The following is a 56,929-nucleotide window of genomic DNA, read 5'->3' on the forward strand; positions in this document are numbered from 1 at the left end:
TGCAGGCGATGTTCGGCCAGCAGGCGTACCAGTCGGCCCTGTGCGAAGGCCTTGGCCGCTATCAGGTCCGGCAGTACGCAAATACCCATACCCTCTCCTGCCGCCTGGGCCATCGCCTCGGCGACGTTGACCTGAAATGTTTCTCCCAGACGGATCGCCCGCTCGACGCCGTTGTCGGTAAAGGTCCAGCTGTCGCCAAAAACCGGGTCGAGCAGGCGCAGGCAGCGATGCTGGCTCAGCTCGTCGAGAGTCATCGGAATACCGTGCTGCCCCAGGTAGCTCGGCGCCGCACAGACCACGCTGTAGGTAGTGCCGAGCAGTTGAGCGACCAGTTCGGAGTCGGGCAACTCCCGGGCCAGAGTAATGACCACATCCTGCCCCTCCTCGAGCAGGTCAGGGTGGCGCTGGGAGAGCGTCAGCTCAAGGTTCACTTCCGGGTAGAGCTCGCTATAGCGGGCGGCCAAGGGTGCAAGTAGATGGGTGCCCAAACCGGTGATCGCGTGCACCCGCAGGCGCCCCCTGGGCATCAGGTAGGCACCACCGGCCTCGGCGCCAGCGTCTTCCAGCTCGCTGAGAATATGCCGACAGCGCTCCAGGTAACGGCTGCCTACCTCGGTCAGCCCCAGCCGGCGGGTGGTACGTTGCAGTAGGCGTGCCTGCAGATGACTTTCGAGTTCGGACACCTGCCGCGACACCTGCGCGGTGGACAAGCCCAGCGTCTGTGCAGCAGCCGTGAAGGTGCCCGCGTCCACCACGCGAGTAAACACCCGCATTGCCTGAAAAACATCCATCTGACTGTTACCTATTTAGTAAGTGTTCTTTGCATAAGACGGCTATTTTTGCATGAAAGCATGGGAAATATACTGCCGCCTTCGCGGGCCGGCCCGGACTTTCCAGCGTGCGCCCGTCCCCCGACGCTTTGCTTAACCGAGGTATTCATGACTCCCGATCAACGATTTGCCCGCTGGGTTCAAATCGCTATCTCGGCCCTAGCCTGTTGCTTCATCTACTTCCTAACCGCCGACCTGAGCATGCCGTTGACACCACAGGCGCAGTTGACCCGACCGGTACTGAAGGTCGCGCCGCGGGTCGCAGGCCAGGTCAGTGAGCTGGCGGTGAGCAATAACCAGTACGTACAACCTGGCCAGTTACTGTTTCGCCTCGATCCGCAGCCATTCGAGCTGGAGGTGCAGCGGGCCGAGTTGGCGCTCGAACAGGCACACCAGGACAACACTGAACTCGATGCCCTGCTGGCCGCCGCCCGTGCCGAGGTCAGCGCGGCCCAAGCCAAGTCGAACGAGTCGGGCGCTCAGGCCCTACGCCTGTCGCGCCTGCTCGAACGCCAGCATGTCTCGCGCCAGGCCTACGATGCGGCCGAAGCGCAGCATCTGATGGCCCAGGCCCAACTGCGTACGGCGCAGGCCAGAGTCCGTGAACTGCAGGCCCGTCGCGGCGGCGCCGACGGTGCCAATCTACGGCTACGCCAAGCCCGCAATGCACTGCTCCGGGCGCACCTGCAGCGGGACTACAGCGAGGTTCGCGCCGAACGTGGCGGCGTGCTCAGCAACCTGCAGCTCACCCCCGGCACCTTCGTCGCGGCAGGAACGCCGGTGGCCGCTCTGGTCGAGGACCGCCTGGACATCATCGCCGACTTCCGCGAGAAGTCCCTGCGCTACATCGGCGTCGACACCCCAGCCGTGGTCGTATTCGACGCCCGTCCAGGCGAGCTGTTCAGCGCCCGGGTCAGTCATTTCGACGCCGGAGTCCGGGAAGGCCAGATCGATGCCAACGGCGAGCTGGCAACGCCCGCGCAATCCGAGCGCTGGGTTCGCGACGCGCAACGACAACGCGTGCACCTGGCACTCGATGAAGAGCTGCCGTTCCTGCTGCCCACCGGGGCTAAGGCCACGGTTCAGCTGAAGCCCTTCGACAACCCGCTGGTGAACCTCGCCGCTACGCTGCAGATCCGCCTGATCAGTTGGTTGCACTATGTCTACTGAACCCTCCGCGGCGGCACACACACTTGCCGAAAGGGCCACAGCGCCCCGTTTGTCACTGGGCAAGAACGACCTGCGCCAGTGTCTGCGCATCGCCACTGGCGGCAGTCTGGCCTTTGTCCTGTGCAAGCTGTTCGACCTGCAGTACGGTGCCTTCTTCTGCGTCTATCCGATGCTACTGCTCGGCCTGGTGCCGCGCCTGACTGCCCACCTGATGCGCCAGTTCTTCACCCAGGGACTGGTCGTCAGCCTGGAGGTCGCGTTGCTCTACGGTCTGTTCGGCGGCCGACCGCTGCTGATGATTCCGCTGGTGTTCTTGCTGTTTCTCTACCGTTTCGCGCTGATGGCCAGCGGCCCGAACTTCCTGTTCGGCGCCCTCGGCGCAGTATTTCTGTCGATCCAGCTGAACTTCGCCAGCTACCCGCACACCGACGTCATCGCCATGCTTGGGAGCAATGGCCTGGCCATCGTGCTGGCCGCAGCGATCGCCGTGCTGATGTTCTACCTGTTTCCCGACTGCGAGCCGCGCCCCGCACGCACGCCGCCGCCCAAAGACCGCGCCAGTCGGCGCCACGAGGCACTGCTCGGGGCAACGGTGGCGACGCTGTCGTTCAGCGTATTCCAGTGCCTGGATCTGCAGGACTCGCTGTCGGCTCAGGTCGCCAGCATCCTGCTGTTGTTTCCCATGCACTGGAACGGCTCACGCTTCGCCGGCCGTACCCGTGCGCATGGCACCCTGCTCGGCTGCGTGATTGCCCTGCTGATCATGCTGCTGCTCTATGATCACCACGACCTACTGCCGCTGGTCGCCCTGCTGCTATGGATCGCCGCCATGGTCTGCGCGCGCTGGCACATGCTGGAAAAGGGGGTGCCCGGCGTCGGCTTCGGCGCTTTGACCACCCTGGCCATCCTGTTCGGCCAGTCGCTTACGCCCAGCCACGACATCATATTTGCGACCCTCTACCGGCTGAGTTCGGTGTGTGTCTCGGTGCTGTTGACCCTGTTCGTCGTGTTCATGGTGCACCGCTTGCTCAACCGCTTTGTCACTACTCGCCACAGCAGCCATTGAAGCCAACAGCTGCGGCCACGGCGATTGTCAGATCAGCGCGCGTTTTTCCTGCTCGTACACAAAGCCGGCGACCGCGCACCGCTACAATTTGTTATCACGCGTGCAACACTTTCGCGGCAAGACGCGCTTGGCCGTGGATCCGAGCGTTTTACGATCATCTGGGAGAAATGATGCGAACGCGCGTGAACCGGCGAATCCACTTGCTCCGCCGGCCCCGAAACATCAGAAGGGATAAGGCTGATCAGATGGCTCAACAGTGACCCACTTGATTTCTGTGAACTCGTCAATCACAGCGCTTCCATCGAAACGGCCGTATCCACTCTGCTTCATACCACCATAGGGGGCCTGCGCTTCGTTTTGTACGGTGGCGCCGTTGATGTGGACACAACCTGCATCCAACCGACTTGCCAGCTCAAGCGCTTTGGAGACATTGGCGCTGAAAATTGCAGATGAGAGGCCATAAGCCGTGTCATTGGCCACTTCCAACGCCTCCTCTGCCCCGTCGACACGAACGATCGTGGTAATAGGACCAAAGGTTTCCTCGTCGTAGATTTCCATGTCCTTGGTCACGCGGTCGACTAGCGTGGGCTGCATCAAGGCACTGTCGGCGATACCGCCCGCGGCGATGACAGCCCCTTTGCCGAGCGCATCTTCGATCAGATGGTTGATCCGCTTTACCGAGCCCTGGGCGATGACCGGTCCGACTACGCAGGTCGGAGATGCGGTGGGGTCGCCAAGCTCCAGTTTGCCGATTCGCTCGGAAAACTTACTCACGAATTCGTCGGCAACACGCTGATCGACCACGAAACGCTCGGTCGACATGCAGATTTGCCCTTGATACAGGAACGAGCCGAATACTGCGGCATTCACTGCGCCGTCGATATCGGCATCCTCCAGCACTACGAAAGGAGCCTTGCCACCCAACTCCAACAAACAGCGCTTGAGATGGGACGCACAGGTTTCGGCGATCATGCGGCCGACCTTGGTGGAGCCCGTGAAGTTGACCCGGCGCACGGTATCGTGGGCCACCAACGCTTCGGTGACAGCCGATGCGTCTTCGGGCGCGGTAATCAGGAAATTGAGCACACCCGCCGGCAGGCCTGCCTCAATGAAGGCATCGGCCACAAGGGCATGAGTGCGAGGACTGTTTTCCGAGCCTTTGAAGATCACGGTATTGCCGCACGCCAGCGGATACGCGATAGCGCGAGCCCCCAGGATCACCGGCCCATTCCACGGCACAATGCTCAGCACGGTGCCCACCGGCTGGCGAAGCGTCAACGAGAAAGCGCCAAGCTTATCGGTTGGAATCGTCTCACCCTTGATTTGAGTAGTGAGCGCTGCAGCCTCGCGCAGCAGATTCGCCGATGCACCTACGTTGAACTGCGCCCAGAGCTGCGATGCGCCAATTTCCTCAGCCATGATCCGGCAGAATTCCGACATCTTGGCCTCGAGGACATCCGCTGCTGCGAGCAGGAGACGACGCCGCTCGGTCGGTCCGGTCTTGGACCATTTGCGGAATGCTCGCTCGGATGAGGCCGCGAGCCGTTTTGCGTCTTCCAGGGTGCAGGCAGCCGCAGTGCTGACCAGTTTGGCGGACACAGGGTCAAGCCGTTGGATCGTCTTGCCTCCGGTAGCGTCCAGCTTGATATTGTCGATTACCAGTTGTGCACTCATTTCTAGACCTTTTAGACAGTAGGAAAATTGTGTGACGCGACCGCATTCAGTCGGCAGCTCCGGGCATACGCAGAATGGGACTGCGCTGCGCAGCTGCGTCAGTGATTGCGCGACTACGCGTAGCCGGATCTGCTACCCGGCTATTGAAGATGGGCGTTGTGCCCACCCTGCGAGCCAACTCCAGGCGAGAAGGCATCACGTCCACGGCAATGGCGGAGTCATGCGGCCAGGGCCGCTTTCCAGCCTAAACGGCTGTAGGCCAAGTTCAGGTCTTGCTGCAGATCGTGATTCCACAGCCAGTCGAATCGGCTGACGAAGACTGCGTCACAACGATGGGGTCGCAAGGTGCCCACTTCAGCGATAGCCCGCTAACCCAGCAGCTCGACCATGTCCTGGGTCAAGGTGCGCTGCTCATTCAGGCGCCGAACGATGCGCTCGACCGTCTCCAGCCGCACCGCGGCGCCGGCACGCATCTCTGCCATGGCGCCCAGGGCCGCGGCGGACTTCTCCAGGCCGGTGCTGGTGGACTGGCCGATGTGTTCGACTCCCGTCCGCGCCTCCTGCGCCGACTTCTGCAGGCTGCCGGCGATCTGCTGGATCTCGCCGCTGGACTCGTTGGCGCGCTGGGCCAGGTGACGCACTTCGTCGGCGACTACGGCGAAGCCGCGGCCATGCTCACCGGCGCGGGCCGCCTCGATGGCCGCGTTGAGCGCCAGCAGGTTGGTCTGCTTGGCGATGTCCTGGATGCTGCCGACGATGGCGCCGATGCGCATCGACTGTTGCGACAGTTCGTCGAATACCTGATCGATGGTGCCCATGTAGCCGGCCAGCTCGCGGATCGCCGCCTCGCAGGCCTGGATGCTGGCGGCGCTGAACTGCACCTTTTCTCCGCCCGCGCGCGCCAGTTCAGTGGCGAAGAGCATGTCCTGCTCGGTGCGCAGGATGCTCTCGAGCAACTTCGCCAGGGGTGCGCGTAGCGGCAGGCCAGGGTCGGAAGGCGGCTCGGGAGCAGGCGCCGCCAGCAGCACCGGCGGTTCAGGCTCAGGCGCCGGTGGCGGCGCTGGCGCTGGCGCTGGTGGCGGCAACTCGACCAGGATCGGCGGCAACCTGTGGTAGAGCAGGCCGGCCAGGGCGACGCCGGCCAGCGCCAGGGCCGCCAGTGGGCCGTGCAGGCCGCTGTCCAACAGCAGCAGGCCGGCTGCGGCCAGCGCCGCCGTCGCTTGCAGCAACGCCGCCAGCGGCTTCTGCCAGTTTCGGGCAGGGGCGTCGGTCTTCTCGTTCATCGTCAGTCTCCCCGGCGTCACAGGCCAATATGTTCCTGGAGGATCTGCGGCTGGCACTTCAGCTCGACGCTGGGCCCGTCGAACACCACCCGTCCCTTGACCATGATCATGCTGCGGTCGGTCAGGTCGAGCAGCACGTTGACGTTCTTGTCCACCACCAGAGTGGCGATACCGCTGGCCTTGATCAGGCGGATCACGTCCCAGATCTCCTTGCGGATCAAGGGCGCCAGGCCCTCGGTGGCCTCGTCGAGGATCATCAGTTCGGGGTTGGTCAGCAACGCGCGGCCGATGGCGACCATCTGCTGCTCGCCGCCGGAAAGGTTGCCGCTCAGGTGGGAGAAGCGCTCGGCCAGGCGCGGGAAGGTCGCCAGCACCCGCTCCAGGTTCCAGTCGCGGCGCCCGTCCAGGCCCGGGCGGGCGGCCATGATCAGGCTCTCGCGCACGCTCAGGTTGGGGAACATGCCGCGGCCCTCTGGCACATAGCCGATACCGCGGCGGATGATCTGGTGGGTGGCGCGGCCGCTGCAGCGCTCGCCGCGGATCAGCACCTCGCCGCGGCGCGCCGGCGTCAGGCCGAGCAACGAGCGAATGGTGGTGCTCTTGCCCATGCCGTTGCGGCCCATCAGCGCCAGGGTCTCGCCCGGCTGGATCTGCAGGTCGACGCCATGCAGCACATGACTGTTGCCGTAATAGGTGTGCAGGCCGGTGGCCTGCACCAGGGCTTGTGCGCTCATCAGAATTGCTCCTCGCCGTCGCCCAGATAGGCCTGCTGTACCGCCGGATCGTTGCGCACCTGGTCCAGCGGGCCACTGGCCAGCAGCTCGCCGTTGACCATCACGGTGAGACGGTGGGCGATGCTGAACACCGCATCCATGTCGTGCTCGACCAGGACCATGGCGTACTGCTGCGACAGTCTGGCGAGCAGTTCGACCACCCGCGCCGATTCGTCCTTGCCCATGCCGGCCATGGGTTCGTCGAGCAGCAGGAAGCTCGGCTCGGTGGCCAGTACCATGCCGATCTCCAGTTGGCGTTGCTCGCCATAACTCAGGGCATCGGCCAGGGTGTCGCGGTGGGCGGCCAGGCCGCAAAGCTCCAGCGCCCGTTCGGCGCGCTCGCGTACCTCGACATAGGCCTCGCAGCGGCGGAAGAAACGAAAGGAGTTCTTCAGCCGCGACTGCGCCGCCAGCCAGCAGTTTTCCAGGCAGGTGAAGCTGGGAAAGATGTTGGTGCGCTGGAAGCTGCGGCCGATGCCCAGGTGCGACACCCGGTTGGGCGCCAAGCCGGTGATGTCGCGGCCGTGAAAGAGGATCTGCCCGGCGCTGGGCTGAAGATGGCCGGACAGCAGATTGACCATGGTGCTCTTGCCGGCGCCGTTGGGGCCGATGATCGCGTGTACCTCGCAGGGCGCCACGCTCAGGGAAATGTCGTTGACCGCACGCAGGCCGCCGAAGGCCTTGCTCAGTCCGCGGGTTTCTAGAACATGGGCGGTCATACGCCGGCCTCCTTCTTCATCGCGTCGGGGGTGGATACCGTACTTGCGTCGCAGGCCGTGGCTGTGCGCCGGTCGCAGAGCTGCAGCAGCAACCCGGCGAGACCGCGCGGCAGCAACAGAACCATGGCGATGACCACCAGCCCCATGGGCAGCTCCCAGTGCGGGGTCAGGCCGGCGAACAGATGGTGCAGGCCCTCGAAGGCGAAGGCGCCGAAGATGGCGCCGAACAGGCTGCCCATGCCACCGAGGATGACCATCACCAGGGCGTGGGCCGAGAGCTGCCAGCCGACCTGGTCGGGGCTGACGAAACCGTATTGGGTGGCCGAGAGCATGCCGGCGTAGCCGGCGATGGTGCCGGCAATGACGAAGGCCGCCAGCTTGTAGAACAGCGGGTTGTAGCCCATGGAACGGACCCGTTCCTCGTTGTGCTTGATGCCCAGCAGCACCCGGCCGAACGGCGCGCGCAGGAAGGTGCGCAGCAGCAGATAGACCAGCACCAGGGAGCCGAGCACCAGGTAGAACAGGCTGCGCGGGTTCTCCAGGTCGAGCAGATGCACCCCGGCGATGGCCACCTCGGGCTTGAGGAACAGGTAGATGCCGTCCGAGCCGCCGGCGAAGGCCGAGTCGTGGAACAGGTAATAGAGCATCTGCGAGAAGGCGATGGTCGCCATGATGAAGAAGATGCCCGAGGTGCGGATGATCAGCAGGCCCATCAGCAGCGCAGCTGCGGCGCTGACGCCCAGGCACAGCAGCAGCGCCAGCCAGAAGTTCACCGCCTCGAACTCCGGGGCGAACAACACCAGGCTGTAGCCGGCGATGCCGAAGAAGGCCGCCTGGGCCAGGCTGACCATGCCGGTCACGCCCACCAACAGGTCGAGGCTGAGAGCGACCAGGGCGAGAATCATGATGTGGGTCAGTTGCTGCAGGTGGAAGGATACTGTCGATCCCAAGCCATAAGCAATTGCTGTTGCTGTTGCTGTTGCTGTTGCTGACAGGACATGGACATGCCATAGCGATCCTACGTGTAGAAGGTCGGGCAAGCGACCAAGCCTTTCACTTCATCACGCGGCACTGCTGCTCGCCCTACGAAATCAATGCGGGTACTACACGTTCCGTAATAAGGGACTGTGGCACCATGCCATAAAGGAAGTTGCTTCGCCTCACCGACTGACGGATAGCGGTTGGTCAGGTCAACTTTCATGGCACGGAAGACGGGGTCACCAGCTACGCAGTTCTTACGACCTTATGTGCCTCTGCTTGAAGATTTCTGCCAGTGGCTATTACGACTGGAGGGATCGTGATCCAAGCCCCGAATGCTCGCCTGATTGCGACCGAGCGAATTCAATGATGGTAAGTACGCCAACGGCCTGCTTTGCCAACTGCCCTACCCGACCGATGACACGCGTTTGATCATTGCAGCGGCACAGGAGGGAATCAAAAGGCTGTAACGAGAGGGTTTCAGCTATGCCAAAGCCCAAGTGTTGCTGCTAGACCTGTGTAAGCGTGATGAGTACACACAGGATCTATTCGCACAGGAACAGCCAGCTCGAACAGAAAAGCTAATGAGCACATTGGATGCAATCAACGGTCGCTGGGGCGCCTTAAATCATCGCACCAAACCATCTTAGAGAGAGTTCACCGTCGCCCCTAACATGGCATAGGTGATGGATATCACCTTTATCCATACCAGCAGGACTGGCTGTGAAGGCAGCATTACTTCGCCTAATCTAGCGCGGCGGGATTAAAAAGGCGCAGAGCCTAGGTGTAGGACTCCGCGCAACGCTCAATCGTTAGAAATGTTAGGCACCTAGCTCGAACAGGGGGCGCTGTCGACGCGGATACAGGCCTCCAGACTCTGGTTGCGCGGCAACAGCCGTGAGAAGTAGACGGTGACGTAGAAATAGCCCGCGTCAATCTTTGTCTGCGCCACAACCGATGTAGCATGCCCGGGTTTTATAGACCGGGCCAAGATTAATGATGCTCGCCAAGTGGGGCCTGAGCGAGAATCACGTGCCTATTCGCCGGGCTCTTAGATACCACCCAGGCAGAGGTACTTGATCTCCAGGTAATCCTCAATGCCGTACTTGGATCCTTCGCGACCCAGGCCGGATGCCTTGATACCACCGAAAGGCGCAACTTCATTGGAGATCAGCCCAGTATTGACGCCGACCATACCGTATTCTAGGGCTTCGGCCACACGGAACACGCGCCCCATATCGCGGGCATAGAAGTACGAGGCCAGGCCGAACTCGGTGTCATTGGACATCGCGATCACGTCGGCCTCGTCCTTAAAACGGAACAGCGGCGCCAGCGGACCGAAGGTTTCTTCCTTGGCTACGGCGGCGTTATTCGGTACGTCAATGAGGATGCTCGGCTCGAAGAAAGTGCCACCGAGGGCGTGCGGCTTACCACCAGCGAGTAGCTTGGCACCCTTGCTAATGGCGTCGGCAATGTGCTCCTGGACCTTGGCCACCGCCTTGGCATCGATCAGAGGGCCGGTGGTGATACCTTCGTCCAAACCGTTACCAATCTGCAACTTAGCTACCGCGATTTTCAGCTTCTCGGCGAAGGCATCGTATACGCCGTCTTGGATATACAGGCGGTTGGCGCACACGCAGGTCTGGCCATTGTTGCGGTATTTGGAGATCAGTGCGCCTTCCACTGCCTTATCAAGGTCGGCATCATCGAATACGATGAACGGCGCGTTTCCGCCCAGTTCTAGCGACACCTTTTTAATGTCCTTGGCACATTCGGCCATTAGCTGGCGACCAATTTCGGTGGAGCCAGTAAAGCTCAACTTGCGCACGATCGGGTTGCTAGTCAGTTCGCTGCCGACTTCGCCAGCACTGCCAGTGATTACACTGAACACGCCTTTGGGGATCCCGGCACGCTCGGCCAGCACTGCCAACGCCAGCGCCGAATAAGGCGTTTGCGACGCTGGCTTGAGCACCATGGTACAACCGGCGGCCAGGGCCGGGCCGGCTTTACGGGTGATCATGGCTGCCGGGAAGTTCCAGGGTGTAATCGCTGCCGTTACGCCGATGGGCTGTTTGATCACGATCAGGCGTTTGTCCGGTTGGTGGCCGGGAATTACGTCGCCATACACGCGCTTGGCTTCTTCGGCGAACCACTCAAGGAAGGACGCCGCGAAAGCAATTTCGCCCTTGGCTTCGGCAAGTGGCTTACCTTGCTCCATGGTCATGAGACGACCCAGGTCGTCCTGGTTTTCAATCATCAGTTCAAACCAGCGGCGCAGTTTGTTGGCGCGGTCTTTAGCTGTCAGTGCACGCCAGGCTGGCAGGGCATGATCTGCTGCTTCGATGGCTCGACGGGTTTCCGCTGCCCCCATCTTCGGCACACTACCCATAACTTCGTTGGTGGCCGGATTGGTGACCTGAATGGTCTGGCCGCTGTCCGCGTCCAACCAGGTTCCGTCGATATAAGCCTGTTGGCGGAACAATTGGGTATCTTTGAGTTGCATGGCGTGCTCCTTCGCAGACTGCATTCAGTGCTGCTCAGCTATTTTCCAAGCTATGAATTTAAGCCGAGGAGAGCCACATAAAAGCAATTCTCTCCTCCCCCGGATTGATCTAACCAACCCACTGAGTGGTGTCGTCCAGCGCCCTGGCAAAGCGCTCTACAATCATTCCGACTTCCTGTTCGTTGACGATTAACGGCGGGCAGAAGGCCACGGCATCACCCATGGCGCGAGTAATCATGCCGTGTTCCTGGGCTCTGCCGGCCATGTAGCGTCCGAGGGTGCCTAGCGCCTGATACGGCGCCTTGCTCACGCGATCGCCAACTAGTTCTACCGCAGCGATCAGTCCACAACCGCGAATTTCGCCCACCAAGGGATGATCGATGAAATGCTGTAGGCCGCTGCGCAACAACTGGCCCATTTGCGCCGCATGCTCGACCAGGCTCTCCTCTTCAATAATCTTCAGGTTCTCCAAGGCCACGGCAGTAGCTACCGGATGACCGCTGCCGGTGAACCCATGCCCAAGCGCGCCAAGCGCTTGGCTCTGATCAGCGATGCCCTCAAATACTGGGGCATTGATCAGAATCGCCGCTATCGGCTGATAAGAAGATGACAGTTGCTTGGATAACACCATGATGTCCGGCTGGATACCAAAGGTCTGGCTGCCAAACATCTGCCCGGTACGCCCAAATCCACAGATTACCTCATCGGCGATAACCAGGATGTCGTACTTACGGCAAACTTTCTGGATCTTCTCCCAGTAGGTACGAGGCGGCACTATGACACCGCCAGCGCCCATCAATGGCTCGCCAATGAACGCTGCGATAGTCTCCGGGCCTTCGGCGAGAATCTTCTGCTCGAGCTCGACGGCAAGGCGGTCAGCGAAATGCTCTTCACTTTCACCGGCAAGGGCGAAACGATAATGGTGCGGGCAGCCGACATGCAGGAAGCCTGGAAGCGGCAGGTCGAAACCGCGCTGGTTGCCTGGAAGGCCAGTCAAGCTTGCGCTGGCGACGGTGATGCCGTGGTAGCCGTTGACCCGACTGATGAACTTCTTCTTGGCTGGTTTGCCTAGAGCGTTATTGAGGTACCAGACCATCTTCACTACAGTATCGTTAGCCTCGGAACCGGAGTTGGTGAAGAACACCTTACTCATAGGCACCGGCGCCATCTCGATCAGCTTTTCGGCTAACTCGATACTCGGGCGATGCGATTTGTGACTGAACAGGTGATAAAACGGCAGGGTGTTGAATTGCTGCTCAGCTGCCTTGATCAGACGTTGATTGCTAAAGCCAAGCGCGGCGCTCCACAACCCAGCCATCGCCTCGATATAACCCTTGCCCTGATCGTCATAAACATAGATACCCTCCCCGCGCTCGATGATCAGCGGGCCAAGCTCCTGATGAAGGCGAGCATTGGTGTAGGGGTGCAGTTGATACTGAATGTCTTTTTCTGGCAGCGAGGATACTGACTGGTTCATGGGGCGCTCTCAATATGACTAACAAGCATGGTTTCTGGGAGTAGCCTTATAAGTAGGCATCCGGCTTTTGATCACAATCACACACTTCAATTCGGTAACGAGTTCAGTAACGATGACTTGGCTCGGGGACGTTAAGTGCACTAGCCGATAGCCTATTAGACTGAGCCGGTGCGGGGCTTGTCGTCTTGCGCACAGTCTTGTTCGTTCCAGTGCACTGCCGAATTCGCCCCGCACTGCCTCATGCGGGATGTTGGTTTTTTACAAACCTGGGTAGCCCCTGCAGCTGTGCATCAATCTGCTTGATGATGTAGGCGCCTATGGGAATTGCAGAGGTAGCCGCCGGCGATGGTGCATTGCAGACGTTGACGCTACGGCGGGTATTGCGGAACAGGAAGTCCTCGATCAACTTGCCGTCCGCTGAAACCGCTTGGGCGCGGACGCCGGCCGGGTAAGGCTTGAGATCCTGCAGCGTTAAGCTGGGGCAGTACTTGCGTACTTGCTGTAGATAACCACGCTTGAACAGCGAGTTTTTCATCTCGATCAGGCCGGGCCGCAGATTGTCCTTGAGCACTTTAAGAATGCCCGGATTGGTGAGCATTGCGAACGTGTCGGACAAAGATATGTCACGCTTGCGATAGCCCTCACGCTTGAGTGCCAGCACAGCATTGGGACCGACTGTCACACTGCCGTCGATCATTCGCGTCAGGTGCACGCCGAGGAACGGCATGGAGGGATCGGGAATCGGGTAGATCAGGTGATTGACGATCCGGTTGTGCTGCTCAGGCAGCAAATAGTATTCGCCACGGAACGGGCAAATGCTAAAGCCAGGATCTAAGCCCAGTAGACATACAATGCGGTCGGCCATCAGACCCGAGCAGGTCACCAAAAAGCGTGCAATGACTTCTTCATGCTGGGTTTTAACCCGCATCTCCGTGGCGCGCTCTTCCAGGCCGATGACTTCGCTGTCGTAGCGAATCTCGCCACCGTGCCTCTGGAACTCGCGAGCCATGGCAGCGGTGACCTCGGCATAGTTAACGATACCACTGGAGGGCACGAAGATCCCGCCGATTCCGGTGATGTTCGGTTCGCGTTCCTTCAGTTGCTCCGCAGACAGCCACTCGCGCTCCAGACCATTGGCTGCAGTGCGCTCCCAAAGCGCGCGCATGCGCTGCATTTCCACCTCATTGGTGGCGACCAGCAACTTACCGCACTCATCGTAGATAATGCCGTGCTCGTTACAGAACGATTTGGTAGCACGGTTGCCTTCCAGGCAGAACTTCGCCTTCAAGCTACCCGGCGTGTAGTAGACGCCGGCGTGGATGACCCCGCTATTGTGCCCCGTCTGATGCTTAGCTGGCCCGGACTCTTTCTCGAGCAACAAGATTTTCGACTCTGGGTAGGCCTTGATTAATTGCATGGCAGTCGACATGCCGATAATGCCGCCCCCGATGATCACAAAATCGTACACCGCTATCACCTCTACTCGATCTGTTTTGCCCCGTGGACAAACGACAAGGGCTAAACCGCGCAGCCCCTGTTCAATTAATGGCAATTATTGGCCTTGCTGATGGCCGAGTTTGGGGTAACTGAAGTAACCGCGCTGGCGCATCAGTTCACGGCGCAGCCCAGGGTGAGGGGTGAAACGATCGCGGCCATGCAGCCAATACAGGTTATTAATCAGCAGGAAGCAGCCAACTGGCACCGGCACGGAAAGCTTCTGTTTACTGCCCTCCAGGGAGATAGACAGGTCGGTCAGCCAGTTGCCCTCGTCGAAGTCTTTGGGCTGAACAAATTGATCGATATAGCGAATAGTCGGCCGCCCTTCGGCGTCGACATCAAAGATCGAATGGAACACGTCCGTATCGACCCTTTTACTCGGCGGCGCGGTCCAGCGCATGACGCGCCGTGCTAGCGGATGATGGAAGAAAGCATGGCGATCCTCCCAGTCGTCCAGATGCAGGATCAGCGAGTTGCCACCTTCGATATTCTGCTCATCGATCTTCATCATCAGCACGTAGTCGGTGATCTGATCGACGAAAGTACCATCGTTGTGCAACTCCATTACCCGGTGAGGTTGGCGCAGGTAGCTGTCCGAATTATCGACGTTCTCGACCACGAAGCGTGCGTAGAACTGGCCGCTCATCGCATCAAAGTTCGACCGCCCCAGCAGGTGGGCCACAGCAGTCGAGAATTTGACCATATCATCAGCTTGTGCCACATCATTCAGGGCCTCCTGCTTGATTAACAGCCCTCCGGTGGCACGATCCATTAGGGCGTTGAGTAGCACCGGGCGCAGGCTGTTACCGCAGAGATCGTCAAGAATTTTGGCGAAGCGAAATCGCAAGAAGGACTTGTATTCCAGCGCCTGCACCGGCCACTCGGCCACTGCTACACAGAAAGCCTCTATCGTCGCCTTAGTGAAGGTCAGCTCGAACAAACGGGGCGACTGAGCGGAGGGTGAAAGAGAAAACCCCTTAACGGCGGTCGGTAGCGGCATCACAAGATCTTTGAGCTGGGTAAAGGCATTCATGGCAGAGTCCTGACGAAAAAATTGTCTGTACGCCGCCCCGAGATTTACCAGAACAGCCGGACTAAAAATATAGCTATTTTATAAAAATGTCTACGCTTTTATAAAATAGCGACACTCGGCAACTGCATCTCCACTTAGTAAATATTTCTGCAGTTGCGTATGATGGATAAAACCCGTTGAGGAGCATGGTTTATGGATACGCTCGCCCCCCGCCAAAACTCAGCAGTCAGCGGCTATGAGTGGCTCAAGCGGGACATAATTCAGGGCATGTTCAAGCCCGGAGAAAAACTGCGAATGACTGCGCTTAAGGAGCGCTACGACCTAGGCGTAGGCCCTCTGCGTGAAGCGCTATCGCATCTGATTGCGGAAAATCTGGTAGTAGCTATCAGTCAGCGTGGCTACCGCGTCGCTCCTATGTCGCTGAGCGAAATGCAGGACATCTATGACGCACGGGCCAATCTCGAAGCGCTGGTACTTAAGCTCGCCATCGAACGCGGCGATGACGCCTGGGAGGCCCAGGTGTTGGCCTATTCGCATACATTGGCCAAGGTAATGGAGGTCAAGACCCAGGAGCAGATGCTGGAAATATGGGATGCCCGACACAAGGCCTTCCATACAGCTATAGCCTCCGGCTGTGGGTCTAGACACCTGCTGCAGGCGCGCGCCTATCTGTTCGATCAGGCCGAGCGCTATCGCCAGCTGTGGCTGCGGCGCACGGTGCTATCCGAGGAGGCCTTGTCCCTGAAACGTCAAGAGCACAGCGAACTGGTAGAAGCTATCCTTGCCCGTGACGCAACGCGAGCAAGCGCCATGATGCAGGCTCATCTGATGACACCAGTACCGATCATCGAAGGGATCATGCGCAACAGCAACCTGAGAGCATCCCAGTCCGCCCCTGAAATCATGGGATAGTTACCGTGTCTCGCCCTTAGAGGGGGTGCCTGCGGAATTTCAGCATGTTTTTTGCAGGACAGACCTGAAGCAATTACTACCCAACACCATAGCTTTGCACCTAGCATGGTTCCGTCTTACGCTTGTGAAGCCTGCGCCGCTCTCAGCCCGCTCGCGTGAACCTAAAACAATAAGCTTGGCTTGATCAGCAACACCAGCTACGCATGAGTTTGCCAATGCAGACGACAAAGGCTTACCCAAGTTAGCGCCCGTATGGAATATCAGACGCCGATATATAACTGGTACTCCCGCAACGGTGAAAAGGCGTGGAGCCTTTATGGGGAGCTACGCCGAGTGACTTCTAATCCCCCAGAGCACATTGACAATAAAGTAACCGGCTACGGCTTTAACGAAACGGCTCGGGCTTCACTGGCAGTACAACTAAAGTGCTGGCGAAAATGCCGGGAAAATTGTGCCTGATCACTGAACCCCCAACGATATGCCAGCTCACCGATTGATAGGTGGCAGTGGGGATCACGTAGGCGTTGATATACAGCCTCCAATCGTTTCAGGCGAATCCATTCACCGAGACTGTAGGGCGTACTGAAAAATAATTTATGCAAATAGCGAACCGATAAGCCGCAGGCCTGAGCAATATGCTGCGGGTTTAGTTCAGCTGAACACAAGTTTCGGTCGATGTAGTGCTCGATACGCTGCAAATGCAGGGCAGCTAGACTCGAACTCTCACTATTAAGGACGCGCTCATCTTGGCGCAGAGCCATTAACAACGTCGAAAGCACCTGTTCCAGCAGCATATGACGGGCATCCGCATCGCATTCGTCGAAGCGCGCGGCACACATCGCCAGTTGATCAACAAAAATTCGTCCCAATCCACGCCGAGCCTCGAAACAGAAACGGGTGTAGCGCTCGGCTCCACGTATCTGTCCATGTAGCGCGCGCTCAGGCAGCTTGAATACCCAAAGGTCGTTGTCGCAGGAGTAGTGAAAACGATAAGGCGCATCGCCTCGCTCGAAGATGAACCCACCTGGCTTACAATGGAGCTCACGACCGTCTTGCTCGAAGTGTACTTCGGTAAGGCGCGGCACTGTTACAAGGTAACAGGGTTCAGTATCTTCGCTAACCTGGCTCTCGCTGCGCGAATAGCCTAGCTGACTGGAGCGCAGGCGCGATAACGCCAACGGCGTACTGCCCGTTTTCCAAATTTTCAGGCTGCCTTGGAAAATGGCGCTGGAATTGAACTCCAACGACAATGGAAAATATGTATTGCCGATGGCTTCGGCCCAACGCGATTGCCTTTCTCCCTCAGGCCAATACCGCGTAGACAATTGATCTGTCATGAAAGGTCCTCAATTTGTAGTTATTATGAGGGCGGCACCAACGGTGAATGCCGTCGGTGCCGTTGTTACACAATCCTTTGTTAAAAATCCCTGACGGTCAATGACCGGGAGTCAGTTCATATGTGGCCGAGGGATCCAGACTGACCCGCCAGCCCGGTGGAACAACGATGTTTGTGGTCGCTTCCTCAATCACACAGGGACCTTGAATAATCTGCCCTACTTCTATGCGGTCGCCGTTGTACACAGGCGTGTCCTGCCAATCGTCTTGCGCATTGAACAGCATCGGACGATGACCAGCCGGAATCGCGGCCGTTGCCTTGAGCGGGGTTGCAAGTTCAGGCATTGGTGGACGCTGTAACCGCGCGATCACCGAGCACTCTAGATTAACTAGTTCGACCGGGCTGTTAGGCTCACTGAAGGAAAACAGCGCCTTGTGCCGCTGGTGGAAGGATTCGCGCAGGGCCGCCAGGCTGCTACGGTCGAGCCGGTCGCAGCTCAGTTCGACGCTGCACTCGTGGATCTGTCCGAGGTAACGAATCTCCAGGCTGTACTGGCATTCAATACGATTGTCACCACCGAAACCATCGTCTCGCAGGTTCGTCATACCACGCTCGCGTAACTGCTGCAGGGCCTGGTTTAGTTGCTCCAAATCGACGAACTCGTCATCCAAACGCATCGGCAAAGTAGTCAGCTGATCATAGCGGATGTCAGAGAGAATCTGGCCGAAGGCGCACAGCCCCGAAGCCACCTTGGGAATCAGCACAACCTTGCTGCCGATTTCCTCAGCTAGTCGCATCACGTGCATGCCCGCTGCACCACCGGCACCGATCAGGGCGAAGTCACGGGGATCATAACCACGCTCAATGGACACGCGGCGGATACCACTAACCATGCTCAGGTTAACCAGGGTAATGATACCGACGGCCGCGCGCTCGACACTGATACCCAGCGGTTCGGCAATTTTACTGCGGATCGCATCGATCGCGGCTTGTCGATTTAGACGGATGCTGCCACCGAGCAGTGCACCATCAGCCAGATAACCGAGCGCCAGGTTAGCATCGGTTACAGTCGGCTCGACCCCACCCTTTCCATAACACACAGGCCCGGGGTTAGCCCCGGCACTGCGTGGACCGACCTGGAGCATGCCGAAGTCGTCAAGGTGGGCGATCGAGCCACCGCCGGCGCCAAGGGATTCCACCTGAATCATTGGCACGCCGATACGGTAACGGAGGAAGTCGCTGTCTTTGCTGAAGTTGGTGCGACCGCCTTTGCTAAGAGTGATGTCGAACGAGGTACCACCCATATCGACGGTGATTACGTTGTCGATACCGAATGGCTGGGCCACGCACAAGCCGGCTTGCGGGGCAGATGCCGGACCGGAGTTGATCGCGTTGACCGCCCGCTCACGCATTACCACGCCAGGAGCCAGACCTCCGTTGGACTGGAAATAGCGGGTAGGCTGCTGCGCGCCCAGCTCCTCGAACAGCGCGTCGATGCGTTCGATATAACGACCCATCACTGGGCTAAGGTAGGCGTTGACCACGGTTGTCGAGGTGCGTGTGTATTCGCGAATCTGCGGGAACACCTCGTGGCCGCTGCAGACAAATACGTCAGGTAAAGCCGCACGCACCATAGCCATAGCGCGCTGCTCGTGACTAGGGTTGCGCACCGACCAGACGAAGGAGATCGCCACCGCCTGCACCTGTTGTTCGCGGAAGTAGTCGATGGCGGCATGAATCGCCGCCTCGTCTAGCGGGCTGAACTCGCTGCCGTCACTGATAATACGCCCGCCGATTGGACGGCGCAGGTGGCGCGGCACTAACATATGCGCCGGTGGATAAGTGGCGTCATAGCGATGGCCATCTTCTTTGTGGCCAAGGCGAATTTCCAGGCTGTCTTCATGGCCATCGGTACACAGCAGGCCCACCTTGACCCCGGTCTTTTCGATCAGTGCGTTGAGCGCCACAGTCGTCCCGTTGATGCACAGATCGCAGTCGGCAATGATCTCGGCTGGTGTACGGCCGAGGGCATCGGCGATTTGCGCCAGACCGTTGCGTATGGCCAGGGTGCCGTCATGTGGGGTGGACGGCGCCTTGAACAACTGCACGTTGCCCTGATGGTCGGCGAGGATGAAATCAGTGAAGGTGCCGCCGGCATCGATGCCCAGGCGATATTGTTGTTTGCTCATTTTCGAATTCTCTGCATTGCTCAAAGGGGCTGTGCTCAGTGCGCGGCTCGGTGTGCGTGGGTTGCGGCTTCATCGAGTTGGCCGTTGCCGTCAATCACTACGCCGTATTCAAGGCGCGCGCCGTCAATCGAGACCAAGCCGTTGCGCACATCGGCTAGAACCGTGGCCAGCGGACGACGTAGTGGGTCGCCATAGCCACCACCGCCCGGGTTGACGTTGATTACGCGCTCACCTGGTTGTGCGGTCAGCAGAGTGTTCTGGATGTAATGGTCTTCCTCACCGTCGACATGTCTATGGATCAAGCGGCCGAGCTTGGGCTCGAGCAGAACATTCTTCGCCCCTGCCGCACCGGCGGTAGGCAGCTGCCGGCCCTCACCGAAACCGACCACGGTCATGGCGTGCTTCAGCGGCTCGAGCTCCAGGCGAGTACCAGAGCCACCGCGGAATTCACCGGCGCCACCACTGTCGGTCATCAGGCTGTAGCGGTGTATCAGTACCGGATAGGAGTACTCAAGCAGTTCGATATCGCCGGACGTCAGCGCGCCGAAGCAGCACAGCGGGCCGCAAGCAGGCCAACCATCCATAGCCTTGTTAGCGCCAGCGCCGGAGATGACCGAGGCCAGCACCATGGTCACATATTCATCGTTGTTGTTGCGTGGGTCGTGCCCAGCGATATTGATCCCGCTGGCATGCCCCCAGGAGGCGGTCACACGCTCCGGAGCCGCCTGTTCAAGGGCCAGACGCACGGCATCGGCGAGGGTTTCCATCGGAGTAGTGGTGCAGTTGACGTGCGGTGCCGGCTCCTGGGCGTTGCACAGAGTACCGGACGGGCCAAGGTCTACACTCACGCAGCGATAGAGGCCTTCATTGTAGGGCGGTGGCACCTGGGCGAACATCATCAGTCCGAGGTAAACCCCGGAGATCGAATTGCCCGCGTAGGAGTTGATGAAGTAAGGCACCTGCGGCGGGCTCTCTATCAGAACGTGCGCCTCGTCGCCGCGAATTTCCACCTGGGCAGTGATCGACAATTCTCCCAGACCATGACCGGAGTCTTCGAGAATGGCAGTGCCGCTGTAGAAACCGTCTGGCACATCACGCAACAATGCGCGCATATGACGGTCTGCCATATCTTTCAGCTCGGTAATGCACGCTCGGACCTGGTCGACGCCATAGCGATCGAGCAACTCGATCAGGTGACGCTCGCCCACGCTGCAAGCACCGTACTGGGCATTCAGATCGCCTTCTTGATAGGCGCGGGCGCGCATGTTGGTCAGCAGCAGGTTGATTACGTCTTCCCGGCGCTGGCCCTGGGCCCACAACTTGACAGGCGGGATGCGCAGGCCCTCTGCGTAGATTTCTTTTGCGTCCGGGTTGTAGCCGGCCGGTACCGGGCCGCCAATATCGGTCAGGTGGCCCTTGCAGACCGTCCAGAACACCAGCTCGCCCTTATAGAACACCGGTTTGTACATGCAGCAGTCGAGGATATGACTGCCCATGTAGGCTGGATCGTTATGATAAATAACATCGCCCTCGGCAATCTCATCACCGAAGAAGCCAGCAACGCATTTCATCGCTGGGATAAGCGAACCGAGATGAATAGGAAGGTCCTGGCCTTGCAGGATCATTTCCGGGAGGTGATCGAAGAGTGCGTTGGAATAGTCGTGGGCGAGGTTGAACACGCTCGAGCGACTGGTCTTTTCCAGCGTCAGGGTCATTTCTCGCTGGGCTGTTTCGAGCGCACCGCGCACGACTGCCAGGGTGATCGGGTCTACTATGTTCATGGGTCACCACAAATCTTGTTTTTGTCTGGGGAGGCGTGACGGATGTCTTGCCCACATCGCTAAGCTACGCGCGGGCCTAGCGGCTGGCTTGTCTTCAAGCGCACCGTTTTTTGGCCTGAAGTGAACTGTTTCTACTGGTGCATCTACTCAAGATCTAATGCCGGGAGGCCGGAACGCTGCGATCGGGTAGGAGGCGGCCTCACGGCCGCCGTCCTCCCACACCACCGTGCGTACGGTTCCGTACACGGCGGTTCAGGCCATGCGGTTAAGCCGATTGATCGTATCCAGTATCGAGACCAGTCAAAGTCTGTCCCATAGCTTCTTCGGCAGCGCCTGATTCATATGCGGCGCTCCTGAGTTCCACCACGGGCCTCGGCCATTGAAGGCCGACTTGCAGGCACGCTCCTCGCTCAATCCCAGGCGCATCAGGTTGCGCGCCCTCGTAGAGGGCTGCTTCCATTGCCGCCAGATGACACAGCGAAGTTTGTGCCTGACCCAGCCATCCAGCTCTTCCAGTGGACGCTTGCTCTGGCTGAGCTTGAAGTAGCCTGCCCAGCCTCGCAGCACCGGGTTTACCCGCTCGATGACATTCGCCATCTTGTGGCCCCGCACCCCTCGCAGCAGTTCCCTGAGACGGTCGCGCACACGGCGCAGGCTCATGGTTGCCACTCGCAGTCTAGGCTGCGAGTGCCAACTCATCCCATACCCCAGGTAGTCGCATTTCCACGACCCAGCCACGCGACTCTTGTCCCGATTCAGTCTCAGTTTCAGACGGTGATTCAGGAACCGCTCGACACTGGCCAGCACTCGTTCGCCAGCACGCGGACTACGGACATAAATGTTCGCGTCATCGGCATAGCGCACGAAGCGATGGCCTCGCCGCTCCAACTCACGGTCGAGTTCATCGAGCAGGATGTTCGACAGCAGCGGCGAAAGCGGGCCGCCTTGCGGCGCCCCCTCCTGCCGATGGCTGACAACCCCGCCCGACATGACGCCCGCTTCGAGGTAACGGCGGATGAGTCTGAGCACCTGTTTGTCTTCGACATGGCGCTCAACACAGAACATCAGGATGTCGTGGTTGACCCGATCAAAGAACTTCTCCAGATCGAGTTCCACGCAACACCTATGACCCGCCGCCACATGGGTGCGGGCCATCTCGACAGCCTGGTGAGCGCTTCTGCCCGGACGGAAGCCGTAGCTATAGTCCGAGAACAGCGGATCGAAGATCGGCGTGAGCTGTTGCAGCAGGGCTTGCTGGATCAGGCGATCCACGACACTGGGAATGCCCAGTTGCCGCATACCGCCCTGCGGTTTGGGAATTTCGACCGCCCGCACTGCCTGGGGATGGTATTCACCTGCCAGCAGCCTGACCTTCAGGATGGGCCAATACTGTTTCACGTAGCCTGCCAAGTCGGCGACCGTCATGCCATCGGCACCCGGCGCCCCCTTGTTGCTGACCACGCGCTGATACGCACGCTTGAGATTGAGCGGCGCAAGCACCCGCTCCATCAGCGTGTCCGGCTCCGCGTTCATCCACGTCACCGACGCCGCCGATACCTCTGCGCTGTCAGGCGTCATCCTCGGCCTCTGGCCGGGACTCGGGGTGACAGTCTTCTCTTGGAGAAATTTCTGCATTTCGGTTATCGACGAGACGCTGACGCCTACTGGCGGCATGACCTGTTCGGCCCTTGATGGCGTGGTTGACCGCCACTTACTACGGCCTCGGCTGACTTCTGCACGCCCATCCCGTCGCCTCTCGACAATCGGTAGCACAATGGCAAGCGTACAGATCTCCCAGGGTAATTCGCGCGACCTTCCTGCTTATGCCTGTCGGATCTACGTCGCAGCGTTCCGTGCAAGTATCGGGCTTTGGCGATTATGGCCACCTCACCCCGCTGCGCCGCCTCATCCGCTTCCTGTTCGTCAGGCCAGCATTTTGTCTCGGGCTTCCTTCAGATTCGCAGTCGCCCGCGACACCCTTGCCTTCAGCTAACACTTCCCCTTGCCGGGTGTGTAGAGGACTTTCACCTCCAAGTCGCCAGGCTCACCACCACAGTGAACCCGACAGCGCCAGTCACGGCGCTACGCGCCATGCCTGGCGCACCATAAAAAAACGCCAGCACATGGCTGGCGAAAATAGGAGCGTGAGTGGTTGCTAGGGGCGCTTATTGCCTCAGAAGTAGTAACCGATATTGGTATACAACTGGTTTTCCCAGCGTTCGCTACCGCCGGCGCCCAGGCTCTGGGTGTAGCTACCGCCACCGATGTAGGGATCGTGCTTGCCGTGCAACCACTCGACGGCGATCCATAGGTCTTTCAGCGAGAAAGATGTGCCAAGGATGAAGCGCTGGGAATCCTCGAAGCTGGACTCATCCTTGTCGAACAGGCTGTAGTTACCGTAAACCTTGACACCAGAGAGCCACCCGAGTGAGCCAGGAATGTCATAGCTGAGGTCGGCTACATAGAGGTTACCCTTGGCGGCAACGTTAAAGGTGCCGTCGAAGCTGCCGAAGCTAACCAGCTTGTCTCTGCCGGGATTCTCCGGGCTCATGTCCTGGCGAGTGGCTTGCAGTTGCACGCCCCAGGGGCCATTCTTGCCCGAGTAGTGGACTGCTAGGGCATTTCGGCGGCCGCTATCACGACTGTCCTGGTTCTGCAGCGTCGAGGTCAATGCCGAGGCGCCGATCTCCGACTGCCAGCTCCCAAGCTTTAGGTTGCGGGCCAGACGCCCGACTAAGATGTCGCGCTCGTGGTTATCGCTGCCGTCGACGACGTAGTCATCTGCCGTAGCAACACTGGTTGCATAGGTCCGCCCGCCGCGGCTTGTACCTTGACCCTGATCAGCCGGGCTTAGGTAGTAAGCGAGTTGGAAGTTCCAGTCATCCTGCTGCTGGATGTATTTAACACCAAGGTTCGCAATGTCTTCCAGGCCGATCACGCTGCCCAAGGTCAAGAAGAAAGTGCTGCCGGCATAGGGCAGCAGGCCGAACGGAATCTTGTTTAGTCCCACCTGAATCTGACGCGACTCATCGAACTTGTAGCCGATCCATGCATATTCGGCGAAGGCGATGTCACCGATCTTGTCGGTATAGTCGAAAGGGTAAGCGTCGCCATAGAAACGGTATTTAGCCGCGCCGATCCAACTATCGGAGTTGTAGGTAGCGGTGAGAAAGGCAGTATCGAAACTCAGCTTCTCGATATCCCGGTCGGGGTCGTAGTCGATACGCGCACGCACGGCGCCGCCAATGTCCAAGTTGTCATTGATAGCCACCGCACCTGCGGGTAGCGCGAGCGATGCCAACAATGGAAGTAATATGAGAGTTGCTTGTGGGTGCAGGTTGATCATTTTCATGAATTGGCTCTTAGCATTGTTAGTCTTTTTTTCAGCTACGCAGCACTAAGCCGCTGCGGTGTTGCGGCTTAGTTTTGGATCGGGTTTGGTAGCTGCAGCAAGTTGCCGGAGCCGAATACATCGGCCCGGTGGGCGCCGATATTGGTTTCAGCTGCAGCTGGTGCGGACAAACCAGCTGCGTTTGGCGCTGTTGAGTAGCAGCCAGTAGCTGGCGAACGCGCAGACAAAGGTCACCGGCGCTGAGAAGGTCGCCAGCGTTGCTCCGCCGAAATTCAGCAGCACTATCCCCAGGCCAGCGGCAAAGAACCAGGCGATCAAGCCGCACGGGTTGAAGGCGTTGACTCGTTCGAGAGCGAATTCAATATTGCCCTCGAACAGCTGGGTATATTTCGGCGAGAAAATATGCGCCAAAGCGATCGCTACCCAAGCCACTACAAAGATGCTCTGGTATGCCAGGGCTTGCAGAATGTAGCTGAACACATTGAGCAACATCATTGTGTAGACCACGATGCCAACTACTACGGCCCATGCCATATAAGGCACAGCCGCCAAGCCAAAACGGCCGAAGAACGCATGCATGTTGCTAGCGGCCATGAAGAAATTTGCGGTATTGATACGGGTCTGGCTGACCCAAACGAACAACAACCCCCAGATACCCATCAGCTCGACAATGGCCAGCACCACCGAGACCTCAGACAGGCCGCCCTCTGCGGGAATGGTGGCGGCGAGAAAGATGCCGACCAGACCGTTAATAAGAAAGGTGAAGATATAGAATGGTAGGCCGAAGTTAAATTTAGCGTGGTAGCTGGCGTCCTGCTTACGACCGAAGCGTGCGTAGTCCCAGGTGTACATCATGAGAATCCACACTCCCATGAAATAGGTGAAACAGTCCCACCAGCCATTACTTACTGGCCCGCTCTCAGGCCCCATTTCCAACCAGGCAGAACTGTAGCCGTATTCACCGACGGCCATCGCTACTACGGCAATCAGACCAATCAGGTAGAGCGGCAGCAGCACGCCATTGAACTTATCCAGCCAGGTCTGCACGCTACCGAACACCAGTGGCACGCTGTATAGCACCACTATTAGGTAGGCTTGATTGAGCGTGATGTCGGACACGTAGTGTTGGATAGCAATGGCGATCACCGAGCCTTCAAACACGCTGTAGTAGATCGCCGTGGCGAAGAAAATCAGGGTGGCCAGTGCTGCGCCGGCGCGTCCGAATAGCACCCGGGAGAAGAGTGCGACCGATAATCCGGTCTTAATGGCGTAGCGGGCAATGACCCCGTTGATGGCCGCATAAGTTACGACCGACAAGAGTAAGCCGATTATGGCATTCATCGTACCAAAGCTCATTGCCAGGGTGGCGGACACCACCAGCCAAAACATAGCACTGCAGATGGCCCACCAAGCCATCGTCAGTGAGCCTTTGCTCATGCGGTGTTCTTCCGGAACCGCGACGGTGCTGTAGTCGATACTATCGACCTGTTTTTTGATGTTTCCGGCCATGGCTCTTCTCTTGTTTTTGTAATGAGTGGAGTCATGATCATAAGTACTTCAGGCGGGCGACCACTTGCTGCTGAGCGCACTCTCTTTTGTCATACCTGAAGCTTCTTGCTCTCTGGAAGATGGCCCACCCAGACGAAACTCCTCCAGCGGAAAGCGATGAGAAAATCTCTCAGGCTGTCCAAGTCAGAATAAAAGACCTCAATGACGCTATGGCTTACATCTCTTTCCGAGAGAGCGTTATTAGCGAGCGAGTCACCTAACAACACCTACACTCAGCGTGATAGCCAGACAGACAACATAGCGCTTAAACGTTTCAAGCCAGTAGGACTACAAGCAAAGCACTCAATGACGGGCTCGAGGCCGATTCAATCTCGGCACAACCACCCTAAGCCAGCAACCAGCACTACATGCTACAAGAAGTCAAAACCGGGTACAAAACCGGGTACAAAGAATAACGAAAACAACCAGAATGCCTAAGCTCAAACGCTCAAGCATCAGACTTACCGCATAACGTGTAAGTCAAAAAATTGTCTTTCCCGCACGTCAACTCTATGTTTCAAATGCATTAGCCCTGAAACCCGCACGCCACTTGAGTATGCACGCATAGCACAATTCTATAGGTATTGCAACACATTCCTTTAGGGCTTCAGATCACTTGCTGCAACTGCGGCACGACCTCGAACAAGTCACCCACTAGACCGTAATCCGCCACCTGAAAAATCGGCGCCTCTTCGTCCTTGTTGATTGCCACGATGACCTTGGAGTCTTTCATCCCGGCCAGGTGCTGGATGGCACCGCTGATGCCGACGGCGATGTACAGCTGCGGCGCGACGATCTTGCCGGTCTGGCCAACCTGCATGTCGTTGGGCACGAAACCGGCGTCGACCGCAGCGCGCGAAGCACCGACGGCGGCGCCGAGCTTGTCGGCCAGGGCATACAGGTGCTTGAAGTTGTCGCCGTTCTGCATGCCGCGACCGCCGGAGACGACGATCTTGGCCGCGGTCAGTTCCGGACGATCGGACTTGGCCAGCGCCTCAAAGACGAAGGCCGAGATGCCGGCGTCGCCGCCAACGGCCACGGCTTCCACGACAGCACTGCCGCCTTCGCCGGCCACCGGATCGAAACCGGTGGCACGCACGGTGATCACCTTCACCGCCGCCGAAGACTGCACGGTGGCGATGGCGTTACCGGCGTAGATCGGCCGCTTGAAAGTGTCGGCGCTTTCCACGGCGATGATTTCGGAGATCTGGTCGACGTCCAGCTGGGCGGCGACGCGCGGCAGGATGTTCTTGCCGTTGCTGGTGGCGGCGGCGAGGATGTGGCTGTAACCCTTGCCCCCTGCTTCTTGAACAAGAGCAGCTACCAGCGGCGCAACGTTTTCCGGCAGCTGATGGGCGAAGGCGGCGTTGTCGGCCACCAGCACCTTGGCCACGCCGGCGAGCTTGGCAGCCGCTTCGGCGGCGGCGCCACAGGCGGCACCGGCAACCAGGAGGTGGATGTCGCCACCGATCTTCTGCGCAGCGGCCACGGTGTTGAGAGTGGCCGGCGCCAGGGCGGCATTGGTGTGTTCAGCGATAACCAGGATAGTCATTTAGATTACCTTCGCCTCGTTCTTCAGTTTCTCGACCAGTTCCGCCACCGACTTGACCTTGATGCCGGCCTGGCGGGCAGCCGGCGCTTCGACTTTCAGGGTCTTCACGGTGGACGCGGTGGCAACGCCCAGGGCGTCCGGGGTGAGCACCTCCAGCGGCTTCTTCTTGGCCTTCATGATGTTCGGCAAGGAGGCGTAGCGCGGCTCGTTCAGACGCAGGTCGGTGGTGACGATCGCCGGCAGGTTCAACGCCACGGTCTGCAGGCCGCCGTCGATCTCGCGGGTCACGTTGACCTTGTCGCCCGCCACTTCGACCTTGGAGGCGAAGGTGCCTTGGCCGAAGCCGGTCAGCGCGCCGAGCATCTGGCCGGTCTGGTTGTTGTCGCTGTCGATGGCCTGCTTGCCGAGGATCACCAGCTGCGGCTGCTCCTTGTCGACCACGGCCTTGAGCAGCTTGGCCACGGCCAGGGAGTTCAGCTCGTCAGCACCCTCTTCCTTGACAGCCTCGACCAGGATGGCGCGGTCGGCACCGAGGGCCAAAGCAGTACGCAGCTGCTCTTGCGCCGCCGTCGGGCCGATCGACACCACGACGATTTCACTGGCAACGCCCTTCTCTTTCAGGCGTACGGCTTCTTCCACGGCGATTTCGCAGAAGGGGTTCATCGACATCTTAACGTTGGCGAGATCGACGCCGCTGTTGTCCGCCTTGACGCGAACCTTGACGTTGTAATCGACCACACGCTTGATCGCTACGAGGACTTTCATAAAGGCTCCATGGGAAAAATTGCCCCGGCAAGCTGGCTGGCCGGGGCATGGCAGGTTCAGCGTTCACCAAGCTGTTCGATGATGCCTTGTGCCTTCAACTCGGCCAGGCGCTCATCATCGAGACCCAACTGGCGCTTGAGCACCTCATCGGTATGCTCACCCAGCATCGGCGCGGGGCGCAGGTACTCGACCGGTGTGCGAGACAACTTGATCGGACTGCCGACCGTGACGAAGTCGGCTTTCAAGGGATGGGGAATGTTGACCAGCATGTTGCGCGCCAGTATCTGTGGTTCGTCCAGCGCCTGGGCAATGCTGTTGATGGCCCCTACCGGTACGCCCTGCGGGTGAATGCGCCCTACCCACTCATCGGCGAGCCCTCCGAGAAAGTGACGCGACAGGATGGCAACGATCTCCTCGCGGTTGCTGACTCGGTCGGCGTTGCGCGCGAAACGCGGATCTTTCGGCAGCTCTGGCAGGCCGATGGCGTCGCACAGTGCGACGAACTGTGAGTCGTTGCCGCAGGCAATGATGAAGTCGCGATCACTGGCGCGAAACACCTGGTACGGCACAATGTTGGCGTGGGCGTTGCCATAACGCCCGGGCGGCTTGCCGGAAGCCAGATAGTTCTGGCTCTGGTTGCACAGTGTGGCGACCTGAACATCCAGCAACGCCATATCGATATGTTGACCAAGCCCGGTCTTTTCTCGGCTGAGCAGCGCAGCTTGGATAGCCACCGTCGAGTACAGGCCGGTCATCAGGTCCGCGAAGGCAACGCCTACCTTTTGCGGGCCGCCACCGGGCAGATCGTCGCGCTCGCCGGTGATGCTCATCATTCCACCCATACCCTGAATGATGAAGTCGTAACCCGGTTCTGCGGCGCGCGGCCCGGTCTGGCCGAAACCCGTCACCGAGCAATACACCAGGCGTGGATTGAGCGCAGCGAGGCTAGCGTAATCCAGCCCGTACTTGGCCAAGGAACCGGCCTTGTAGTTCTCGATCAGTACGTCGCAACTGGTAGCCAGGGCCCGCACCATTTCCTGCCCCTCGGGGCTGGCGATGTTTAGCGCCACCGACAACTTGCCGCGATTGGTGGACTGGTAATAAGAAGCCTCGCCGGTGGACTCGGCGTTCTGCCCCTTCATCCATGGCGGCCCCCAGCCACGGGTGTCATCACCCGCGCCCGGCCGTTCGATTTTGATCACTTCGGCACCCAGATCGGCCAGAGTTTGGCCGCACCAGGGACCAGCCAGAATGCGGCTCAAGTCGAGCACGCGATACCCAGTCAAAGCACCCATTTCATTTCACCTTTGCTTGCGCGCACTTACACACGCTCCATCACCATGGCGAGGCCTTGGCCCACGCCGATGCATAGGCTCACCACAGCGTAGCGTTTGCCGCTCTGTTGCAGCGCGCGAGCGGTGCTCAGGGCCAGGCGCGCACCGGATGCACCTAATGGGTGGCCGACGGCGATGGCGCCACCGTGTGGGTTTACCCGCGGGTCGTTGAACGCAACACCCAGACCTTTCAGGCAGCCCAGCACCTGGCTGGCGAACGCTTCGTTGATCTCGATAATGTCCATATCCGCCAGGCTGAGCTGCGCGCGAGCCAATGCCTTATGAATAGCCTCCACCGGGCCGACGCCCATAATGCGCGGGGCCACACCCACGGCGGCGGCCGACAGAATGCGCGCCATCGGAACCAAGCCGTGCCGTTCGCCCGCCGCGGCCGAGCCAATCAGCAATGCCGCCGCGCCATCGTTGACGCCTGATGCGTTGCCGGCGGTAACCACACCACCTTCGGAGAGAGGATTCAGGCGAGCCAAAGCGATCAGGTCCGATTGCGGGCGCGGGTGCTCGTCCTGCTCCACCACATTGGGTGGCGTCTTGCGCCCGGTGGGCACGCTGACCGCGAGCAGTTCTTCCTGAAAGAAACCTGCGCTACGTGCGGCTTCATAACGGGCCTGAGAGCCGGCAGCAAAGACGTCGGCCTCAGCACGGGAGATGCCGTACTCCTGAGCCACGTTATCGCCCGTTTGCGGCATGCTGTCGTTGCCAAACTCGGCGACGATCTTCGGGTTGGGAAAACGGGCGCCAATGGTACTGTCGAACACCGTCAGTTCGCGGCTATAGGCCGCTTCTGCTTTAGCCATGACAAAGGGTGCACGGGACATACTCTCCACCCCGCCGGCGACAAACAGTTCGCCTTCGTTACAGGTCACTGCGCGGGCGGCATCGATCACCGCCGCCAGACCACTGGCGCACAGGCGGTTAACTGTCTGCCCAGGTACGGTCACGGGCAAGCCTGCAAGCAGTGCGGCGTGACGCGCGATGTTGCGGCTGTCCTCCCCTGCCTGGTTGGTATTGCCCAGAATCACGTCCTCGATGGCTTCGCCAGGGATGGCGTGGCGAGCGAGCAATTCGTGGATCACATGGGCGGCGAGGTCGTCTGGGCGTACCGAAGCGAGTGCGCCGCCGTGGCGGCCAAATGGCGTGCGCAGTCCCGCGAAGATGTAGGCGTCGAGCATGGGAAAATCCTAGCGTTGAGGTTCAGTCGGGAGTGGTTCGTTGTGACGCAATGAAAGGCCCAAGGCGGCCCGTCGCCGCAGCCAGGGACCCGGCCGATAACGGGGATCGCCCGTCAGTTCGGTCATGCGTTCAAGAGTGGTGAGCAAACGCTTGGGCCCGACACTATCGCCCCAGGCCAGCGGACCTTGCGGATAACCAAGACCACGGCGCACGCCTTCATCCAGGTCATCGACACTGGCGATACGCTGCTGAACGATATCGCCCGCCAGGTTGACGATCATGGCCAGTACCCTTTGGGCCACAAAGCCGACACTGTCATTGATCACACTGACGCCCACGCCATCGCGGCCCAACAGCGCATGGGCGGCATCGCGCATGTCGGCATGGGTAGCGGGATTTAGCATCAGCGTGCGGTAGCGGGCGATATCCAGCAGCGGGTCGATGCACACCGTGCGCTCAGGATCGGTGCCAAACAGGCCGACGGCGCCGGTGGCATCCAGACCGTAAGGTGCCAGCAAACACAGGGCCTCGCTGCTTGGGACCGTGCCCTCTTCGACCCGCGCGCCCACCTGCTGAAGAAGCTCGGTGAAACGTGCACGATCCTCGGGGTTTTCAGTGCCAAGCCAAACCGGCGGAAATGCTTCCAGCGCAGGTACTGCCTGTGCGGCGGGTGGATCGATCATCTGGCCGTCGGCGTATCGGTAAAACCCACGCCCGACCTTGCGCCCGACGTAGCCGGCATCCAGCATCTGGCGTGTTAGCGCTGCAGGCCGATACCGCGGTTCCTGGTAGAACTGGTTGTAGATCGACTCAATGACTGGATGGGAAACATCAAGAGCCGTCAGATCAAACAGCTCCAAGGGCCCCATGCGAAAACCCAGACCCTCGCGCAGGATACGGTCTACCTCGGCGGGTTCGGCTACGCCTTCCTTGAGAATTTGCAAAGCCTCAGTGCTATATGCACGGCCGGCGTGATTGATGATGAACCCTGGTGTGTCCTTCGCCCGAATACCCCTATGCCCCATGCGGGCAGCCAGGGCTCGGAGGCTGTCGCCTACCTGCGGGTCAGTCGCCAGACCATCGATGACTTCCACCACTTTCATCAGCGGCACAGGGTTAAAAAAATGAAAGCCAGCGATGCGTTGGGGAAGTCGGCAATTGCGAGCAATGCTGGTGACGGAGAGCGATGAGGTGTTGGTAGCCAGAATGCAGTCATCGGCAACCACGGCTTCCAACTCGGCGAGCAAGCCCTGCTTGGCGTCGAGGCGCTCGATAATGGCTTCCACTACCAGGTCGACGTCGCTCAGTTCCGTAAGGGCGCTCGCCACTTGCACGCGGGAGAGCGTGGCCAGCGCATCGGCGTTGGCAATCTTGCCTTTGTCGACCAGCTTGTCCAACGTGCCTTTCAAGCTTTCGCGGGCGCCCTGCGCAGCGCCTTCGCGACTATCAAACAGCGTGACGCGAATGCCCGCCTGAGCGGCGATCTGAGCAATACCTGTACCCATGACTCCGGCGCCAACAACCGCCATCCGGTTAATTTCACGTGTCATCGCTCATTCTCCTGAGAAGATCGCTTTGCGTTTTTCCAGGAAGGCTTGAGCGCCCTCTTTCTGGTCGCTCGAATCGAATAGCAATTGGAAGGCCTTGCGCTCCAACACCAGCGCGCTCTCCAGCGGCAGGTCAGCACCGGCCAGCATCACTTCTTTGATCTGCGCGACGGCTAGCGGCGGCAAGGCGGCGATTTCAGTGGCCAGCTCTAGTGCACGGACAATGGTCTGCTCGTCGCCCACCACTTCACTCAGCATGCCCATGGCCAAGGCTTGCTGGGCCGAGACCAAGCACCCGGTAAGGGCAATGCGCATTGCCTGGAACTTGCCGACCGCGCGGATCAGACGCTGAGTACCGCCGGCGCCCGGCATCAGGCCGAGTTTGACTTCTGGCTGGCCAAAGCGCGCCGACTCGCCGGCGACGATGATGTCGCAGTGCATGGCCAGCTCACAGCCGCCGCCAAGGGCGAAACCATTCACTGCAGCGATGACCGGCTTGGGGCAGCGGGAGATGGCTTCCCACAGCAGCTCGGTATGGCGCAGGTACATTTCAATCGGGCGCGCTTGGGCAAACTCGCGGATATCGGCTCCGGCCACAAAACAGGTGTCACCGCCGGTAAGTACAATCGCCCGCACCTGCCCATTGCGAGCCAGTGCCCGAAAGTGCTCGGCGAGTTGTTCACGCACCGCGCTATTGAGCGCGTTCTTGGCTTCTGGCCGGTCGATGCGTACGACGGCAACGCCGTCTTCTCGAATTTCCAGGTTCACTACAGATTCAGGTTCGTGACTCATACCCACCTCTAAACACGTTTCGCTATACGAAATTGCATTTCGTATTTACGAGATATCATAGGTAGGGTCGCGAATTCATGTAAATCAGAAATCTGAACTATTTTATTATTTCTTTATTAATCAATATATTATCTATCTAAAAATGAGCGTTTTGCATTTCATCTCGGCTCAAATATAATTTCGCCTGACGAAACGTACTTTTATTTGCTTGCAATTTCCAAAAATGAGGTTCTACCATGGCACGCAACAAAGCGGATCAGCAGAAGGCTGAGAGCAGCACTGGAGCGGATGAAATCGCTTTACTGAAGATGGGCATGCTCGACCCGGCCAGTGCGTCGAGTGAGGACGAAACCAGCGGCCAGTTCGTGACTGCGCTGGCACGTGGGCTGGAGCTGATGCGGTGCTTTACCCCGCGCGACAACGTGCTGGGCAATCAGGAACTGGCGCGGATGACCGGGCTACCCAAGCCGACCGTGACGCGCTTGACCAACACCCTGATGCGCCTTGGCTGCCTCAAGCGTGAGGTGCACTCGGGCAAGTACCAGCTGGATGTCGGTGTGCTGGGGTTCGGCTACGCCATGCTGTCGAATCTGTCGATTCGCTCGGTGGCGCACCCGCTGATGGAAGAGCTGGCCAATCACGCTCAAGCCGCAGTGGCAATGGCGGCCCGGGATCGCCTGCAGATGGTTTACCTGGACGTCGTTCAGGGCCAAGGCAATACCACGATGCGGCGGCAGATCGGCAGCTACTTGCCACTGGCGCAAAGCTCGGCGGGACGCGCATGCCTGGCGGCGATGCCAGAGAGCGAGCGAGAGTTTCTCCTCGACCACATGCGCCAACGCGAAGCAGCACAGTGGCCGGTGATCCGCAAGGGCCTGGATCGCGCGTTTCGCGATTACACCGATTACGGCTTTTGCCTATCGATCGGCGAGTGGCACCGCGACGTCAACTCAGTCGCCGTGCCGCTGTTACACCCGCAGTTCGGGTTACTGACCTTCAACTGCGGTGGACCGAGCTTCCAGCTTCCACGGGACAAGCTCACTGACGATATCGGGCCTCGCCTGATCAACATGGTTAACAACATCGGCGCCGCCGCTCGGTAACCCTTCAGGGTGACGGTGCACCGTACTACATCGGCCCACTTCCGGGCCCAGAGGAGCGCACATGATCCGTGATACCGAAACCCTGCAGATTCTGCTGGATTCTCTTCGCCAGTTCGTCGGTGAGGTACTGATTCCTCGGGAAAACGAGGTGGCTGAAACGGATGCGATCCCTAAGGACATCGTCGATCAGATGCGCGAGATGGGCCTGTTCGGGTTAACGATTCCGGAAGCCTATGGCGGCCTGGGCGTGACTATGGAGGAAGAGGTAAACATCGCCTTCGAGTTGGGTCGCACCTCACCGGCTTTCCGTTCCTACATCGGCACCAACAACGGCATTGGCTCAATCGGCATTTTGCTTGACGGTACAGAGGAGCAGCGCAACCAGTACCTGCCGCAACTGGCAAGCGGCGAGCTGCTCAGCTCGTTCTGCCTGACCGAGCCAGATGCCGGCTCCGATGCGGGCTCGTTGAAAACCAATGCTGTGCGTGACGCTGACAGCTACATCCTCAACGGTACCAAACGTTACATCACCAACGCGCCACACGCGGGCATTTACACGGTGATGGCCCGTACCAACCCGGAAATCAAAGGCGCCTCCGGTATCAGCGCCTTTATCGTTGAGCGCGGCACACCCGGCGTGTCGCTGGGCAAGACGGACCACAAGATGGGCCACAAAGGCGCCCATACCTGCGACGTGATCTTTGAAAATGCGCGAGTGCCCGCCAGCCAGTTGATAGGCGGCGTCGAAGGCGTTGGTTTCAAGACCGCGATGAAGGTGCTGGATAAGGGCCGCCTGCATATCGCTGCACTGAGTGTCGGCGCAGCCGAACGCATGCTGGACGATGCCCTGCACTATGCGCTGGACCGCAAACAGTTCGGCCAGCCCATCGCGGAGTTCCAACTGATCCAGGCGATGCTGGCTGATAGCAAAGCCGAAATCTACGCGGCCCGCTGCATGGTGCTGGATGCCGCGCGCAAGCGCGACGAGGGCAAGAACGTCAGTACCGAAGCCTCCTGCGCGAAGATGTTCTCCACCGAGATGTGCGGTCGTGTCGCCGACCGCTGCGTGCAGATCCACGGTGGCGCCGGCTACGTCAGCGAGTACGCCATTGAGCGCTTCTACCGTGACGTGCGGCTGTTCCGTATCTACGAAGGCACCACACAGATTCAGCAGGTGGTTATCGCCCGTAACATGATCCGCGAAGCGCAGCGGTGACACGGCACCTGCTCTGACACCAGTTGGGCTCCAGTCGCGCCGAGACTCAATAGCGCCACATCCTGGCTTCAAGGTAGTTGTTCGACATGAGTGCGTGTTCCACTGGTGTGGTCCCGAAAGCCTCAGCCTGCGAGCTTCCCGTCAACCTACCCCCAGATGAACTGCGGGGTAGCTGCACGAAACTGGAATTCCAACTACGCCACAGTAGGTCGCACAGCACAGTGCAGGCGCTGCCAGCGGCAACGATGAGGCTATAGGGAAAAGTCGAGCTGGCAATACCAGCAAGATTCACCTGGCGGTGGACGCCCACGGCTTGCCCATCGAGTTTGAAATCACAGGTGGCCAAATCAATGACTGCACTCAGGCACCCGCGTTGATTTCCAAGCTCCCGGCGGCAGAAACCATCGTCGCGGATAAGGGCTATGACAGCGAGAGAATCCGGGAGCAGGTTGAGCTACAAGGGGCCAAGGCCGTGATCCCGAGAAAGCGTAACTCCGTGAAAGGCAACGCGGATCTGGACAGAGGTCTTTACCGCAATCGGCACCTGGTGGAAAACGCCTTTGCCCGGCTGAAGCATTACCGGGCGGTGGCATCTCGATTCGACAAGCTCAAGAGAAATTACGAGAGCGTGGTGGCCATGGCCTGTGCCTTCCTATGGCTACCCATGTGAAATGGCAACAGCCCCTAGCGGTACTTAGCAACTGTTGATCGCCGGTGCGCCGGTAAATGGCGGGCTGATTGGAGAAATAATTTCTACATATAGGCGATTTACAGCGTGTTTATCGCCTTCTGTATCTCTCCTATTCTCTCTCGACTGCTCTGCTGCATTGATTGGCTGAGCCCGGACTGACCGCATGGTTAGCCCTAATCGCGCTAAACCCAACCTGAATAGAGGATCACTCCATGCCCGTTGTACGAGTCAGCTGGTTCGAAGGAAAAGACCACGCCGCGAAGGAAGCTGTCGCTGCAGAAATCACCCAGAGCATCGTGAAAAACACCGGTACCGATGCCAATTACATCTACGTCATTTTTGAAGACGTGGCGCCATCGGATTGGGCCGGTGCAGGCAAGCTGTTCGGCGACGATCCGAAGAAGACCTAAGGTCATTCGGCGTTAATGGCCAGTGGGCTGCAAGGAGTGTTACATCTTCTTTGCAGCCCGGGCTTGGCTCTTTTGTGCTGGGTAGCCGGACTCCCAGTCGACCTGCTCAAACTGTTCGACCAGAAAATTGATAAATGCCCGCACCTTGGATGCCAGGTGTTTGCGGGTTGGGTAGACGGCATAAATACCCAGTTCTACCGAGCGATACTCCGGTAGCAACTCCACCAGATCACCCCGCCGAAGATCCTCACTTACCATAAAGCTTGGCTGCAGCAAAATGCCGCCAGCAGTCAACGCAATAGATCGGCATGTATCACCGTTATTGCAGCGAATGACCGAACGCGTGTTGACCTTATGCTCGCCATCGGGCCCGGTAAAACTCCATTCGTTCCCACTGGAAAAGTTGCTATAGGCAATCACCCGGTGCTCGGCCAGGTCTTGCGGCACTTCTACTGGTGCATGGCTTTTGATGTAGCTCGGGGCTGCACACAGGCGCATCCGCGTGCTGGCAAACCGGCGCCCCACCAGTGAAGAGCTTTCCAACCGGGCGATGCGCACCGCGACGTCATACCCCTCCTCCACCAAATCGACCTGGCGATCGTTCAGGCTGATATCCAGCTCAATCTTCGGGTTTTGCTCCAAAAAGGCAGTCCACAGCGGCGCCAGGTGCAACACACCAAAACTCACCGGCGCATTGACCCGCAGCACGCCGGCAGGCTCATGGTTGCCCGAAGAAACAGCGCTTTCCGCCTCCCCCATCAACGCCAGCACTTCCCGCGCTTGCTGGTAGAAAACCCGTCCTTCTTCGGTCAGTGATAAGCGTCGCGTGGTGCGTTGCAGCAGGCGTACGCCCAGGCGTTCCTCCAGCGCATTTACATGCCTGGAAACGGCGGCCTTGGACATTTCCAGCGCATCGACGGCACCGACAAAGCTGCCCTTGTCGACCACGGCGCAAAACACCTGCATCTCCAACGCGCGATCCATTATTGCCTCACTTATCGGAACTATAAGTCACATTAAATCATGTTTATCTCGTAAATCGAATCTTTAAACTGGATCCCATCACACACAGCACGAGGCAAAAGACATGAACATTACCCTTATCGGTACCGGCAACATGGGCTCGGCTTTCGCTCAACAGTTGTCCCAGTTTGGACACCATGTTCGTATCACCGGCCGTGATCTGGACAAGGCGCACGCCCTCGCCGCGCAGCATCAAAACGTCGAAGCATTCGCCGCTGATCAGGCCCTTGGCCAGAACGAAGTGGTGATCGTCGCCACTGCTTACCAGGACGCCTTAACCGCGCTGAAAAGTCTGGGCAGTCTCGAAGGCAAAGTGGTCATCGACATCACCAACCCGCTGACAGCCGACTACATGGGTCTGACCATCGGCCACAGCACCAGTGCAGCGGAGGAAATCGCCAAGGCGCTGCCAGGTGTGGAGCTGGTCAAGGGCTTCAACACCCTGTTCGCCCAAGTGCTGGCCAGCGGTCCCACATTTGCCAACGAGCAGCAAGGCAGCGTGTTCCTGGCCAGCGATAGCGCACGAGCCAAACAAACCGCCGTTGCTCTTGCGCAAAGCCTGGGTTGGAAAACCGTGGATGCCGGCGGTTTGGTAAACGCGCGTTATCTGGAAGCGTTGGCCGGGTTGAACATCTACCTCGGCTATGGCGCAGGGCTCGGCACGCAGATCGCGCCGGTCTGGCTCAATCGTTAATTCCCACTTACCCAATGCCTGGCGCCACGGCCGAAACAGCTGTGGCCCCGGGCAACCCACACTCCCCGTATTGGAAAACACCCATGACCGCCGCTAGCCGCACCCTCCCCTATGCCGCCCTGGTACTACGCCTAATCCTTGGCGTGATGTTTCTCGCTCATGGCCTGACCAAGCTGCTGGTGTTCACCCCGGCCGGCACAGCAGGTTTCTTTGAGTCCGTTGGCTTCTCCGGCTTTCTTGCCTATCCGGTCATTGCCTTTGAAGTGGTCGGCGGCCTGTTCCTGATCCTTGGTGTACTCGCTCGCTGGGTAGCGGCCCTAGCCACCGTGCAACTGCTGGTGGCAGCAAGCGTGCACTTCGGTAATGGCTGGAGCTTCACCAACGCCAATGGTGGCTGGGAATACCCGGTCTTTCTGGCATTCACTGCACTGGCCTTGGCGCTGCTGGATGACGGAGCCTTCGCCTTGAAACGTTCAGCACGTAACTAACCGCTCGCTGCTTTCGGCCAGGTTGCCTTTGCCGGGTTCTCGCCAAACTTGGCAAGGGTAAAATCCAGAAAGCTTTTCAGCCTTGGTGTCATGCCCCGGTCCGGCGTACGCAGCACATGAAAGGGTCGAGTGGGCATGGGATATCGAGGCAGTTGGACGATCTATCCGCTTGGCTTTCAAGTCTTAAATAAACAAGGTAATCCCCCGGCTTAGCCGAGGGACTCCTTGAGGTTGACCGTGTGATGCGGTCATCAGGAACCTTCTATCTCGACCAAGAGATAGGGGTACCCAATGAGAGATTACCAAAGCCTTGCTCACACGAAGTGGGACTGTAAGTACCACGTTGTATTCATCCCGAAGAGGCGTAAGAAGGCGATCTTCGGAGCGATCCGCAAGCACCTGGGGGGAGGTGCTACATGAGTTGGCGAGGCAGCGTGAGTGCCGGATCGTGGAGGGTCACTTGATGCCAGAGCCGAGCCCGAACGATAATTTCAAGATGGAGCCGGACTAATGCGACGCGTCGTTCAGCCGACGCGTATCCGGACTTTCAATCCGTAATTCACTAACCCACCGACTTCAGTCGGTGGTTGTTTAGTGCTACCACCGGCGTAGACGAACTGATGATTGATGCGCGCATCTACGACCCGACGGCGCGTTGCCGTTCGTATCAACTGGCAGCGGAATCGATTGGAGATCTGCTCACTCACTGACAGCGTGCGCGCCGGTGACCTTCAGGTCACCCGTGCGGAACACACGTGCCAGGTAGTCAAGGGTTCAGAGGATATCGTCCACCACGCCGCCATCGACCCGCAGCGCAGCGCCGCTGGTGGCTGACGCCTGGGTGGAGCAGATATAGACGACCATATTGGCGACCTCATCGACCGTGGCCGCACGTTGAATCAACGAGGTGGGACGGTGGGTCATGACGAATTCGGCAGCGACGGCCTCCAAGGATTTGCCGGAGCGGGCAGACTCTCCTTTGAGCAGCTCAGCCAAGCCATCAGACAGTGTCGGGCCTGGCAGCACGCTGTTAACGGTTACGCCGCTGCCGGCCACACGTTTGGCCAAGCCACGCGACAACGCCAGTTGCGCCGTCTTGGTTACGCCGTAATGAACCATATCGGCCGGGATATTTCGGGCTGACTCCGAGGAGATAAACACCACCCTACCCCAACCTCGTTGGACCATGGCTGGAACCAACGCGCGGCTCAGGCGAACACCGGACATTACGTTAGTTTGCCAATAGTCTTCCCAGCAGTCGTCATCGGCCTCGAAGAAATCGGCCAAACCATAGATGCCGGCGTTGTTGACCAGAATGTCGATGGTGGGAAGCGCAGCTGTAAGAACGCCAACGCCGTCGGCATTGCCCAGATCAGCCGCGACTCCGCTGAAGGTGGCCTGCGGTACCGCTTCGCTCAAACGTGCCAGGGCTTTTTCGACCGAGCTGTCACTCCGCCCGTTGATGATCACGATAGCGCCGGTGAGCGCCAGGCCATGGGCAATGGCGAAGCCGATGCCGCCTGTGGAGGCAGTAACCAAAGCGGTCTTGCCGGCAAGATTGATGTGCATGCGTATTGACCCTCTAGCGCCAGGTAGTACCCGGCAGGTTAGATCGGTTGCTGAATAGTCAGCGGTCTTGTCCGCCGGCTACTGACTGGCGGTGTCAGGTCCGGGTAAACCCATCAAACGGATTCATGTACACCGCGCCAAAGGCATCCAGGTGCTTGCGCGTCGGCGCGTCTGGGTTGCCATAAACTAGCAGGCTGGTGATTTTCACCAGCTCGAGAAACTTTTCGCCGAACGGCGCGAAGGTTTCTTCAATATGGTTAACGACAGCATCGGCACGGTAACGCTCGATAATGTGCACCTCAGTGCGAGCCTCGTTGACGCTGTATTCGTACATCAAGGTGCCAGGCTCTTCGCTCGTAGCGGCGACAATCTTGGCAACCAGCGTTTTAAATTCAGGGAAGTCTTCCGGAGCCAGGCTTAGGGTAAAAATGCTGATGACTTCGTCTTTCATGGGGCGTCCTCACAGAAGTAAATGACCAACCCCATGCGATAGATGCAGAGGGTTGCTGAGTCAGCAGCCATGCTAAGGTAGAGCAGCAAGCTGATAAACAACCTTGAAATCACAGATAGGTAGCGTAATTTGCTACCAACTCTTGCGCCTAGGAAAACGGCAATGACCTCCGAAGATTCCTTCAGCGGCATCCATATTTTTCTCGCCACCGCCCGCTCTGCGACCTTCACAGAGGCAGCCGAGCGCCTGGGGCTGTCCAAGTCGGCCGTAGGTAAGGCGATTGCACGGCTGGAGGCACGGGTGGGTACCAGCCTGTTTTATCGCTCGACCCGCCGCTTGTCCCTGTCTCCGGATGGCGAGGCCTACTTCACCGTGTGGTCCAATGCGCTGGAGGAGATCAAGGCCACCGAGAGCAACCTCGGCAACAAGTTAGGCGTGCCCACAGGGCGCTTGCGGGTGGACATGCCGGTCGCGTTCGGTAAACAGGTGGTACTGCCGGTGCTACTGGAGATGAGCAAACGCTTCCCGCAGTTGCAACTGACCTTGACCTTTAGCGACCAACTGGTGGACCTGACGGAAGAAGGTATCGACCTGGCCATTCGTTTTGGCAGCGTCGACAACGTCCCCGGCCTGGTGGCCAGACGCCTGACGTCACACCGCTGGGTAACCTGTGCAGCGCCGGGTTATCTGGAAGAATATGGTACGCCGTTGACGCTCGAGGACATGGGCCAGCACCGCAGCATCGTCGGCTATCGCCGCGGCAGCCTAATGCCCTGGAAAATGGCCCAGGCCGGGCAATCCTTGAAGTTCTCGCCACCACCGACCTATCAGTTTGACGATGCCGAAGCGATGATTGAAGCCACGCGAGCCGGCCTCGGTATTTGCCAGATGCCGCTCTGTCTATTTGAAAAGGACATCGCCCAGCAGGTTGTTGTTACGGTACTCGAGCCCTTTGAACCGGCGCCTGTCGAGGTCCACGCACTATGGTCGAAGAGCAATCATCTGCGGCCCAAAATTCGTTACCTGGTCGACGAGTTATTGAAGCTGTATGGCCACAGCTAACGGCAGAACGGACAGCTACTGCGCGACCTTGGCGCGGGGTTGATCAACGCCAGCCCCATTAACTCAGGGTGCCACTCAGCAGCCATAGCGATGAGCGCGGACTGATCTGTAACAAAGCCAGGGAGCCCCCAAATACTAGAGCCCGCCGACCAGGGATCTACTCACCAACCTGCGTTCTGGCCAGGCGCAGGGGGCAATATTGGCACCTTGATGTGTAGCTCAGCGCTCCGGCTGGCAGCGGCCTGAAGAGTCGACAAGTGACCGCCAATTATCCCGGTTTTCGAGATAGTTATTCACCAATATCTGAGTTTATCTCCAAAATCGAATCTATAAACTTTGAGCCATCCCCAGCCAATCAGTGCGCTGTGGGTAGGCAGGTCAGTGAGCGGCGCACACGCTTTGCAACGCCGATCAGTCCACCTCTTGCTGCTGCGGCCCCAATATCTAAGCAGGATTTCAACCATGAGTCTGGCCTATCCAGTGTTGTTCGTGTCCCACGGAGCACCAACCTTTGCCATCGAACCCGGCCAGGCCGGGGCACGCCTGGCTGAGCTAGGCCGAGCGCTGCCACGGCCTAGCGCCATCGTAATCGTCTCTCCTCACTGGATGACCCGTGGGAGCGTGCGTGTAGGCAGCAGCAAGGCGCCGGAAACCATTCACGACTTCGGAGGCTTTCCGCAAGCACTGTATCGCCTGCAATACCCTGCAACCGGCAATCCTGCATTGGCCGAGCAAATCTGCAACCTGCTTTCCCGCAATGGGATTGCCGCAACTACCGAATCGAATCGAGGCCTGGACCACGGCGCCTGGGTGCCGTTGCTGCACCTATTGCCCACTGCGGATATCCCGGTGGTCCAAGTGTCCATGCCCCACCCGCTCAATCCATTGGGTGCCTGGCAGCTTGGCCAGGCACTCAAGCCGCTGCGCGATCAGGGCGTGCTGATCATTGGCTCCGGCAGTCTGACCCATAACCTTTATGAGTTCCGTAGCAACTACGGCGACCCGGCTGAGTACGTAGCGCGTTTTTCCGACTGGATCCGTGACGCCCTGCAAGCCGGTGACCTGCCAGCGCTGCTCGCCTACCGCCGCAATGCCCCGGAGGCCGAGCGTGCGCACCCCAGTGAAGAACATTTGTTGCCGCTATTTCTGGCGCTCGGTGCCGCAGGCGAGCACTACGCCGTGGATGTGCTAGAGGGCGGTGTCGCCGACGGCGTACTGGCTATGGACAGCTACCTGTTCAAAAGCCCAACCGCCACTCAGGAGATTACTCAAGCATGAACCTGCCACTAGCCATTTCAGAACTGCAGCAAGAACCGCAATCCGGCCTTGTCTATCGTCGGGTAATCCGTGCTGCTGCCCCTCGTGCACGTCTCCTGCTATTGCATGGTGTAGGCGGTAATGAAACCAATCTGGCAGGCCTTTCCGGCTTTATCCCAGAAGGAATTGAAATATTGCTGGTACGCAGCCGCCTGCAAATCGCAGCTGAGGGCTTTGCCTGGTTTCAGGTAAATTTCACCAACGAAGGCCCGGTGATCGTTGAAGAGCAAGCGGAAACCAGCCGCCAGAAACTAGTGGAGCTTGTAACTGCCTTACCACAAATGCCTACAGTGATAGCTGGCTTTAGCCAGGGCGGTATTCTCAGTGCAAGCGTCGGGCTTAGCGCCCCTCATTGCGTGCTAGGCTTTGGCTTGTTCAGCGGCAGAATTCTCCCTGAGCTGGCACCACACATTGCCAGCGCTCAAGCATTGAGTTCGCTATCGGCGTTTATTGCTCATGGCTATGGTGATAACAAGCTCCCCGTGTCTTGGGCACAAAAAGCGGATGCCTGGTTGCACCAACTGAACGTGCATCATGAAACATACCTGTACGACATGGGCCACGAAATCACCAATGAAGAAGTGGAAGATTTCATTCAGTGGCTGAAGCCTGTATTGAACATCGCCTGAGCGACCTTGATGGTGAACTCCCGCAGTAAACTTACGGAAGTGGATCTACTTCTTAAAGCGTTAGCCAGCCCCCAGCGCCGGTTGATCCTTGAGTGGCTCCGTGACCCAGAGAAACACTTTCCGCAGCAGGAACATGCATTCCTGCTCGGTGTGTGTGCCGGCCAGATTGAGCGCAAGTGCAAGTTGGCCCAATCGACCGTGTCCGATCACTTGCGCACGCTGCATCGCACAGGATTGATTACTTGCCAAAAGCTCGGCCCGATCCATTTTTTTCAAACGCTGCGAATACACCATCGAAATGCTGGTGAAAACATTGAAAGCGATGCTGTAAAGGGGATTTGAGAGCTCTGCCATGACTATTCGCGAGGACACATTTGCATCCATCGATCTCAATTTATTGGTGGTTTTTATGTGTATTTACAAGGAACAAAGTATAACGTTAGCAGCCAAGAGTCTTGGCGTAACACAGCCAGCCGTAAGCAATTCGCTGGTCAAGCTACGTGACAAATTTAATGATCCGCTCTTTACTCGTTCGGGCAGGGGTATTGTGGCAACACCGAAAGCGAAAAAAATTGCTTCTGAATTATGTCCAGCGATGAGACTGATTACAGCCACACTAGCATCGAACTTTAGATAATCCTCTTTGCAGCAGAGCACTATTGGCCTGCTCTAACCTCTCATGACTGGCGGTGTCAGGTGGACTGACAGATGACTGGAGTCTATGTCGCTGGTGGCATCATGTTATGCCGACGCAAGCTGAACATTCCTGTCTGTAATTGAGCAATCATCTGATGGCGAACTCTCATGGTTTACCGTCGCCCTTTCGATACGTATCAATAACACCAGCCACATCAAGGCCAAAGCCCAGCATTGGGTGTAATTGCTCCGCGGAAACAAAGCAGCCATCACCGGAAGTGCTGAATGGCTTGAGGCGGTCAACTGCCCGGCAGTGCAATTGGACGAGGCAAACTCGACAAAGCCTCCGCCTCCAGGCCTGGCACCATCGGCCGCAGTTGCCCGGGGAAAAAGCCGGTGCTGTCCACATAGAGCAGTACCGACTTGGCATCGCGCCAACCGACATAGCCCATCAACGCCTTCTGGTCCCAGCCACTGCGCGTGGCCCAGGTGGCAAAGCCACGGCGTAGGGAGTGGCTGCTATACAACTCGGCGGGCAATCCGGCCGCTTTCAGTACCGCCCGCAGCAGCGGGATGACGCTGTGCGGGTGCAGGCCCTGCTCGCGCAGGTGACCCCAGCGGTCAATGCCGCGGAACACCGGACCGCGGGCGATGCCGGCGACACAGATCCAGTCGTTGTAGGCCTGCACCGGGCAGAGGCGGGCCAGCGCCGGCGCACTGTAGGTCTGTCCCTGGTTGTCACGGTCGCCCTTGCTCCACGGCAGGAACAGCTGCATGCCCTCCCCCGGCCGTACCTGGATGTGCTCGACCTGCAGGCGGCACAGTTCGTCGCTGCGAAAGGCGCGCCAGAAGCCGATCAGCAGCAATGCGCGATTACGCCAGCAGCGCAACAGCTGCGGCAGGTCGCCCTCGTCCAGTGCTTTCTCGCCCGCCCGCTCCAGCCACGCCACGCACTGCTCCAGTTCGCGCAGCTGCAGCGGTTCGGCCTGCTTCTCCGGCTTCGGGTGCAAGGTACGAATGCCCTTGAGGATCTGACGAACCAGCGGGGTCTTGGTCGGATCCGGGAAGCCCTGGCTGACATGCCACTGCGCCAAGGCCGCCAGGCGCAGCTTGAGGGTGTTGCTGGACAACGTGGCGGCGTGATCGACCAAGTAACGCACGATGGCATCGCTGGTCGCCGGCAGAAAGCCGCCCCAGGCGACCTCGAAGTGCTCGAGCGCTTGCCGGTAGCTGCGCCGGGTGTTGGGGCGGGTACCGGCCTGCAGGTACCGCTCGATCTCGTGGCTCATCGACGCACATCCCCTTGATGTACTGGTGAGCGACTGCCAAACGACGAAAAAATCGCCTCACCTTGGATAATTAAAGATTATCCGACCTTATTTATTGGATAGTGGAAATATAATACGTTGGACGTATCATATATTACTGATCAGATGCCGTTGATCGACGAGCCCACCCTAGACCCCAGTAGATTGGCGTTGAAGGCTCAGGAGGCGGCCGCAGGCTTTGTTGCCAGCGGCACCGCCGAAAACACGGTACGGAGCTATCGCAGCGCCCTCGCCTACTGGTCGGCTTGGCTGCACCTGCGCTACGGCGTTGCGATGGGCGATGCGCCTGTACAGTCGACTGTAGTCATTCAGTTCGTGGTGGATCACCTGGCGCGCCCACTGGCAAATGGTGCATGGACCTATCTGCTACCGCCGACCATCGATGCCGCGTTAGTCGCGGCACGTGTGAAGGCAAAGCCGGGACCTCTGAGCTACAACACGGTATGTCATCGGCTTTCGGCACTGGGCAGGTGGCATCGCTTCAACAACTGGGAAAGCCCAACTGAAGCACTGGCAGTGAAAACGCTGCTGCGAGATGCGCGAAAAGCCCAGGCGCGCCAGGGGGTAGTTGTCCGCAAAAAGACGGCAGCTGTGGTGGAGGCTCTGGAGGCCATGTTGGCGACCTGTACGGATGGCATTCGCGGTACTCGTGATAGCGCCCTCCTCCTGATGGCGTGGAGTGGCGGCGGGCGTCGTCGATCCGAGGTGACCGGCCTGCAGGTCGACGATGTGCGCAAACTGGATGAAGACACTTGGCTCTATACGCTGGGCGTCACCAAAACAGACACCACGGGATCCCGTCGCGAAAAACCTCTGCTGGGTCGCGCTGCACACGCGTTGACGGCTTGGCTCATCGCCGCGCCCGCCGATACCGGTCCGCTTTTTCGGCGCCTCTACAAGGGCGGCAAAGTCAGCCCGTTCGGACTATCGTCTGATCAGGTAGCACGGATCGTTCAGCGCCGCGCCAAATTGGCTGGCCTCGACGGCGACTGGGCCGCGCACAGCTTACGCTCGGGCTTTGTAACGGAAGCGGGTCGCCAGGGGGCCCCATTGGGTGAAGTGATGGCCATGACTGAACATCGCAGTGTCGAAACCGTTATGGGCTACTTCCAAGCCGGAGTGCTGCTGAGCAGCCGCGCCTCGATGTTGCTTCAACCCCTGCCCGCCCCATCAGGCCCAACCAACCAGCCTGACTAGCGGTCGACGCACCGCGTCGGAAAATGCCGCGCACGCGTGTCCTATTGAGAGGTGGAGCTCCTGGTTATGAGTCCATTGCACGGTAGCGGAATTGATGCGCAACCCCAGCTGGGCACTCGCAACTCCGGGTGTAACCAATACATGACCGCATGGCGACGCCCAAGCAGCCAGCATCTCAGCATGCTTCGTCTACTCGGGTAGTTAAGCAAACAGCTGGCGGCCCTGCGCTAGACAGCGAAGGCTCCGTCGCAGGGGCAAGATAGTCAAGTGCTTACCAGTCGCTGTGGCCTGCGCTCGCCTTATGAATACGCCTGGTCGGCAGGTGCGCTTCAAATACCCACACTGAAAGTCTTACCAGACTCGACCCTGTGCTTGCTGCACAAGTCGCGAAGCTTTTTTTCCGAACCGTCAGGATGAATTTGTACGAGCACGCCATCCTTCGCCATTATCAGTGAATGCCCTGCGGCAACCGCACGCAGATACGCAGCATTAGTGGCGACGGCGGCCAGCTTAGGAATCATTGCCTCTAGTCGGTCTATTTCATCATCACTGAGTTCGCTCATGCTCTGTTCTCTGCTCCTGCCAGCCTGATGTCGATGCTGCCCGTAGAAAAGATATCCATGAGCGACCCTACGCCCCGATCACAGGTAAGTCGATCCCATTTTTGACGCACACAGTGAAGCCTCGACTTAGCCGCTCAGCACTCCACAGCGTACGTGCAAATTCGAGTCGATGTGACAGCAGCCTTGATGTGAACAAACCATCGTAGCCGTAGCAAGATGAGTGCATTCGCTTCTAAGCATCTGAGCCCTCTTCAGGTGGACAAAAAATGCCGTCAGCCCTTGGAAGGCTAGACCGCCAGCTGTCACCGGGCATGATCCGGCACATGTACAGATCGAACAGCGGCGCGGTAAAAGCGGCGCCGTTGTGGGGCGGCGACCAGATCATCCCTTTGCTAATCAGGGAGTTGCGAATTGAGGTGAGAGATCGGCTTGTACGGCCCAGGGATGCCGCAATGTCGCCCGAACGATGAGGCCCCTCCCCAAGCGAAGCCATGGCGCGCAAATAAATGTGTTCTGCCACGGTCATTCGGTCGAGTCTTACCCTAAAAAAACCTTCGTCCAGAGCAGCAATAACGTGCCCGGACGCCTTCTGGACGTCTGCAAGCGTGATGTGGTTATTCTGCCCTGCGTCCCAGACATGACTGCCCCACTCTTGAATGAAATAAGGGTAGCCGCGTGTGAGGTGAGCAACCATGTCGGCCGCTTCTGAGTCTACAGTCACGCCCTCGGCCTCCGCTGGTTTTACAAAGGCCAGACGCGTCTGGTGTGGCTCCAGCGAACCGACCTCTAGGTAGTCGAAGAGGCGCTTCGCGTGGTTTTTCACATGTCCAGCAGGGTGTCGGAGTTGTGGGAGGCCTGCACCGACGAGGGCAACCGGCAAGATCAATCGCGAGACGCGATGCAGCGCTGCGATAAGCGCGGCGAGCTGTTCTTCTGCTACGTTTTGCAGCTCATCCACGAAAATAACAAGGACGGTGTGAGCTGCTTTGGCGGCTTCACCGAGTTTAGTCAGCAGGGTTGTAAATTCCTCCTCGAGATCACCTTTGCCCGCCAGAGCTGCCTCGGCTTCGTAGTCAATACCGACCTTGAGATCGCTGAACTTCGGCTCCAAAGCCTTGGCAAAACCGGCTAAGGCTCGCAGTCCAGTTATCGCTGCGTTCTTGGCAGGTACGATACAGCTCAGCCGCAGCAAGGCGAGACGGAGCTGTGGCGCGAGTATCGCTGGCAGAGAGCGATACTCGGATGACTCAACGTAGACGGCGAGATTGCCCGAGGCTTCGGCATCTCGCAGCATCTGGTTCAACAGTACTGTTTTGCCGACACCCCGCACCCCAACCAGGATTACGCTTTTGGCAGGTCGGCCCACGCGAATTCCCCCGATCGACTGACGGACCCGCTCGCGCAGTTGATCGCGACCTGCCAGCTCAGGTGGAGGCGTACCAGCGCCAGGGGAGTACGGATTGCAGACGGGGTCCATATGCACCCGCGTTAATAGGAATAGCGAACAGCGGGAATGGGCCGATAAACAGCTAAATCCAAGCTTTTCACCCCGCCATCACCTGCATACCCGAGACTCGGCAAATGTTGGTCCAGCTGGAGTTACCTATCAAGCCAAGCTGCCTCCGTCATTGAAAAAAATCATCGCGAGCGACCCGTCCGAAATTGCCTAAGTCTTCGTCGACGTCGATGAACATGGTATTCACCATCCGCGCGCTCTTCAGGTCGGCCATTGTTCTGAAAAAAAGGGTTCGCAGAGATGGACCTCATAACGCTCACCATCATGAACCGAGCCGAATCCCCAACTGCCCTGAAGGGTCCCAAATTGCAACCCATATCCTTCAACACGCGTACTATCGCCGCAAACATCACAAAGGACGTCACTGACGCATTCGAACTGTTCCGCCGCTGTGATTTTCATTGAGAGGCTCCTTTGGGTCCAGTGAATCAGCTTGCTGCAGCGAGCCTGCGACCCGCCAGCATCACTCCGGTAACCGCCTGTACGGTCAGGCGTCGCCAACGCCTGGCACAGGCGGACCACAATGAGCCCGGATCCCGCCCTATCTCGCCATGCGTACCTTTCGGCATGGCCTGTTGTACGGTCGGCAGATCGAGTTAATGGCGGACGCCATTTTGTGCAGCATTTGCGGCGCAGATAAGACCGCACTTGGGGCAGTGCTGATCGGCGACAGACGATCCAAGCTATCCGTTCTGGACGAACTAGCAAATTGCATGTGCGCGATGCGCGCCACTGATGCCATGGCGCTGACGTGGGCGTCTTTAGCACTCCTTCAAGGCTTGCTCCAGTCAGCGACCCCTCCTTCAAACAAGACGCATCGAAGAGCAGTAAATTTGTTGCTTTGCTGCAGCCAAGGTGTGGCGGCAGTCTCTTTGAGAGTAGGTATGGCCCGAGGCCGTCTTAAAGTCGTAACCCATGACTCGCTCGTCCTGATCATAGACCCTAACGAGCTCTATGAGCATCTCCATCGTCCAATTACCGGATCCATTCAGCCGCGATGGCAACACCACCTGAACTGCCTCAATCAGTGTTCCTTCAGCGCGTTTCACTAGCATCTGCTCGAACTCATCCTCCGTTGGAATCAAGAGCATCGTCCTCCATGCGGCTGCCTTCTGGCGGCGGTTAATCATCACGTAAAACCAAGGGCGATGATCATCGAGCTCGACGAATCGCCACATCTGGGAGTCGTCTCCAAACAGCGCTGGATACATGATTTCAGCGCGCTTGTACGTAATAAACATCAGCACACCCTCTTTTAAGCTGTATATAGCATAGCTCCAGAAGCACTAAAAAGGCTTCATCGTTCCTTTTGCGAGACAGCAAATGGAACTGAATGAAGCGCTTGGTTTGGTGATCAGGAATCTACGTATTTCGAAGGATATGCCTCAGGAAGGGCTTGGGCCTAGTCAGAGCTATATCAGTGCGATCGAGCGCGGCAAATGGAAACCATCGATTGAAAAGGTTGAGCAGATTGCTGAGATCATTGGCATTCATCCCCTAACGCTTCTGTTCCTGGCTTATCAAAGGCAAACACCCGAACTAAAACCCGAAGACTTACTGAAAAAAATCCATCGAGAAATCACGAGCTTGAAGGGTTGCCTGAGACTTGAGTAGGTTCGACATGGAATCGAATCGGCAACCGATCCCAAAAAGCATTTGATCGCAACGTCGCCAGTTGCTCTGCTGCCCGGCGCGCGGGCTTTCTTGCTCGCAATCAACAGCGAGCATGAATTCAGTCGCGAATAGCCACTGCATGAATTCGAGTGATAGACCTCGCCCATCGCAACAAACATCGATGACACGTGCTTAGCGTGACGCAAGCCTTGAAGAGTCACGCCTCCACTGATCCGGCAAGGCTACTCCCCAAGGGACCTTCGGCAGGCGTTCCATGCTGTTCCGGAGGGCCTGTGCACATGCGATGTCTAACCCTTCGAGGGCGCCTGAGATAGCGACACGCCGACCATCTGCTCTTGATATGGGAAGTGTTCGGTACCGCCGTTCTGAATGGTAAGGTGTGATGTCGGCCATTTTGCCGCAGGGAACAGGGTATTGAACGGAACATTCTTTCCCGATTGCGGCGGGTGCTCCAGCAGGCAGATCTGCCCAAGGGACGCTCTGACGCCTACGAACACTTTTCACCGTAACAGTGATCCTACTGTCGGGCTAAATACCTCTAGCTTCCGCAAACGGCCAGAAGCGGACGGTACAACCCGGATTGCGACTTCAACACAGTTCCTGCCAGAATGTCGTTCGGCTCGACCTGCATCGCGTCTAGCGCCTTTAAACGTTGGGGGCGGGTGTTAGCCGGAAACGAACCGAGGTCAGCCAACTGTTGCCGACGCTAGAGCGCAAATACGTTGGTAAGAGTTCGCGTCGCTCGATCCTGCAAGCATCCCACAACGAGGTGACATGGGATGGTCGGCGTATCCAGTGTGAACAAGCTCGCCCGGTTTGAGGTGAGCAGTACGATCGGATCAACCACAATGTTGCAGATACAGAAGCCGCGCACTCTTATCGAGTGCGCAGAAATAACGGGCAAAACAGGCGCAGCAGCCCCAGCCGGTAGCTCAGCGTTATGGCCGTTGCTACGGCGGCGACCGGCAACAGGGTGAGCCAGACCAGCACCGCCATCGACGGATGGTCAGCCTTGAAGCAGCACACAGCCGATACCATCAGCGCCAGCCAGCCCAGGCTGCGTAGATAGTCCGGCGCAACCTCGTCGGCGCTGAACACCTGGCGCCAGTGCGCCGGCAGGGACAACGCCAACCAACTGGTCGCCAAGCCCATGCTGGCGGCGGCACCCAGCAACCACAGACCTGCATTACTCATAGGCCACCCCACCGATGCGAGTCCGGTCCGCGACCTCAACCGTAAGCGTCCGCCCAACTCACCTTGCGTAAGTTAGGCAGGCACCCACTGATGTGGCAGCAGCTGCCCGATCTCACTGGCCCTCTGTGTTGGCAACCGAGTCAGCACATCTTTGAGATAGGCATACGGATCATGCCCATTCATACGCGCCGACTGGATCAGGCTCATGATTGCCGCAGCCCGTTTACCACTGCGTAGCGACCCGGCAAACAGCCAGTTCGAGCGCCCGAGTGCCCAGGGCCGTATCTGGTTCTCGACTTGATTGTTGTCGATCGGCACAGCTCCATCGTCCAGGTAGCGCGTCAGCGCTACCCAGCGTTTCAGGCTGTAGTCGAGGGCTTTGGCCGTGGCTGATCCGTTGGGCACCAGGTCGCGCTGGGCCAACATCCAGTCATGCAGTTTTTTGAGGATCGGTACCGCCAGTTCCTGACGTATTCGCCACCGATCTTCATCACTCATTTCCCGCGCTTGGCGTTCGACTTCGTACAAGCCGCTGATCGAGTGCAGCGCTTGTTCGGCCAGCTGACTTTTGTTCGCCACGTGCAGATCGAAAAACTTGCGACGGGCGTGAGCCATGCAGCCGATTTCAGTGATGCCTTGCTCAAATCCGGCCTTGTAGCCAGCGAAGTCATCGCAAACCAGCTTACCGTTCCAGTCGCCCAGGAAGTTGCGTGCATGTTGTCCGGCACGGCTTGGGCTGAAGTCGTAAACCACCGCGTTGAGCGCCGAAAACGGCGTCGTGCTGTAGGCCCAGACGTAGGCCCGGTGGGTTTTCTTCTCGCCTGGCGCAAGCATTTGCACCGGTGTTTCATCGGCGTGAATCACACGCTGGTTCAACACCGCCTCACGCAGAGCATCAACTAGCGGTTGAAGTCTCACGCCAGTTTCTCCGACCCATTGCGCCAAGGTCGAGCGCGCAATTGCCAGTCCGGCGCGACCAAAGATTTTCTCCTGCCGGTACAGCGGCAAGTGATCGGCAAACTTGGCCACCATCACGTGGGCCAGTAGGCCTGCGGTCGGTATACCTTTGTCGATAACCTGCGCCGGCACCGGCGCCTGGATCAGGGTTTCGCACTGGCGACAGGCCCATTTGCCCCGCACATGTTGCTCGACGGTAAACACGCCCGGCGTGTAATCCAGCTTCTCGCTGACGTCTTCGCCGATGCGTTGAAGTTGACAGCCACAGGCGCACTGGGTGTTTTCGGGTTCGTGACGAATCACCGTGCGTGGAAACTGTGGCGGCAATGGCGCACGTTTCGGCGATTGCCGTGGTTCGACCTGTGGCGCAGCGGGAAGAAGCTGTTTCAGCTCGGCCTCGATAGCCTCAAGGTCGGTGTCGAGCAGGTCATCCAGCAAGCTGCTTTGCGCCGGGCTGATTTGTTCGCTGCGCTTGGCGAACTTGTGCCGTTTGAGCAGGGCGATTTCGAACATGAACTGTTCGATGAGGATTTCATCGTTCTGAATCTTCCTGCTCATCGCCTCGACCTGGGACTGCAACTGCAACGCCTGTGCCGCCAAGGCACGAAGCTGTTCCGGGGTCATCTGGTCGAGGCTGGGCGAGAAAGTCATGCCGCCAATTGTGCCAGAGCAGGCACGGGGCGACGACAAGCAGACCGGCCAAATGGCCGGCGTTTACAGCACGCTAATCACACCGCCTGCACCGACGCGCTGCCACGGCAGGCCCAGCACCAATGCCTGGAGTTGTTCGCTGTCGAGTTCGACCTCGCCGCCGTGGCGAATGCCGGGCCAATGGAACTTGCCTTGGTTCAGTCGTCTCGCTGCGAGCCAGACGCCGACGCCATCGTGCACCAGCACTTTCATTCGATTAGCCCGGCGATTGGCGAACAGATAAGCGCAGTGCGGCTTCGCCGCACCGAACACCGCAATCACCCGGGCTAATGCCGTCTCGGTGCCAGCGCGCATGTCCATCGGCTCGGTGGCCAGCCAGATGGCATCGATGCGGATCATTGAGCGACAGCCCGAATAAATTGCGCACAACCCTCGGGATCCGAGGCTGGCCATTTCACCGTAATCACTTGCCCGGCCACGGGCAACTCGATGATCACTGACGTTTCGACTGACCGTTTAGGTGGGGCTTTTAGCGGGACGAAAGCCGGTAGTGAAGCCGCTGCGGGCTGATCTCGATAGAGCGGCAGCCATTTGCGGATGACGTTGGCATTGATGCCGTGGCTGATGGCGACACTGGACACGGTTGCGCCAGGTTGCAGGCATTCCTGAACGACCTGGGCTTTGAATGGTTTGGGATAAGAGCTTCGTTGGCGCATGGAAATCCTGGCGATAAGGGTGATCGCGTCCGCTTAAAAATACGCGGACACCATCGCCCTTAATGCTGGAGTTCGGAAGGTGAGTTCGCCGGACGCTTAGAGCGCCAGTTAAAGCTGGCAGAGGATAGTCGATGAAAGTTCGATACTGGTAAGAAATGGCGAATCAACCAGACCCCGAGTCATGCACGCTGCACCGTGAGGTGCAGGGTGAAGCGTTGACAGGGGAAACCGATGGGCCAGCCATTGAGCCGCGTAATCAGGAATTCGGGATGCCGATGCTGTTAAGCGAAGCAGAAGGCAATACGGAGCATGGCGTTATACGCCAGTCATGCTCTGATCCCGCGCGGTCGGAGACCCTGTGCACGTCGGGAAGTCCTTTGCACAGAAACTGGGAGATCTCAGCGGCGCCCGGTGCGCAAGTACCGGGCGGAGCAGGAAAGGCCAAAAGCTGTAACCCTGCTGTTCACGTCGCTGAGAAGTCGGATACGCCCGTAGTACCTGAGAAGCCATCGAACAAAGGGCCTGGCCCTGCGGAGATAGTGGAGGAAAGGGGTGTAGCCAAGGGAAACACTGACAGGCCTCCCGCGCCCCGGACACTGAGCCGGATCAGTTGCGCGTCGATGGGACTTGAAGGTGTACGTGAAGCAGCTCGAAGGAACAAGGGTATGCAGTTCACGGCATTGCTGCACCACGTCACACCGCAGTTACTGGCGCAGAGTTTCTATGCTCTGCGCCGCGATGCTGCGGTGGGCGTGGACGGTATGTCGTGGCGAGAGTATGAGGAAGGTCTTCTCCAGCGGGTGACCGATTTGCACAGAAGGCTTCACAAAGGAGCCTTTCGGGCAACGCCGTCACGGCGGGTCTATATCCCCAAAGCCGACGGCAGGCTGCGTCCGCTGGGTATTGCCTCTCTGGAGGACAAGATCGTGCAGCAGGCAGTTGTTACTGTTCTGAATGCGATCTATGAAGAGGACTTTCTAGGATTCTCGTATGGGTTTCGGCCGGGTCGTAGCCAGCACGATGCGCTGGATGCGTTAACAGTCGCGCTCAAGGGCCAGAAGGTGAACTGGATATTGGATGCGGATATCACGTCGTTCTTTGATGAGATCGACCATGAATGGATGCTGATGTTTCTAGGACACCGCATTGCAGACCGGCGCCTGCTCGGGCTTATCTGCAAATGGCTTCAGGCGGGTGTTATGGAGGATGGCCGTAGGGTAGCTGCGACCAAGGGGACTCCGCAAGGCGCAGTGATATCGCCGTTGCTGGCGAATATCTATCTTCACTACGTGCTGGATCTTTGGGCAAGGCAGTGGCGCCAGCGGCATGCCCGTGGCGATGTGATCGTTGTGCGCTACGCGGACGACAGTGTGGTGGGTTTCAGGACGCAATGGCAGGCTCAGCAGTTTCTGGTGCAGTTGCAGGAACGGTTGGCCAGGTTCGGATTGTCCCTCAATGCCTCGAAAACACGACTGATTGAGTTTGGTCGTTTTGCTGCGAGAAATCGTAGGAAGCGAGGTTTAGGCAAACCGGAGACGTTTGACTTCCTAGGCTTCACACACTGTTGTAGTACCAACAGAAGCGGTGGGTTTCAAATACTGCGACTGACGGTCAAGAAGCGAATGCGTGCGACGCTGCTGGCTATTCGGGATGAGCTGAAGCGCCGACGTCATGAGCCCATCCGGGCTCAAGGGCAATGGCTCACTCGGGTGGTGAGTGGTTACTTCAATTACCACGCGGTGCCGGGAAACCTGATACGTCTTGGCGGTTTTCGTCTGGCAGTCTGCCGTCTATGGCGGCAAGCCCTCAAACGTCGCAGCCAGCGTAACCGGCTTCAATGGTCACGCTACGGACGCCTTGCCGACCTCTACATACCTAGACCCAGAAATGCACATCCTTACCCTGAGGATCGCTTCGCGTCACATACCCGAGGCAGGAGCCGTATGCGGTAGTTCCGCACGTACGGATCTGGGCGGGGGGTGGCAGGCAACTGCCATTCCTACCGCGACCCCTCAACCGGCCTTGCCAGACGACGCGCGGTGAGTAGCGCTATCAGCGCGCAGGCCAACAGGCTCAGATCGACGCCGGCCACGGCCCAGTAGGGTTCAAGCAGCATCCTTTTGACCAGGTGGTCCCCCGTGGTGATCCAGTTGAGCAGCACCGCAGCGACGCAGAGCAGCGCCAGGCCGGATTGTGCCGCGCCTGGGCCACTGGTGCACTACGCAACAGCGCATGCAGCAAACTCAGCAGCCAGGCACCCCAGAACACCCACTTTTCCCATTCGCCACGGCCAGGCATGGGCTCAGGCAGCAGCCGGTTGGCCGCCAGCATGGCGACCGCTGCCAGCAGCATGCCGGTAACCGTGGTGACTGCCATGGCGTCAACCAACCGACAGCCCTGCAGCCCGAGTCGGGCGTGCTCCTGCTTGCGTATCTCGACGAAGAACACAAAACCGCTGGCGATGCACACACAGCCGAGCAGACCGCCCGCCACGTACAGCCAGCGCAGCGCCCAGTGTTCGAAGTGCTGCAGGTGCAAGCCGGTGAGAAATTGATTGACGGAACCAACCGGGTCACTCGGC

At 58.7% G+C, this 56,929-nt stretch carries 49 protein-coding genes and 5 pseudogenes (2 of these 54 cut by a window edge); 18 read left to right on the top strand and 36 right to left on the bottom strand.

The window, feature by feature from the left end:
- A protein-coding gene (locus AB7933_RS16980; RefSeq protein ID WP_023629250.1) for a LysR family transcriptional regulator crosses the window boundary here: on the bottom strand, positions 1-791 show its 5' portion. It extends 145 nt beyond the left edge of the window; the window shows 791 of its 936 coding nt (coding positions 1-791); it begins with the start codon at positions 789-791; its stop codon lies off the left edge, out of view.
- Positions 792-938: 147 nt separating this feature from the next.
- Between AB7933_RS16980 and AB7933_RS16985 the strand changes: the two genes are divergently transcribed.
- Both AB7933_RS16985 and AB7933_RS16990 read left to right on the top strand, forming a co-directional pair.
- Entirely contained in the window at positions 939-2,000 is a 1,062-nt protein-coding gene (locus AB7933_RS16985; RefSeq protein ID WP_023663266.1) for an HlyD family secretion protein, read from the top strand.
- Entirely contained in the window at positions 1,990-3,066 is a 1,077-nt protein-coding gene (locus AB7933_RS16990; protein WP_078451698.1) for a DUF2955 domain-containing protein, read from the top strand. The genes AB7933_RS16985 and AB7933_RS16990 overlap by 11 nt, the downstream gene beginning before the upstream one ends.
- 222 nt (positions 3,067-3,288) lie before the next feature.
- Here AB7933_RS16990 and AB7933_RS16995 read toward each other — a convergent pair whose 3' ends face one another.
- From AB7933_RS16995 to glaH, 10 genes and pseudogenes are all read right to left on the bottom strand, one after another.
- A complete protein-coding gene (locus AB7933_RS16995) occupies positions 3,289-4,740 on the bottom strand; it encodes an aldehyde dehydrogenase (RefSeq protein ID WP_023630205.1) in 1,452 nt (483 codons plus the stop codon).
- Between the two features lie 368 nt (positions 4,741-5,108).
- Positions 5,109-5,501: pseudogene (locus tag AB7933_RS17000) on the bottom strand (methyl-accepting chemotaxis protein); the annotation flags it as partial.
- Positions 5,502-6,040: 539 nt separating this feature from the next.
- Complete coding sequence (locus AB7933_RS17005; protein ID WP_024075421.1) at positions 6,041-6,757, bottom strand: ABC transporter ATP-binding protein; 717 nt, start codon at positions 6,755-6,757, stop codon at positions 6,041-6,043.
- On the bottom strand, positions 6,757-7,515 hold the full coding sequence (locus AB7933_RS17010; protein ID WP_023048108.1) for an ABC transporter ATP-binding protein: 759 nt from the start codon (positions 7,513-7,515) through the stop codon (positions 6,757-6,759). Before AB7933_RS17010 ends, AB7933_RS17005 begins: the two co-directional genes overlap by 1 nt.
- Positions 7,512-8,465 (bottom strand): branched-chain amino acid ABC transporter permease, encoded by a 954-nt coding sequence (locus AB7933_RS17015; protein WP_024075422.1) that lies wholly within the window; start codon positions 8,463-8,465, stop codon positions 7,512-7,514. The genes AB7933_RS17010 and AB7933_RS17015 overlap by 4 nt, the downstream gene beginning before the upstream one ends.
- Positions 8,447-8,758 (bottom strand): annotated as a pseudogene (locus AB7933_RS17020) (endonuclease); the annotation flags it as partial. The gene AB7933_RS17015 and the pseudogene AB7933_RS17020, both read right to left, overlap by 19 nt.
- Positions 8,759-9,544: 786 nt before the next feature.
- Positions 9,545-10,996, bottom strand: a complete 1,452-nt coding sequence (gabD, locus tag AB7933_RS17025) for an NADP-dependent succinate-semialdehyde dehydrogenase (protein ID WP_024075423.1) — start codon at positions 10,994-10,996, stop codon at positions 9,545-9,547.
- 109 nt (positions 10,997-11,105) lie between these two features.
- Positions 11,106-12,473 (bottom strand): aspartate aminotransferase family protein, encoded by a 1,368-nt coding sequence (locus AB7933_RS17030; protein ID WP_023048105.1) that lies wholly within the window; start codon positions 12,471-12,473, stop codon positions 11,106-11,108.
- A gap of 238 nt (positions 12,474-12,711) precedes the next feature.
- A complete protein-coding gene (lhgO, locus tag AB7933_RS17035; RefSeq protein ID WP_023048104.1) occupies positions 12,712-13,941 on the bottom strand; it encodes an L-2-hydroxyglutarate oxidase in 1,230 nt (409 codons plus the stop codon).
- Positions 13,942-14,025: 84 nt separating this feature from the next.
- Positions 14,026-15,003 (bottom strand): glutarate dioxygenase GlaH, encoded by a 978-nt coding sequence (gene glaH, locus AB7933_RS17040; RefSeq protein ID WP_023628647.1) that lies wholly within the window; start codon positions 15,001-15,003, stop codon positions 14,026-14,028.
- A 192-nt stretch (positions 15,004-15,195) separates the two neighbouring features.
- On the opposite strand from glaH, the gene csiR reads away from it, so the two are divergent.
- A complete protein-coding gene (gene csiR, locus AB7933_RS17045; protein WP_023048102.1) occupies positions 15,196-15,915 on the top strand; it encodes a DNA-binding transcriptional regulator CsiR in 720 nt (239 codons plus the stop codon).
- Between the two features lie 377 nt (positions 15,916-16,292).
- Here csiR and AB7933_RS17050 read toward each other — a convergent pair whose 3' ends face one another.
- The 12 genes from AB7933_RS17050 to AB7933_RS17105 all read right to left on the bottom strand — a co-directional run bounded on the left by AB7933_RS17050 (position 16,293) and on the right by AB7933_RS17105 (position 33,302).
- Positions 16,293-17,252: a helix-turn-helix domain-containing protein gene (locus AB7933_RS17050; protein ID WP_033902870.1), complete on the bottom strand. Its 960-nt coding sequence runs from the start codon at positions 17,250-17,252 to the stop codon at positions 16,293-16,295.
- A gap of 97 nt (positions 17,253-17,349) precedes the next feature.
- Positions 17,350-19,440: a hydantoinase/oxoprolinase family protein gene (locus AB7933_RS17055; RefSeq protein WP_033902869.1), complete on the bottom strand. Its 2,091-nt coding sequence runs from the start codon at positions 19,438-19,440 to the stop codon at positions 17,350-17,352.
- Between the two features lie 35 nt (positions 19,441-19,475).
- On the bottom strand, positions 19,476-21,221 hold the full coding sequence (locus tag AB7933_RS17060) for a hydantoinase B/oxoprolinase family protein (RefSeq protein ID WP_033902868.1): 1,746 nt from the start codon (positions 21,219-21,221) through the stop codon (positions 19,476-19,478).
- Between the two features lie 300 nt (positions 21,222-21,521).
- Entirely contained in the window at positions 21,522-22,895 is a 1,374-nt protein-coding gene (gene ltrA, locus AB7933_RS17065; protein ID WP_049950174.1) for a group II intron reverse transcriptase/maturase, read from the bottom strand.
- Between the two features lie 499 nt (positions 22,896-23,394).
- Positions 23,395-24,567, bottom strand: a complete 1,173-nt coding sequence (locus AB7933_RS17070) for a porin (RefSeq protein WP_031637015.1) — start codon at positions 24,565-24,567, stop codon at positions 23,395-23,397.
- Between the two features lie 153 nt (positions 24,568-24,720).
- Positions 24,721-26,082 carry a purine-cytosine permease family protein gene (locus tag AB7933_RS17075; protein ID WP_033902867.1) on the bottom strand — a complete coding sequence of 454 codons (1,362 nt, stop codon included), beginning with the start codon at positions 26,080-26,082 and terminating at the stop codon, positions 24,721-24,723.
- A gap of 646 nt (positions 26,083-26,728) precedes the next feature.
- Positions 26,729-27,673, bottom strand: coding sequence for an electron transfer flavoprotein subunit alpha/FixB family protein (locus AB7933_RS17080; protein ID WP_023662939.1), 945 nt, complete (start codon positions 27,671-27,673; stop codon positions 26,729-26,731).
- Positions 27,674-28,438: an electron transfer flavoprotein subunit beta/FixA family protein gene (locus AB7933_RS17085; protein ID WP_023048095.1), complete on the bottom strand. Its 765-nt coding sequence runs from the start codon at positions 28,436-28,438 to the stop codon at positions 27,674-27,676.
- A gap of 56 nt (positions 28,439-28,494) precedes the next feature.
- On the bottom strand, positions 28,495-29,733 hold the full coding sequence (locus AB7933_RS17090) for a CaiB/BaiF CoA transferase family protein (protein ID WP_023048094.1): 1,239 nt from the start codon (positions 29,731-29,733) through the stop codon (positions 28,495-28,497).
- Between the two features lie 26 nt (positions 29,734-29,759).
- Complete coding sequence (locus AB7933_RS17095) at positions 29,760-30,962, bottom strand: 3-oxoadipyl-CoA thiolase (RefSeq protein ID WP_023048093.1); 1,203 nt, start codon at positions 30,960-30,962, stop codon at positions 29,760-29,762.
- Positions 30,963-30,971: 9 nt separating this feature from the next.
- Positions 30,972-32,513: a 3-hydroxyacyl-CoA dehydrogenase gene (locus tag AB7933_RS17100; RefSeq protein ID WP_023048092.1), complete on the bottom strand. Its 1,542-nt coding sequence runs from the start codon at positions 32,511-32,513 to the stop codon at positions 30,972-30,974.
- 3 nt (positions 32,514-32,516) lie between these two features.
- Positions 32,517-33,302 (bottom strand): enoyl-CoA hydratase, encoded by a 786-nt coding sequence (locus tag AB7933_RS17105; protein ID WP_023628973.1) that lies wholly within the window; start codon positions 33,300-33,302, stop codon positions 32,517-32,519.
- 236 nt (positions 33,303-33,538) lie between these two features.
- Here AB7933_RS17105 and AB7933_RS17110 point away from each other — a divergent pair, with 236 nt between their 5' ends.
- From AB7933_RS17110 to AB7933_RS17125, 4 genes and pseudogenes are all read left to right on the top strand, one after another.
- Complete coding sequence (locus tag AB7933_RS17110) at positions 33,539-34,405, top strand: IclR family transcriptional regulator (protein WP_023048090.1); 867 nt, start codon at positions 33,539-33,541, stop codon at positions 34,403-34,405.
- A gap of 61 nt (positions 34,406-34,466) precedes the next feature.
- Positions 34,467-35,621: an acyl-CoA dehydrogenase family protein gene (locus AB7933_RS17115; RefSeq protein ID WP_023048089.1), complete on the top strand. Its 1,155-nt coding sequence runs from the start codon at positions 34,467-34,469 to the stop codon at positions 35,619-35,621.
- Between the two features lie 214 nt (positions 35,622-35,835).
- Positions 35,836-36,291: pseudogene (locus AB7933_RS17120) on the top strand (IS5 family transposase); the annotation flags it as partial.
- A 233-nt stretch (positions 36,292-36,524) separates the two neighbouring features.
- Positions 36,525-36,722: a tautomerase family protein gene (locus tag AB7933_RS17125; protein ID WP_023048087.1), complete on the top strand. Its 198-nt coding sequence runs from the start codon at positions 36,525-36,527 to the stop codon at positions 36,720-36,722.
- Positions 36,723-36,761: 39 nt separating this feature from the next.
- Here the strand turns inward: AB7933_RS17125 and AB7933_RS17130 are convergent, their stop codons facing one another.
- Entirely contained in the window at positions 36,762-37,706 is a 945-nt protein-coding gene (locus AB7933_RS17130) for a LysR family transcriptional regulator (RefSeq protein ID WP_023048086.1), read from the bottom strand.
- An 88-nt stretch (positions 37,707-37,794) separates the two neighbouring features.
- On the opposite strand from AB7933_RS17130, the pseudogene AB7933_RS17135 reads away from it, so the two are divergent.
- The 3 genes and pseudogenes from AB7933_RS17135 to AB7933_RS17145 form a co-directional block, all read left to right on the top strand.
- Positions 37,795-38,439 (top strand): annotated as a pseudogene (locus tag AB7933_RS17135) (NADPH-dependent F420 reductase); the annotation flags it as partial.
- Positions 38,440-38,522: 83 nt separating this feature from the next.
- Positions 38,523-38,927 carry a DoxX family protein gene (locus tag AB7933_RS17140; protein WP_023048084.1) on the top strand — a complete coding sequence of 135 codons (405 nt, stop codon included), beginning with the start codon at positions 38,523-38,525 and terminating at the stop codon, positions 38,925-38,927.
- 291 nt (positions 38,928-39,218) lie between these two features.
- Positions 39,219-39,393, top strand: a pseudogene (locus tag AB7933_RS17145) (transposase); the annotation flags it as partial.
- A gap of 308 nt (positions 39,394-39,701) precedes the next feature.
- On the opposite strand, the gene AB7933_RS17150 reads toward AB7933_RS17145, so the two are convergent.
- Positions 39,702-40,496, bottom strand: a complete 795-nt coding sequence (locus AB7933_RS17150; RefSeq protein WP_023628975.1) for an SDR family NAD(P)-dependent oxidoreductase — start codon at positions 40,494-40,496, stop codon at positions 39,702-39,704.
- A 94-nt stretch (positions 40,497-40,590) separates the two neighbouring features.
- Positions 40,591-40,947, bottom strand: a complete 357-nt coding sequence (locus tag AB7933_RS17155; protein WP_023048080.1) for a putative quinol monooxygenase — start codon at positions 40,945-40,947, stop codon at positions 40,591-40,593.
- 162 nt (positions 40,948-41,109) lie between these two features.
- Between AB7933_RS17155 and AB7933_RS17160 the strand changes: the two genes are divergently transcribed.
- From AB7933_RS17160 to AB7933_RS17180, 5 genes are all read left to right on the top strand, one after another.
- A complete protein-coding gene (locus AB7933_RS17160; RefSeq protein ID WP_023048079.1) occupies positions 41,110-42,009 on the top strand; it encodes a LysR substrate-binding domain-containing protein in 900 nt (299 codons plus the stop codon).
- 462 nt (positions 42,010-42,471) lie between these two features.
- Positions 42,472-43,287, top strand: coding sequence for a DODA-type extradiol aromatic ring-opening family dioxygenase (locus AB7933_RS17165; RefSeq protein ID WP_023048078.1), 816 nt, complete (start codon positions 42,472-42,474; stop codon positions 43,285-43,287).
- A complete protein-coding gene (locus AB7933_RS17170) occupies positions 43,284-43,955 on the top strand; it encodes an alpha/beta hydrolase (protein WP_023048077.1) in 672 nt (223 codons plus the stop codon). Before AB7933_RS17165 ends, AB7933_RS17170 begins: the two co-directional genes overlap by 4 nt.
- A 9-nt stretch (positions 43,956-43,964) precedes the next feature.
- Positions 43,965-44,297 carry an ArsR/SmtB family transcription factor gene (locus tag AB7933_RS17175; protein WP_223194054.1) on the top strand — a complete coding sequence of 111 codons (333 nt, stop codon included), beginning with the start codon at positions 43,965-43,967 and terminating at the stop codon, positions 44,295-44,297.
- Positions 44,298-44,307: 10 nt separating this feature from the next.
- Positions 44,308-44,592 (top strand): LysR family transcriptional regulator, encoded by a 285-nt coding sequence (locus tag AB7933_RS17180; RefSeq protein WP_071576115.1) that lies wholly within the window; start codon positions 44,308-44,310, stop codon positions 44,590-44,592.
- A gap of 298 nt (positions 44,593-44,890) precedes the next feature.
- On the opposite strand, the gene AB7933_RS17185 is transcribed toward AB7933_RS17180, so the two are convergent.
- Positions 44,891-45,880, bottom strand: coding sequence for a site-specific integrase (locus AB7933_RS17185; RefSeq protein WP_023628979.1), 990 nt, complete (start codon positions 45,878-45,880; stop codon positions 44,891-44,893).
- Between the two features lie 117 nt (positions 45,881-45,997).
- On the opposite strand from AB7933_RS17185, the gene AB7933_RS17190 reads away from it, so the two are divergent.
- A complete protein-coding gene (locus AB7933_RS17190) occupies positions 45,998-47,116 on the top strand; it encodes a site-specific integrase (RefSeq protein WP_028688847.1) in 1,119 nt (372 codons plus the stop codon).
- 329 nt (positions 47,117-47,445) lie between these two features.
- On the opposite strand, the gene AB7933_RS17195 is transcribed toward AB7933_RS17190, so the two are convergent.
- The 4 genes from AB7933_RS17195 to AB7933_RS17210 all read right to left on the bottom strand — a co-directional run bounded on the left by AB7933_RS17195 (position 47,446) and on the right by AB7933_RS17210 (position 50,436).
- Positions 47,446-47,679: a hypothetical protein gene (locus AB7933_RS17195; protein WP_023048074.1), complete on the bottom strand. Its 234-nt coding sequence runs from the start codon at positions 47,677-47,679 to the stop codon at positions 47,446-47,448.
- A gap of 232 nt (positions 47,680-47,911) precedes the next feature.
- Entirely contained in the window at positions 47,912-49,156 is a 1,245-nt protein-coding gene (locus tag AB7933_RS17200) for an ATP-binding protein (RefSeq protein ID WP_023628980.1), read from the bottom strand.
- Positions 49,157-49,396: 240 nt separating this feature from the next.
- On the bottom strand, positions 49,397-49,597 hold the full coding sequence (locus AB7933_RS17205) for a hypothetical protein (RefSeq protein WP_370694611.1): 201 nt from the start codon (positions 49,595-49,597) through the stop codon (positions 49,397-49,399).
- Positions 49,598-49,998: 401 nt separating this feature from the next.
- A complete protein-coding gene (locus tag AB7933_RS17210; protein WP_023628983.1) occupies positions 49,999-50,436 on the bottom strand; it encodes a hypothetical protein in 438 nt (145 codons plus the stop codon).
- Positions 50,437-50,518: 82 nt separating this feature from the next.
- Here AB7933_RS17210 and AB7933_RS17215 point away from each other — a divergent pair, with 82 nt between their 5' ends.
- Positions 50,519-50,809 carry a helix-turn-helix domain-containing protein gene (locus tag AB7933_RS17215; protein ID WP_023628984.1) on the top strand — a complete coding sequence of 97 codons (291 nt, stop codon included), beginning with the start codon at positions 50,519-50,521 and terminating at the stop codon, positions 50,807-50,809.
- 897 nt (positions 50,810-51,706) lie between these two features.
- On the opposite strand, the gene AB7933_RS17220 is transcribed toward AB7933_RS17215, so the two are convergent.
- The 4 genes from AB7933_RS17220 to tnpA all read right to left on the bottom strand — a co-directional run bounded on the left by AB7933_RS17220 (position 51,707) and on the right by tnpA (position 54,348).
- The gene (locus AB7933_RS17220) at positions 51,707-52,024 is read right to left on the bottom strand and encodes a DUF3325 family protein (protein WP_024075430.1); all 318 of its coding nucleotides are present in this window, start codon (positions 52,022-52,024) and stop codon (positions 51,707-51,709) included.
- Positions 52,025-52,096: 72 nt separating this feature from the next.
- Positions 52,097-53,632: an IS66 family transposase gene (gene tnpC / locus AB7933_RS17225; RefSeq protein WP_033902866.1), complete on the bottom strand. Its 1,536-nt coding sequence runs from the start codon at positions 53,630-53,632 to the stop codon at positions 52,097-52,099.
- 63 nt (positions 53,633-53,695) lie between these two features.
- Complete coding sequence (gene tnpB / locus AB7933_RS17230; protein ID WP_033902865.1) at positions 53,696-54,031, bottom strand: IS66 family insertion sequence element accessory protein TnpB; 336 nt, start codon at positions 54,029-54,031, stop codon at positions 53,696-53,698.
- Entirely contained in the window at positions 54,028-54,348 is a 321-nt protein-coding gene (gene tnpA / locus AB7933_RS17235) for an IS66-like element accessory protein TnpA (RefSeq protein ID WP_071576116.1), read from the bottom strand. Before tnpA ends, tnpB begins: the two co-directional genes overlap by 4 nt.
- 665 nt (positions 54,349-55,013) lie before the next feature.
- Here tnpA and ltrA (AB7933_RS17240) point away from each other — a divergent pair.
- Positions 55,014-56,300, top strand: coding sequence for a group II intron reverse transcriptase/maturase (gene ltrA, locus AB7933_RS17240; RefSeq protein WP_370694612.1), 1,287 nt, complete (start codon positions 55,014-55,016; stop codon positions 56,298-56,300).
- A 121-nt stretch (positions 56,301-56,421) separates the two neighbouring features.
- Here the strand turns inward: ltrA (AB7933_RS17240) and AB7933_RS17245 are convergent, their stop codons facing one another.
- On the bottom strand, positions 56,422-56,929 hold the 3' portion of the coding sequence (locus AB7933_RS17245) for a PepSY-associated TM helix domain-containing protein (RefSeq protein ID WP_196448527.1). The gene runs 323 nt beyond the window's last position; 508 of the gene's 831 nt are visible here — the last part of the coding sequence; the start codon falls outside the window, past its right edge; its stop codon occupies positions 56,422-56,424.

This window comes from Pseudomonas gorinensis (assembly GCF_042015035.1).
GTDB lineage: Bacteria > Pseudomonadota > Gammaproteobacteria > Pseudomonadales > Pseudomonadaceae > Aquipseudomonas > Aquipseudomonas gorinensis.

What these genes read in the sequence shown, in the direction of transcription:
- AB7933_RS16985 (WP_023663266.1), top strand. Translation starts at nt 939, where the DNA reads ATGACTCCCGATCAACGATTTGCCCGCTGGGTTCAAATCGCTATCTCG.
- AB7933_RS16990 (WP_078451698.1), top strand. Translation starts at nt 1,990, where the DNA reads ATGTCTACTGAACCCTCCGCGGCGGCACACACACTTGCCGAAAGGGCC.
- AB7933_RS16995 (WP_023630205.1), bottom strand. Translation starts at nt 4,740, where the DNA reads ATGAGTGCACAACTGGTAATCGACAATATCAAGCTGGACGCTACCGGA.
- AB7933_RS17005 (WP_024075421.1), bottom strand. Translation starts at nt 6,757, where the DNA reads ATGAGCGCACAAGCCCTGGTGCAGGCCACCGGCCTGCACACCTATTAC.
- AB7933_RS17010 (WP_023048108.1), bottom strand. Translation starts at nt 7,515, where the DNA reads ATGACCGCCCATGTTCTAGAAACCCGCGGACTGAGCAAGGCCTTCGGC.
- gabD (WP_024075423.1), bottom strand. Translation starts at nt 10,996, where the DNA reads ATGCAACTCAAAGATACCCAATTGTTCCGCCAACAGGCTTATATCGAC.
- AB7933_RS17030 (WP_023048105.1), bottom strand. Translation starts at nt 12,473, where the DNA reads ATGAACCAGTCAGTATCCTCGCTGCCAGAAAAAGACATTCAGTATCAA.
- glaH (WP_023628647.1), bottom strand. Translation starts at nt 15,003, where the DNA reads ATGAATGCCTTTACCCAGCTCAAAGATCTTGTGATGCCGCTACCGACC.
- csiR (WP_023048102.1), top strand. Translation starts at nt 15,196, where the DNA reads ATGGATACGCTCGCCCCCCGCCAAAACTCAGCAGTCAGCGGCTATGAG.
- AB7933_RS17050 (WP_033902870.1), bottom strand. Translation starts at nt 17,252, where the DNA reads ATGACAGATCAATTGTCTACGCGGTATTGGCCTGAGGGAGAAAGGCAA.
- AB7933_RS17055 (WP_033902869.1), bottom strand. Translation starts at nt 19,440, where the DNA reads ATGAGCAAACAACAATATCGCCTGGGCATCGATGCCGGCGGCACCTTC.
- AB7933_RS17060 (WP_033902868.1), bottom strand. Translation starts at nt 21,221, where the DNA reads ATGAACATAGTAGACCCGATCACCCTGGCAGTCGTGCGCGGTGCGCTC.
- ltrA (WP_049950174.1), bottom strand. Translation starts at nt 22,895, where the DNA reads ATGCCGCCAGTAGGCGTCAGCGTCTCGTCGATAACCGAAATGCAGAAA.
- AB7933_RS17070 (WP_031637015.1), bottom strand. Translation starts at nt 24,567, where the DNA reads ATGATCAACCTGCACCCACAAGCAACTCTCATATTACTTCCATTGTTG.
- AB7933_RS17075 (WP_033902867.1), bottom strand. Translation starts at nt 26,082, where the DNA reads ATGGCCGGAAACATCAAAAAACAGGTCGATAGTATCGACTACAGCACC.
- AB7933_RS17080 (WP_023662939.1), bottom strand. Translation starts at nt 27,673, where the DNA reads ATGACTATCCTGGTTATCGCTGAACACACCAATGCCGCCCTGGCGCCG.
- AB7933_RS17085 (WP_023048095.1), bottom strand. Translation starts at nt 28,438, where the DNA reads ATGAAAGTCCTCGTAGCGATCAAGCGTGTGGTCGATTACAACGTCAAG.
- AB7933_RS17090 (WP_023048094.1), bottom strand. Translation starts at nt 29,733, where the DNA reads ATGGGTGCTTTGACTGGGTATCGCGTGCTCGACTTGAGCCGCATTCTG.
- AB7933_RS17095 (WP_023048093.1), bottom strand. Translation starts at nt 30,962, where the DNA reads ATGCTCGACGCCTACATCTTCGCGGGACTGCGCACGCCATTTGGCCGC.
- AB7933_RS17100 (WP_023048092.1), bottom strand. Translation starts at nt 32,513, where the DNA reads ATGACACGTGAAATTAACCGGATGGCGGTTGTTGGCGCCGGAGTCATG.
- AB7933_RS17105 (WP_023628973.1), bottom strand. Translation starts at nt 33,302, where the DNA reads ATGAGTCACGAACCTGAATCTGTAGTGAACCTGGAAATTCGAGAAGAC.
- AB7933_RS17110 (WP_023048090.1), top strand. Translation starts at nt 33,539, where the DNA reads ATGGCACGCAACAAAGCGGATCAGCAGAAGGCTGAGAGCAGCACTGGA.
- AB7933_RS17115 (WP_023048089.1), top strand. Translation starts at nt 34,467, where the DNA reads ATGATCCGTGATACCGAAACCCTGCAGATTCTGCTGGATTCTCTTCGC.
- AB7933_RS17125 (WP_023048087.1), top strand. Translation starts at nt 36,525, where the DNA reads ATGCCCGTTGTACGAGTCAGCTGGTTCGAAGGAAAAGACCACGCCGCG.
- AB7933_RS17130 (WP_023048086.1), bottom strand. Translation starts at nt 37,706, where the DNA reads ATGGATCGCGCGTTGGAGATGCAGGTGTTTTGCGCCGTGGTCGACAAG.
- AB7933_RS17140 (WP_023048084.1), top strand. Translation starts at nt 38,523, where the DNA reads ATGACCGCCGCTAGCCGCACCCTCCCCTATGCCGCCCTGGTACTACGC.
- AB7933_RS17150 (WP_023628975.1), bottom strand. Translation starts at nt 40,496, where the DNA reads ATGCACATCAATCTTGCCGGCAAGACCGCTTTGGTTACTGCCTCCACA.
- AB7933_RS17155 (WP_023048080.1), bottom strand. Translation starts at nt 40,947, where the DNA reads ATGAAAGACGAAGTCATCAGCATTTTTACCCTAAGCCTGGCTCCGGAA.
- AB7933_RS17160 (WP_023048079.1), top strand. Translation starts at nt 41,110, where the DNA reads ATGACCTCCGAAGATTCCTTCAGCGGCATCCATATTTTTCTCGCCACC.
- AB7933_RS17165 (WP_023048078.1), top strand. Translation starts at nt 42,472, where the DNA reads ATGAGTCTGGCCTATCCAGTGTTGTTCGTGTCCCACGGAGCACCAACC.
- AB7933_RS17170 (WP_023048077.1), top strand. Translation starts at nt 43,284, where the DNA reads ATGAACCTGCCACTAGCCATTTCAGAACTGCAGCAAGAACCGCAATCC.
- AB7933_RS17175 (WP_223194054.1), top strand. Translation starts at nt 43,965, where the DNA reads ATGGTGAACTCCCGCAGTAAACTTACGGAAGTGGATCTACTTCTTAAA.
- AB7933_RS17180 (WP_071576115.1), top strand. Translation starts at nt 44,308, where the DNA reads ATGACTATTCGCGAGGACACATTTGCATCCATCGATCTCAATTTATTG.
- AB7933_RS17185 (WP_023628979.1), bottom strand. Translation starts at nt 45,880, where the DNA reads ATGAGCCACGAGATCGAGCGGTACCTGCAGGCCGGTACCCGCCCCAAC.
- AB7933_RS17195 (WP_023048074.1), bottom strand. Translation starts at nt 47,679, where the DNA reads ATGAGCGAACTCAGTGATGATGAAATAGACCGACTAGAGGCAATGATT.
- AB7933_RS17200 (WP_023628980.1), bottom strand. Translation starts at nt 49,156, where the DNA reads ATGGACCCCGTCTGCAATCCGTACTCCCCTGGCGCTGGTACGCCTCCA.
- AB7933_RS17205 (WP_370694611.1), bottom strand. Translation starts at nt 49,597, where the DNA reads ATGAAAATCACAGCGGCGGAACAGTTCGAATGCGTCAGTGACGTCCTT.
- AB7933_RS17210 (WP_023628983.1), bottom strand. Translation starts at nt 50,436, where the DNA reads ATGTTTATTACGTACAAGCGCGCTGAAATCATGTATCCAGCGCTGTTT.
- AB7933_RS17215 (WP_023628984.1), top strand. Translation starts at nt 50,519, where the DNA reads ATGGAACTGAATGAAGCGCTTGGTTTGGTGATCAGGAATCTACGTATT.
- AB7933_RS17220 (WP_024075430.1), bottom strand. Translation starts at nt 52,024, where the DNA reads ATGAGTAATGCAGGTCTGTGGTTGCTGGGTGCCGCCGCCAGCATGGGC.
- tnpC (WP_033902866.1), bottom strand. Translation starts at nt 53,632, where the DNA reads ATGACTTTCTCGCCCAGCCTCGACCAGATGACCCCGGAACAGCTTCGT.
- tnpB (WP_033902865.1), bottom strand. Translation starts at nt 54,031, where the DNA reads ATGATCCGCATCGATGCCATCTGGCTGGCCACCGAGCCGATGGACATG.
- tnpA (WP_071576116.1), bottom strand. Translation starts at nt 54,348, where the DNA reads ATGCGCCAACGAAGCTCTTATCCCAAACCATTCAAAGCCCAGGTCGTT.
- ltrA (WP_370694612.1), top strand. Translation starts at nt 55,014, where the DNA reads ATGCAGTTCACGGCATTGCTGCACCACGTCACACCGCAGTTACTGGCG.